Raw genomic sequence first — 57516 nt, forward strand, 5'->3', positions numbered from 1 at the left:
TACGCGAAAGTCAAACCTGTGACCCAAGCCACGCACATAACAGACCTGCGCGCGCGCATGGCGGACCTGAACGACCAGTTCCGCCACCACGGTGCTACGGCGGTTTTGGCCGCTGCGCTCAATCGCCCGGAATTCGGGCAATTGGCCATGGTCTCCAGCTTTGGCGCGGAATCCGTGGCGCTGCTGCATCTGGTGGCGATGGTGCAGCGCGACACGCCGGTGCTGTTCATCGACACCCAGATGCTCTTTGCCGAGACTTTGGTCTATCAGGCCGAAGTGGCTGAGCGGCTGGGCCTGCGCAATGTGAAGATCATCCGCGCCAGCGAGGCAGAGATTGCCAAACGTGACCCTTACGGCGCAATGCATGCCAGCAATCCCGACGCCTGTTGCTCGCTGCGCAAGACCGAGGTGCTGGAGCAGGCGCTGGACGGGTTTGATGGCTGGATCACGGGACGCAAACGCTTCCAGTCCGGTACCCGCGCGGCGCTGGAATTCTTTGAATTCGAGGAAGAAACCGGCCGGATCAAGGTCAACCCGCTGGCCCGATGGTCGCGCGAGGATCTGCAAGACTACATGGAAGAGAACCGCCTGCCCAAACACCCGCTGGTGGCGCAGGGGTATCCCAGCATCGGTTGTGCGCCCTGCACGTCCAAGGTGGCCGCGGGCGAAGACCCCCGCGCCGGTCGCTGGCGCGGGCAGACCAAGGAAGAATGCGGCATCCATTTTGTGAATGGCAAGATGGTGCGAAAAGGAGAAGCAGCATGAGTGAAAACGTGATCGTGCGCGATACGGGCTTTGCCCGCGACGACTGGTCCGCAGGGTTCGAGGGCGGCGAGGCGCTTGACCTTGCCTCGGATGCACAGGTCGAGGAATTGGTGGGCAAACTGCCCACCCTACGGATGATCCGGGTGGATTTCCCCAGCTTTGCCGATGGGCGTGGCTTTACGCTGGCGCGGCTGTTGCGGCTCAAGGGCTATACCGGGCGACTGCGCGCCAAGGGACACGTATTGGCCGACCAATATGCCATGGCGCGGCGCGCGGGCTTTGACGAGGTGGAGATTTCCACCGAGCTGGCCGCCCGCCAGCCCGAGGAGCAATGGGTATTTCGCGCCGACTGGCGTGCGCATGATTACCAGTCGCGCCTGCGCGCCGCGGGCTGATCCAACCGCCGCCACCGCTTGCCCCCCGGAAAGGGAAAGAGAGGCCCGCGTCCTTGTGACCGGGCGTCTCTTTCCCTGACCTATGTCAAAGATTACTATGAGGTGCCGGTTTAGAAGGCCGGCAAAGATGCCATGACAGAGTTGACCAAAGTGACCGAAGCCAAAGCCATCAAGGTGCCCACCCTGCCCGACGCCCAGACCGTGACCGAGGTCAAGCACTGGACCGACCGGCTGTTTTCCTTCCGCGTGACGCGGCCGCAATCGCTGCGGTTCCGCTCGGGCGAGTTCGTGATGATCGGCCTGATGGGCGACCCGGACCCCAAGACCGGCAAGGTCAAGCCGCTCCTGCGCGCCTATTCCATCGCTTCGCCCAGCTGGGATGAGGAACTGGAGTTTTATTCGATCAAGGTACAGGACGGCCCGCTGACCTCGCGCCTGCAACATATCCAACCGGGTGACGAGATCATCCTGCGCCCCAAACCGGTGGGCACGCTGGTGCATGACGCGCTCCTGCCCGGCAAACGCATCTGGTTCTTTGCGACCGGCACCGGATTTGCGCCCTTTGCCTCGCTCCTGCGCGAGCCGCAGACTTACGAGGATTATGACGAGGTCATCATCACTCATACCTGCCGCGAGGCGGGGGAACTGACCTATGGCCGCGAGTTGATCGAGGGTCTAAAAGACGACGAACTGCTCAACGAAGTGATCGGCGACGGGTTCTGGAAAAAGATCAAGTATTACCCCACCACCACCCGCGAAGAGAGCGCCAAGATGGGCCGGATCACCGACCTGATGCGCTCGGGCGAGGCGTTTGAGGATCTGGGCGTACCGCCTCTGTCGCCGGATTGCGACCGGGCGATGATCTGTGGCAACCTGGCCTTCAACCTCGAACTCAAAGACATGCTTGAGGAATACGGTCTGGTCGAAGGGGCGAATTCCAACCCGCAGCATTACGTGGTGGAAAAGGCGTTTCTGGACTGAACCGCGCGCATTGCTTTTCAAAGGCCCGTTTTGATCCCGGTCAAAGCGGGTCTTTTTCTTTGACGGCAGACTTCCCATATCACGTTTCGTGAAAGGAGGACTACGTCATGGTTGAAAGCAACCAAACCGGCGGCCTCTGGCCGCAGCTTTACACCCCGTTTCGTCACTTGGGTTCGCGCATAGCCGAGTGGTTGTCTCCCGCGTCAGACGCATCTTCGGATGACGACGCCTATCGCATCTCGGTGGAATTGCCGGGCGTTAGCGAAAGCGACATCGCCCTGACCACCGAAGGGGGCGTTCTGACCGTCTCGGGCGAAAAGACCGCAACCCGCGAGGACAAGGGCGAGACATGGTATTTCACCGAACGCCAATACGGCGCGTTTCGACGCTCGTTCCGGTTGCCGGGCGATGCGGATGAAGACCGAATCGAGGCGCATATGAAAGACGGCGTGCTGGACATCACTGTGCCGCGCAAAGCGCCCGACGCGGGCGGCGGGCGCAAGATCGAGGTCAAGAAGGGCTGATCCGACCCGGTGGGCGCGCGGTTCAGGCCGCGCGCTCGACCGCGTCCACCACCCGGTCCACCACCGTTTCCAGCATCACCGGGTCTTCGCATTCCGCCATCACGCGGATCAGTGGCTCGGTCCCGGATTTGCGGATCAGGAGCCGCCCCTTGCCCAGCAGGTCGGCCTCGGCCGCTGCAATCGCCGCCTTGACCGTATCGGTCTCCAGCGGCAGCTGCCCGGCGGCATAGCGCACATTCCTGAGCATCTGCGGCACCGCTTCAAAATTTACCGCCAATTCCGAGGCGCGCCGCCCGGATCGCGCCATTTCCGCCAGGAATTGCAGCCCCGCCATCAACCCGTCGCCGGTCGTGGCATAATCGGTCATCACGATATGGCCCGACTGCTCACCGCCGAGGTTCCAGCCGCCGCGGCGCATCGCCTCGACCACATAGCGGTCGCCCACGCCAGTGCGTTCCAGCCGCAATCCGCGGCCCTCAAGGAACCGCTCCAGCCCGAGGTTGGACATCACCGTCGCCACAAGCGTGCCGCCGCGCAGGCGTTCTTCGTCGGCCCAGCGCGCGGCCATGAGCGCCATGATCTGATCGCCATCGGCGACCCGGCCGGTTTCATCAATGATCATCACCCGGTCGGCATCGCCATCCAGACAAATGCCCACATCCGCGCCATGGGCCACGACCGCCTCTGCCGCCGTCTGAGGTTTGGTCGATCCGCAGCCCTCGTTGATATTGGTACCGTTCGGGGACACGCCCACCGGGATCACCTCGGCCCCCAATTCCCAAAGCACCTCGGGGGCAGCGCGATAGGCGGCACCATTGGCGCAGTCGATCACCACCTTCATCCCGTCAAGGCTCATGCCCGCTGGAAAGGTGCTCTTGACCCGTTCCTGATAGCGGAACCGGCCATCGTCGATCCGCTGCGCACGGCCGATATTGCCCGCCTGCACCGGTTCCACCCCGGCCTCGATCAGATGCTCGATCTCGGTCTCGGCCTCGTCGTTGAGCTTGAATCCGTCGGGCCCAAAGAACTTGATTCCGTTGTCATGGGCCGGGTTGTGGCTGGCCGAGATCATGATGCCCAGATCGGCGCGCATCGACGGTGTGAGCAACCCCACCGCAGGCGTCGGCACCGGACCCAGAAGCAGCACGTTCATGCCGGTCGAGGTCAGCCCGGCGGTCAATGCGTTTTCGAACATGTAACCCGACAGGCGCGTGTCCTTGCCAATCACCACCCGGTGCACGCCCGCCTGTTCGCGGCGGAAGTAGCGGCCCACGGCAGCGCCGATGCGCAGCGCCATCTCGGCGGTCATCGGCGCGGTATTGGCGGTGCCGCGCACCCCGTCGGTTCCAAACAGCTTACGCCCCATCATGCTCTCCACTCTCGACGGCCTGCCAAAGGCGCAGTGCCTGTTTCGTCTCAGTCACGTCATGCACGCGCAGGATCTGCACCCCTTGTGCCACAGCCGCCAGCGCCACCGCAATCGATCCGGGCGCGCGATCTTCGGCATTGGGGGCCTGACCGATGGTCCGGATGAACCCCTTGCGCGACGCGCCCAGCAGGATCGGCACGCCCAGCCCGTGAAACAGGCTGAGATTGTGCAGCAATGTCAGGTTATGCGCCAGCGTCTTGCCAAAGCCGATGCCCGGATCGGCGATAATCCGGTGCCGTGGAATGCCAGCCTCGACCAGCATGCAAATCTGCGCCTGCAGAAAATCATAGATATCCAGCAGCACGTCGGCATATTGCGGATTATCCTGCATGGTCTCGGGATCGCCCAGCGCATGCATCACGCAGACCGGCAATTGGTGTTGCGCGCAATAGGGTGCCAGCGCCTTGTCATAGGTAAAGCCCGACACATCGTTGACCAGCGCGGCCCCGGCTGTCACGGCGGCCTTGGCCACCATGGCCTTGCGCGTATCGATTGAGATCGGCGCGTCGATGCTGCTGTAAAGCGCGCGGATCACCGGCTCCACCCGGGCAAGTTCGGCCTCTTCCGGAACCGTGATCGCGCCCGGCCGGGTGCTTTCGCCGCCAATGTCGATAATGTCGGCCCCTTGCGCGACCATGGCGCGCCCATGGCTCACCGCGCGGGCCGGACCGGCATGCGCCCCCCCGTCCGAGAAACTGTCCGGCGTAACATTGAGAATGCCCATGATGCGCGGGCGATCCATGCTCAGCCCGGCAATCGGCGGGCGCGGCGTGGTCAGTGTCTGGCGCGCGGTCTCGGGCATGTCGGCCACCGGAACGATGACCGGAGGTGCCGACCGCGACAGAATTTCAACATGGGTGAACCAACAGGCGCCGCCAGCAAGCGCAAGCGCGGTATCGGGGCGTGCCGGACCGGTCTGGACCAGCGGACGCACATACTCGGTAAGACCTTTCATGCGGGCTGAATGCGTCAAACTGCGCGCTCAATCAAGCGCGCTTTGATCCACTGCGACGCTGCGCATGGTCAGCCCCGCCGCCTTCGGCAATTCCTCGCCAATCACAACTAGTTCGCGGGCCTCAAGCGCCTCGGCAAACCATGCCGCCAGCGCTACGGAATCGCGCGGCTGGCTTTCGGGGCCTTCGACAGCGTCCAGCACGATCTTGGACGGGGCCCAAAGGCTGATCTGGCCATTCTTCATCCCCCAGTCCAGCTCGGTGCGCGTGCCAACCACCACGCAGCGGGCATCGCGCGCCGCCAGAACCCATCCGTTTTGTTCGATGGCGAGGAGATCGATGCGCCGTTGGGCAAGCGCATGGCTGGCGCGGGGCCGTGGCCCATCGGGCAGGCCAACGCAAAGCACGACCGGCGCGCCCTGTTGCGACAGCCAGTCAATCCAGCCGGACAGATGATCCGACGCAATCGCCGCATTCGACAGGTAGACCACCCGGGGATGCGGTTTTTCTTCGGTCAGATGCCCCACCACCCCGGGTGTCAGATCCCGGCGCGACCGCACGATCTCGACCCCAAGTGCGCCCGGTCCCCGGTCCAGCTTTTCGATGCGCACGAAAACCCGCATCGCCTGCGGTTCCAGCAGGATGCGTTCGGCCACACGTTCGGCCAATGTCTCCAAAAGGTTCAGCCGCTCCGCCGCAAGCTCATAGGCAATCGCCTCGGTCACCCGGTCATAGCTGAGGATGCGGTCAACATCGTCGTCAAGCTGATCGCTGTCATGCGCCACTTCGACGACCACGTTGAAGCAAACCCGCTGGGTTGTGCCCCGCTCGGCCTGAAAGGCGCCGATTTCCACCTCGACAATGTGATCGCGCAGGGAAATCCGGTCGCGGGGCGTATCGCCTTCGGTGGCTGCCGCACGCTCGGACGGGTGGGCAAAGGCGAGATGGATATCCTGGCTCATGTCGAATTCCGGCGGATGGCTTTGGTCTGGGGCTATTGGCCCGACCTAGCAGCCCATCACAGGGCGCGCCAGCGTCGTTTCTGCCGCCTCAGGGCCAGATTGCGACACTCAACGCGAGGCTTGCCGCACGTGACGATAGAATTTGTGCACGCCAATCGTCGTGGTGTGGTCAAAGACCCGCGCCCATTTCGGACGTACAGCGGTGGTGTGATAATGCGTCGCCCCATCGGTCAGCTTGCGCGGCAGGCCGGACAGCATGGCCCGCGCGATCTTGCCGACGCGGGCATAGGCCGCGGGTTCATTGATATGTTCGGCAATCCCATCGCAGGTATAGGTGAACTGGCACGCGTATTTGCGACCCGTGCCCTGATTGATCACACCGCAGACCGTGTCTGGGAACCGGCTGCTGTCCACCCGGTTCATGATCACTTCGGCCACCGCGACCTGACCCTTGATGCTTTCGCCGCGCGCCTCGAAATAAAGCGCTTGCGCCAGGCAGGCCCATTGCTTGCCGCCTTCGCCCTTGGGCAGGGAGTTTATCCAGGACTGGGAATAATCCACCTTGCCGGAGCCCAGCGGTTTCGCCGCGCCCATGGCCCATTTCAACGTGGCGTTGGGCACGTTTTTGAGACCCTTTCGCTCAACCTCGATCAGGCTTCCCACCTCATCCAGACGCAGTTCGGCCTGGGCCCCGGGGCCGGAAAAAACCGCAAGAATGACAGCAACGGCAGCAAAACGCAGACGCATGTTGAACTCCAGACAAGTACCTCTTGGCCCGATCAGCACAGGCTCAATCCAGCGTCATATAGCGTTTTGATGAATTTTTCGCCAGTGTCGCCCTGACGCAGGCATAGCGGGTATGTCGTCAGCGCAGCACTGCACTAACCTCCCCGCTAGATACTTCCCTCGGCCCTGCTTCGACCCCTATATCTTGTCCCGGATCGCAAGCTGCGCCGCAGCAAGCCGCGCAACGGGAACCCTGAACGGGGAACAGGAAACATATGTAAAGCCGATGTCCCGGCAGATGGCAATCGATTCGGGATTACCGCCATGCTCACCACAGATCGACAGCACCACATCGGGCTTGGCCAGCCGCCCGCGCTCGGCTCCGATCTTAAGCAACTCACCAACCCCGTCAGGGTCAAGCACATGGAACGGATCTTCGGCGAACACCTCTTGCTGGACATATTCCGACATGAACCGCCCCGCATCGTCGCGCGACAGGCCATAGGTCATCTGGGTCAGGTCATTGGTTCCGAAGCTCAGGAAATCGGTATGCTGCGCGATCTCTTCGGCGCGCAGTGCGGCGCGTGGCGTTTCCACCATTACGCCAAGACGGTAATCGAAATCGCGGCCCGTCTCGTTGCGCACCGCGGCGGCCACCGCATCGACGCGGGTCTTGACGATCTCGACCTCGCGCTTGGCCGAGACCAGCGGGATCATGATCTCGGGCACCACAGGGTCACCCTCTTCGCTGGCGGCAATCGTGGCCTCAAAGATGGCGCGCGCCTGCATGTCGTAGATCTCGGGCATTGTAATGCCCAGCCGCACTCCGCGCATGCCCAGCATGGGGTTGTATTCGCCCAGGCTCTCGACCCGGCGCTCCACATCCGACACGGGCCGGTCCAGCGCCTCGGCCAGCGCGCGCATCCCGGCCTTGTCGCTGGGCAGGAACTCATGCAGCGGCGGATCAAAAAGCCGGATACAGACCGGCAGCCCCTGCATGATGCGGAACAGCTCGATGAAATCCGCGCGCTGCATGGGCAAGAGCAGCTCCAGCGCCGCGCGCCGGTCCTCGGCCGTGTTGGCGAAGATCATCTCGCGCATGACGATCATGCGGTCGGTCTCGAAAAACATGTGTTCGGTGCGGCACAGCCCGATCCCGTCGGCCTTGAAGTTGCGCGCCGTATTGGCGTCCTGCGGCGTGTCGGCATTGGCGCGAATGTCGATGTCGCGCACCGCATCGGCCCATTGCATCAGCGTGGTGAATGCCTCGTCCAGTGCCGCCTCAAGCATCGGCGGGCTGCCTTCGAGCACCTGCCCCGCCGCGCCATCAATGGTGATCAGATCGCCTTCGGAGAATTCGCGCCCATCCTCGGCCACAAGCTTTTTCTTGCGGATGTGAAAGCCCATGCGCGCAGCCCCCACGACACAGGGAATGCCCATGCCCCGCCCGATCACCGCCGCATGGCTGGTCATGCCGCCGCGCTCGGTGAGCACGCCCACCGCGGCCTGCATGCCGCGAATATCCTCGGGCGAGGTTTCGCGCCGCACAAGAATACAAGGCTCATCGCGCGCCGCACTGGCCTGCGCCGCCGTGGCGGAAAACACGATCCGCCCGGTCGCAGCGCCCGGGCTGGCGGCAATGCCACGGCCCAGCGCATCGCGGATCGCGTCCGGGTCGATCTGGCGGTGCAGAAGCTCGGACAGCGCGCGCGGCTCTACCCGCATCAGCGCCTCTTCACGCGGGATGATGCCGTCATTGGCCAGCGCCACCGCAATGCGCACCGCCGCACGGTTCGACCGGGGCACGCGGACACCGTCCAGGATGTAGACCTGTCCACCCTGAATGGTGAACTCGATCTGCATCTCGGCGCGCAGTTTGCGCCGCATCTGGCGCGCGTAGTCGACGATCAGCGCAAAAGCCTCGGGCGCGACCTCTTCCAAGGACGGCCCACGCGGGTCCTTCTCGATGTAGAGCGCCTCTGCCCCGCCGGTCAGCGCATCGCGCCCCTGGCTCTGGCTCAGATACCGCCCGGTGATCTGCGGCAACCCGGTCTGGGTGTTGACCAGTTGCAGCACGCCAGACCCCGTCTCGCCATTGCCCGCATCCGGATTGCCGATGCCCAGCGCCATTTCCTGCACCACGAGACCCAGCCCCGCATCCGCCGGGGCGCCCTTGGCCTGCCGCAAGAGCCGGGCGGTCGTGCCTTCCCAGGCGCGCGCCATGGAGCGCAGCACCTGCGCCAGTTGCACGGATGGCTCCTGTGGGAACGGCTCTTCGGCCTCGTCTTCATAGGCGCGCAAGGCCTCGGACAGCGCCTGCGCGCCTTCCGAGCTGATCTCGTCGAAGATGTCCGGGTCAAGCCGCGCCACGTGAATGGCGTAAGCCTCTACAAACCTTGTGTAAATCGCCGCCGCCGCATCGCGGCCCAGCGTGTCGCACATCGCAACGTAACGCGCGTCGTTCATGCCGATATTCAGGATCGCCCCCGGCCCGCCCCAATCCGGGTCCTGACTGGAGGGGCGCACACAGAGCAGCGCGTCCTCCGGGAACTCCGCAAGGATCGCCGCCATATCGGGCATCTGGCCGCTGGCAATGTCATGCACCGCATCAAAGGACAGCGCCACGGTCTTGGGCACCGGCAACTCCATGCGCACCAGACGCTGCAGGCATTTCGCCCGCCCGCCATGGGTGTCGGGCGACATCGGCGCGGTGGGGGTGATGGGCGTGATATCTGGGTTATCGGTCAGCACAGGGCGTAGGTCCGGTTGGGATCTTTTGCAGCGCAGCATAAGCCCGCCCGGTGATCGCGCAAGCCCTTGCATCGCCGCAGGTCACCGCACCCGAAATCTTCCAAAGATTTCGGTCCGATTTATCTGGGATAAATCGGGGCTTACCCCTCGACGCGCCGAAGATCCGCCACCGCAAGACAGGCCTTGCGGATCTGGCTGAGCAGGTTCAACCGGTTGCGCCGCAGAACCTCGTTCTCGGCATTGACCTGCACCGCCTCGAAGAACCCGTCAACAGACGACCGCAGACCCGCCAAAGCGCTCATGGCACCGGCAAAATCCTGGGTTTCCATGGCCGCCTCGATCCGCGGCTCTGCCTCGGCCAGCGCCGCAAACAGCGCCTTTTCCGCATCATCCTCGGCAAATTTCAGATCCGCGCCAAAGCTGTATTCCACCCCGTCCTTTTCCTCGGCCTGGGTCAGAATGTTGTTGGCGCGTTTGAAACCCTGCAACAGGTTCTCGCCATCCTCGGTCCGCAAAAACGCCTCCAGCGCCTCGGCCCGTTTGACCAGCAGCGCGAGATCGTCATTGCCCGGCATCGCGATGCAGGCGTCGATCACGTCATGGCGGATGCCCTGATCGCGCAGGAAGACCTTGAGACGGTCGTGGAAAAAGGCCAGCAGATCGGTGCTGATATCGGGCACCGCATCACCAACGCTGCGCAGGAGCGAGCCATCGCCGGTATCGGGTTCGTCCTCACCATCCAGCTTGTCTATCACGGTGCGGAAAGCCGCGCCAAAGACGCCGTGATCAGCGATTTCATCCAGAATGTCGCGCAGCGCCTTTATCTCGGCATCCTTGGCATCCGGCGCATTCAGTTCGATCTTGTGCAACACCAGTTGCGCGTCAATGAACCGGTCCAGGTTCATGGCCAGATTGTTCGTCAGGATCAGCCGCGTCACGCCCAACGCGGCCCGGCGCAGCGCATAGGGGTCTTTCGACCCGGTCGGCTTTTCATCAATCGCCCAAAACCCGGCCAGCGTGTCCAGCTTGTCGGCCAGAGCAACCGTGACCGCGACCGGGTCACTGGGCACGTCATCGGACGGGCCAAGCGGCGAATAGTGATCGCGGCAGGCATCGGCGACGGCAGGCGACAAACCGGCCTCAAGCGCATAATAGCGCGCCATGATCCCCTGCAATTCAGGAAATTCATAGACCATTTCCGAGGACAGATCGGCCTTGACCACGCGGGCCGCCAGCGCGGCTTCGTCCGCGTCAGCCCCTGTCACAGGTGCCAACGCACGGGCCAGCGACTCGATCCGCGCGATGCGGTCGGCCTGAGACCCCAGCTTGTTATGGAAGGTGACATTGGCCAGCGGTGCGGCCATACCTTCGAGCCCCGCCTCATGAACGGCGCGCACGTCATTCTCCCAAAAGAATTTTGCGTCCGACAGCCGCGCCGCCAGAACCTTCTGGTTTCCGGCCAGAATAGTCGCGCCCTGATCCGCCGTCTCGCGGTTGGCCACGGTCACGAATTTCTCGATCCGCCCGGTCTTGGGGTTCCTGACCGAGAAAAACTTCTGATGCTCTTTCATCGAGGTTTGCAGCACTTCCGGCGGCAGGCGCAGGAAATCCTCGCCAATCTCACCCATCAGCACCACGGGCCACTCCACCAGCCCGGCCACTTCGGCCAGAAGGCCGCGATCTTCAACCACCTCAAGCCCCTGCGCGAACGCCATATTGGTGGCGTCCTGCCAGATATGATCGGCCCGCTCGGACGCATCCAGCACCACATGCGCGCGTTTCAGCTTTGCGGTGTAATCCTCGAAAGAGGTGACGGAAAACGTGTCCGGCCCCATGAAGCGATGGCCCCGCGTCTGATCGCCCGCCGTGATCCCGTCGATCTCGAACGGCACAACCTCTGCCCCGCCCTCATCGCTCAGGATACAGAGCACCGAATGCAAGGGACGTACCCAGCGCAAGGACCCCGCGCCCCAGCGCATGGATTTGGGCCAGGGGAAATTGCGGATCACATCCTCCAGCACCTCGGCGATGATCTCAGCCGCCGGGCGGCCCGGCTTGGTGATGGTGGCGAAATACACCGCGCCCTTATGCGTCTCACGTTCCTCAAGATTCTCGCGCGCCACGCCCGCACCGCGCAAAAAGCCCTCGATCGCCTTGTCCGGCGCACCTACCTTGGGGCCTTTACGCTCTTCTTTCACGGTCGGGCTTTCACCCAAGAGCCCCTCCACCGTCAGCGCCAGCCGCCGGGGCGTAGAAAAACCCGCAGCCGACGCATAGGTCAGCCCCGCCTCGACCAGACCGTCGGTCATGCGTTTCTTGAGATCATCCGCCGCCCGCGCCTGCATGCGCGCCGGGATTTCCTCGGAAAACAGTTCGATCAGAAGATCCGGCATCAGTTGAAATCCTCTCTGGCTGGGCATTCCTCGCCCACCACGGTTCCGTCATAGGCCTTGTCGCCACACTCATTCAGATCGTGCCAGACATAGCCCCGCCCGTCGGCGGTGATCGCAACCACGCGATCAACCCCATAGGCGATGTTCTTTTGGCTCAGAAAGACCAGCGCGGTGCCTGCGTCGATCTCGGCCCCGATGGCCTCGGCATCGAAACAGTCGAACCAGCCCGGCGCGACGCGCGGGGTGCTGTCATACATTTCATAGGTTTCGGTGAGCATGGCATGGCTCATCGTCGTGGTGAAACAGGCGCGGTAGCGGATCGGCGAGGACTCTGCGTCAATCGCCTGAAACGCCGCGTAAAGGATCGGCTCCGGCTCGCCCGAGGCCAGCGAGACAAGCTGCACGTCATCTGTCCCGCTGCCGGCAACCTCATCATAGAAGGCATAGATCTGCAGGTAATACATCACCGCGCCTGCCAGCAACGCCACCATGATAAGCACTCCTGCGAGGATACGTCCGCTCACGCCACGGCCTCCGGCGTCCAGCCTCCCGCCTCGGTCTGCACAAAGGCATCGGCACAAAGCTTGGCCAGCGCGCGCACCCGCCCGATATAAGCCTGCCGCTCGGTGACCGAGATCACGCCGCGCGCGTCGAGCAGGTTGAAGATGTGGCTGGCCTTGATGCATTGATCATAGGCCGGATGCGCCATGATGATCCGCTGGTCCATCTTGGGGTCCTGCGCCGTCTGTTCCAGAATACGGGCGCATTCGGCCTCTGCCTCCTCGAAATGGCGCAACAGCACGTCGGTGTCGGCCACGTCGAAATTCCAGCGCGAATATTCCTGCTCGGTCTGGCGGAACACGTCGCCATATCTCAGCGCAATCGGCGCGTCGGGATCGTTGAAGGGCATGTCCATCACGTGATCGATGCCCAGCACATACATCGCCAGCCGCTCCAACCCATAAGTCAGCTCACCTGAGACCGGATGGCAATCATGCCCGCCAACCTGTTGGAAATAGGTGAACTGGCTCACCTCCATACCGTCGCACCAGACCTCCCAGCCCAGCCCCCAGGCACCCAGCGTCGGGCTTTCCCAGTCATCCTCGACAAAGCGGATATCGTGCAGGTCCATGTCGATGCCGATGGCTTCGAGCGAGCCGAGATACAGCGCCTGCAGATCCGGCGGGCTGGGTTTGATCAGCACCTGGTACTGGTAATAATGCTGCAACCGGTTCGGGTTCTCGCCATAGCGCCCATCGGTCGGGCGGCGCGACGGCTGCACATAGGCCGCGGCCCAGGGCTTTGAGCCCAGCGAGCGCAGCGTTGTGGCCGGGTGGAACGTCCCCGCCCCCACTTCCATGTCATAGGGCTGCATGATGGCACAGCCCTTGTCGGCCCAGTAATTCTGGAGCCGCAGGATGATTTCCTGAAAAGAACGCGGTTTGCGGAATGTGTCGCCGGTCATCATCTGCCCTTGCATTCGGTCTGGAACGGGTCTCGCGCCTGATTAGGGGCTTGGGCGGTGAGGGTCAATTGCATCCCCCCTTCCACGTCAAGAAAACCCCTCTGTATCCCTGCGCCCGCCCTGACGATCCCGTGACATTTGCCGTTTGGCGCGATTTTGGACGTGCACCGCCTCGCGCTTTGGGTAAACTGTGTCAAAACATCACAAATCGCAGGGTAAAAGGTTCCAATTCCCACATGACACGACTTATTTTTTCAGCCCTCCTCGCGCTGGTATTTTCTCTGCGCGCCGCCATTGCCCAGGAAGATGCCGCCTGGATCCAGGTCGAAGCCCAGCCCAGCCTGCTTCAGGCCGAAGAACGGGTGCGCGACTATGCCGAGTTTTTGCCCAATGTGAACGGCTTCTCGATCCGCTCGGGATGGTATGCCGTGGCGCTTGGCCCCTATTCCGAACAACAGGCCACGGCCATCCTGCGCGAATTGCGCGCCAATGGCAGCGTCCCGCGCGACAGTTTCGTGGCGCGCTCAGACGCCTATCGCCAGCAATTCTGGCCGGTGGGTGCCAACCTTCTGGGCACCACCTTTGAAAGCGACCCGCCTGCCGGGGACGCCGCCGAAGACGTGCAAACAGCCGAGGCAGAGACCACCGAAGAGCAAGCCCCACAGGCAGTGGTTGTCACAGAACCCGAACCGGAACCCGAGGAAACGGTCCGCGAAGCGCGGCAGAGCGAACGCGATCTCACGCCGCAGGAAAAGAAAGACCTGCAGATCGCCCTGCAATGGGCCGAGTTCTACACCGCCGCGATCGACGGCGCCTATGGCCCCGGGACACGGCGCGCCATGGCAGGTTGGCAAGAGGCCAACGGCTATGAGGCCACCGGCGTTCTGACCACGCGCCAGCGCGCCGCGCTGCTTGGACAATACAACTCGGTCCTGGAAGGGATGGACCTCAAGCTGGTGCGCGACGCCACATCGGGCATCGAGATGAAAGTGCCCATGGGCGTGGTGTCCTTCGATGCCTATGAAGCGCCCTTCGCCCGCTTTGCCCCGTCCGGCGACATCCCGGCCCGCGTGCTCTTCATCTCGCAGGAGGGCGATCGCTCGAGGCTTTACGGCCTCTACGACATTCTCCAGACTTTGGAAGTTGTGCCGCTGGACGGGCCTCGTGAACGCGGGCGCGACGACTTCACCATCGTCGGTGAAAATGACGAGATCATCTCGCATACAGAGGTCAGCCTGCGCGGGGGCGAAATCAAGGGCTTCATGCTGATCTGGCCCTCTGGTGACGAAGAGCGCCGCAGCCGGGTTCTGGCGGAGATGCAGGACAGTTTTACCCGGATCGACGGGGTTATGCCCGCCGCCTTAGGCGCAAGCGACACGCAATCGGTCGATCTTCTGTCCGGCCTGGTGATCCGCAAGCCGCGCCTGTCGCGCACCGGCTTCTACGTGACCCCCACTGGCACCGTCCTGACCACGCTCGAGGCGGTCGAGGGCTGCTCCCGCGTGACGCTGGACGGCGATATGGAGGCGCGGATCCTGCAAACCGATGACGCGGCTGGGCTTGCGCTTCTGGAACCGTCCTCGCGGCTGGCCCCGATGGAGGTTGCCGAACTGGCCTCCACTGCGCCTCAGCTGCAATCCGAAGTGGCTGTTGCAGGCTTTTCCTATGAAGGCGTGCTCGGTGCCCCCTCCATGACCTTCGGCAAGATCGTCGACCTGCGTGGTCTCAACGGCGAAGAGCGGCTTGACCGCTTTGCGCTGACCGCCCTGCCCGGCGATGCCGGTGGCCCGGTGATGGACACGTCCGGCGCGGTGATTGGCATGCTGCTCCCGCGCGATGCGGGCGGTCGGCAATTGCCCGAAGAGGTCAGCTTTTCGTCGGATTCCGGAGCGCTTCAGGACATGCTGAGCCGGGCCGGTATCCGCCCGCGCACCGCCAATGGCTTTGCGGCCACGCTTGCGCCCGAAGACATGACCCGCAAGGCACGCGGCATGACGGTGCTGGTCAGCTGCTGGGACTGATCCCGCTCTTCCCAAAGGACCAAGGGCGGCCCGCAAGGCCGCCCTTTTCGTTTTGAAGTGCGAGCGGCCTCTTACCGCTCCCCCCTGTTCTTCTTCTGTTCGAAAACACCTCGGGGGAGTCCTCGCTTGCGAGGACGGGGGCAGAGCCCCCGAAATGAGATTACTGTAACGTCTCGCACCGCATCGCCCGGGCAAAGCTGTCCCGCCCGCGATGCGCCCCCAGAGACTGTTGCGAAATCTTCGCCCCGTCAAAACGCAGCGCCAGAACCTCACGCCAGCCCGCATCTGCCACGATCATCTCGGGGCCCTGCCCACAGTCGCGTATACCACCGGCAATATCCACCTCGCCAATCCGGTGATTGGTCACGCCTTTGAGGCTCGCCACCTCACGCAGCCTCACCGTTCGGCCTTGTGTCTCATACCGCCAGACGCGCAAGGTCTTGGCGAGATGCGGACGATCCACATAGGCCAGTTCCATCACCCCGTCGCCATCGAGATCCGCCGCGCCCACAGGGGCCAGCCAACGAAACCGCGTGCCAATAAACGGCGTGGCGGTGATCTGGGCCAGATTGCCCGACACCATCCCCCAGATGGCCAGCCGCGCGCCCTGTGTCTCGTGGCTTTCCACCACGATCACCTCCGGCGCGCCATCGCCATCGAGATCGGCAAGACGCGGCTCGGTGTCCTCGAACACCACGTCACGCTCCCAGCTGGCACGCAGTACCCGGCCATCGGACAAGGTCACGGCAAGCCCGGTATGTTCGATCTCATCGCCCAGCACGCCGTGCGGATAGCGCGTCGTTGGCCCCTCATAACGCGCCGCAGTGATCTCCTGAGCCGCGGCAGCCCCGGCCAGCCACAGGCCCGACATCAGCAACGCGCCGCGAGCCAGACCGCGCAACAGGCTCAACCGCCGACGCGGCGCTTGACCTGATGACGCAATGCCGGACGGAAACCCGGTGCCCACTTTTCCTAGCATTGCCTCCTGACCCGCAATGCCGGACGGAAAACCGGTTCCCACTTTTCCTGGCATTGCTTGGCTGGACATTAAATCTGTTTCTCAGGCATCTGCACGACAAGCCCGTCCAGCGCATCACTCACCTTGAGCTGACAGGTCAGGCGCGAACGCTCGGGATCGGGCTCATAGGCGAAATCGAGCATGTCCTCTTCCATGTCGTCCTTGGCGGGCAGCTTCTCGACCCAGGCCGCATCGACATAGACATGGCATGTCGAACAGGCACAGGCCCCGCCACAATCGGCTTCGATGCCCGGAATATTGTTGTCCCGCGCGCCTTCCATCACGGTCAGCCCGTTGGCCACTTCGACCTCATGCTTGGTGCCGTTATGCTCGATATAGGTAATCTTCGCCATTACAGTTCCCCTCTGAACCTTTTGTCAGACCTCTGTTAGCAAAGCCATTTAGGGCAGACCATGGCCTTTTGCGACCCCGCACTCACAAGCTTGCGACAAATCCGGCCGTAGGGGGTGTTCACGTGTCTCCCATGGCTCCGCGCGCGATGGCAACCTCAGCCGCCTGAATGCCCGGACATAAAGAGACCGGTTCAGGCAAAAATCAAGCTGCACGCATCGGTTCAGGGTCGCACCTGCGCCTGAACTCCGGCATTGATACTGTCATGACAGGCGCATCCCATTCCCAGGTCATTGCCATTGACGGCGGCGGTACGCGCTGCCGCGTGGCGGCGCATGACGGCCACGAGACGATCATGATCGAGACCGGCTCTGCAAATGTCAGTTCGGATTTCGACGGTGCCGTGACCCAGATCACCGAAGGTCTCGGGAAACTGGCCGCGCGCCTGGAATGTCCTGTTGAAGATCTGCTGGCCGTCCCGGCCTTTGCCGGGCTGGCCGGTGTGGTTGACGGAGCGATTGCAGACCGTCTGCGCGACGCGTTGCCATTTCACAATCTGCGCGTCACCGACGACCGCATCCCGGCCCTGCGCGGCGCGTTGGGGCCGCGCGACGGGGCCATCGCCCATTGTGGAACCGGGTCATTCTTTGCCGCGCGTATTGGTGGCACTCACCATCTGGCCGGTGGATGGGGGCCGGTCCTTGGGGACGAGGCCTCGGCGGTCTGGGTGGGCCGCAAGGCGCTGGCACTGGCGCTTGAAACGGTGGATGGCCGGCATGCGCCCTCGCCCCTGTGCGCGCAACTGCTCACGCAATTCGGCGGCGCACCCGGCATCGTGGATTTCGCAGGCAGCGCCCGCCCCTCGGAATTTGGCGCGATTGCCCCCCTCGTGACGCAACACGCAGGCGACGGTGATCCCATCGCCATGTCGATCCTGCAAACCGGCGCAGAGGACATCGCCCGGGGACTGCGCCATGTTGGCTGGACACCCGGGCTGGCGATCTGCCTGACCGGGGGCATTGGCCCGCATTTCGCGCCCTATCTGCCCGAACCTCTGCGCAGTTCCGTGACCGAACCTGCGGGCGCGCCTCTGGATGGCGCCATTGCCCTGGCGCAAGAATTTGCACAGGAGCTGGCAGGTGCCTTCGACTGATCTGTGCCGGATGGCGAAAGCGCATCGCGGGCTTCATCCGGACTCTCTTCTGAGCGCGGAAAAATCACGGCTGCAGGATCGACAAAACCCGTCGCATGTTCTATATATGTTCTCGTGCGCGTCCTCACCTCCCGCCCCTATGACACATGGCCCCGCCCGCCCTCCTGCCTTGTCGCGTCGCGGCTGCACGAGCCGCCCGAAGGCGCGCGCATCACCGTGGCCGGGCTGGTCATCCTGCGCCAGCGTCCCGGCACGGCCAAGGGGGTGATCTTTCTCACGCTTGAGGACGAAACCGGGGTGGTCAATATCGTGGTCTGGCGCAAGCTATACGAACGCTACCGCCGCGCGGTGATTGCGGGCCGTATGCTGCGCGTGACGGGCCGGATCCAGCGGCAATCAGGCGTGGTGCATGTGATTGCCGAGGGGATCGAGGATATCTCGCCCATGCTGGACAGTCTGTTGGCGGAGACCGGGTGAGTGTGTACACGCCACGAAATCCGGATGGGAGCGCGCGTGCGGATTGTCCGGATTGAGGCCTGCTTGGACGTCGCCCGCGCGGAATCAAGGCCGAAGGCCGCCGCGCATCGCGTCGCCATTGTCGCTCGGACCAATGGCGCTCCAATGGCGACCGCCCCCCCCGGCACGGCGATTTGTCTGCTGCTGGCACAACAATCTGATCTTTTTCGGGTTTTCAGGCATAAAGCGCTGCCCACAGACGTCTGATCGCCGCACCGCGGCCCGTCGAAGCGCGGCTCAGGCAAGGTCCGCTTCGCCCCGCAACGCTGCCGTCCGGCCAACCAATCCAAAGCGACACATCCCGGCCACACACCACCCCCACCGCCCGATCACACTGCGCGCCCCCTTCCCCGGCCTGAGAAAACACGCTAAACTGGTGCCAAGCAGGATCAACACCGGCCAAAGCCGGGTCACGAGGCAGGCAGATGGGACAAACCCCAGTGTCATGGCACGCGCAAGCGATGCTTTGGGTCACGGCCTTTGGGCTGCTGGCTGCTTGCACCCATGCGCCGCCGCAGGACGTTGCGGCACGCGCGCATTTTCCGGCCCTCGAAGCCGCCCGCGTGCCCCCGCCTTCCGACGCCGAAAAGGGCACCTGCTGGGCGCGCGACACCACGCCCGCCGTGATCGAAACGGTCACTGCGCAAATCATCGAACAACCGGCGATCCTGAACCCGGACGGATCTGTCCGGTCCCCAGCGATCTATGCCACCGAAACCCGGCAGGAAATCGTGGAACCGCGCCGCGAGCATGTGTTCGAGACGCTCTGCGCCGGGCGCATCACCCCCGGTTTCATCGCCTCGCTGCAACGCGCGCTTCAGGCGCGCGGCCTTTATGACGGGCCGATTACAGGCTTGATCACACCCGAGACCGAAGCGGCGCTGCGCACCTATCAGCGGGGGCACGGCGTAGAAACCGGACTGTTGACCATCCGCACCGCGCGCGAATTGGGGCTGGTGGCTGTGCCACGCCTCTGATCATTCCTGCGCCAGCGCGAAATCGCGAAACGCAGCAATGGCAATGGGGTCTGCGGGACGCCCGGAAAACCCCAGAATATACGGCTCCAGCCGTGACATGCGCAGGTCCATCGGCTCGCGCACTTCCAATGCGTGGTAGCCCAGCTGCATGAAATAGAGGATACGCGCGCGGGCATCGGCCTCGACCGGGTCATAGCGGTGGTGGATGAACATCCGTGTCACCGCGTCCAGGCGCGCGGAATCGGCGGCATCGATGCCGGCGCGCACCTTGGCGTCGCGGCGCGACCATTCCCGCACGGCGAAATCCAGCCCCCGGTCAAACAGCCGGGGATCGACGAAACAGCGAAAGAAATTGCACAGGCCCTCGGTAATATTGCCGGCGGGCATCTCGCAATGGGTCACCAGAGTGCGGGTGTTGCGCCGCTCCCAATCTTCAAGCAGCGCGGCGAGCAGGTGTTTGCGGCTTTTGAAATAGCCGTAGAAGCTCGATCGCGACACATCAAGCCGTGCGGCAAGCGACAGCACCTTGACCTCGCCCACGCCACCGGTAACCAGCGCGTCGCGCGCGACGTTGAGCCAATCTTCGCGGGTGACCTTGATATGGCCCACCAGTGGTGCCTTGTCTGGATCATCGCGGTGCAGGAGCGGTGTGTCTCTCTTTGCCATTGCGCCCTTCAGCTTTCCGGCGGTGCGCCGCCCTCGGACGTGCGCTTTGCAATGAACGCCTCCAGCGCCGCGCGCCGGTCGTCGTCGGTCTCCGGCGGGGTGAATTCGTTCAGGATGCGTTTCCAGACCGCCGTGGCGCGGGTAGAGGCGTCCTCGGCCCCGCGCTCGGTCCAGGTTCCGAAATTGGCGTAGTCATGCATGACCGGTTCGTAGAATTCCGTGCTGTAGCGCGCCATGGTCTGCGGCGCGTCAAAGAAATGCCCGCCGGGATTGACCTGTGTGAGCGCGCTGTCATAGCCGATCTCATCCACCCCCGCGCTGGCCCCTGCGCACAACTCGGCCACCATGTTGAGCACCTCGGCATCACAGACCAGCTTTTCGTAAGAGACGCTGAGCCCCCCTTCGAGCCAGCCCGCCGCATGGATGATCACCGTAGCCCCGGCCATGAGACAGCCCCAAAGCCCCATCTGGTTTTCATTGGCCGCCTGCACATCGTTGATATTCGAGGCCGACCCGGCGGCAGAACGCCAGGGCAGCCCGGTATGGCGCGCCAGTTGACCCGCCGCCAGCGAGGCCTGAAAATGCGCGGGCGTGCCAAAGGCAGGCGCACCGGATTTCATGTCCACGTTGGAGGTAAAGGTGCCGTAACACACGGGCGCAGCGGGACGGACCAGCTGGGTCAGCGTGATGGCCGCCAGCGCCTCGGCATGTGACAGCGTGATTGCCCCCGCCACGGTGATCGGCGCCATGGCCCCCATCAGCGTGAACGGCGTGACGATGGACATCTGCCCGGCCCGCGCAAAGTCGATCAAGCCCTGCGCCATGGGAATATCGAGGCAACGCGGGGAATTGGTGTTGATGATCGTGTAGCAATGGGGATAGGCGGCGAAGTCATCGTCCGACAGGCCCCGGAAATCACGGATCATCTCGAAGCAATCCATCGCCTGCGGCGTGCCGCGCGAGAAGATAAAGGGGAACTTGTCCGACAGGGTCATCTGCGCGCGGGTGGTGAAATAATGGCGCAGATGAATGGGCACGTCCTGCGGCTCAACCTGTGGCGAGATCATGTGGAAGACGTCGAAATGATGGGTGAGTTTGAGGTATTCCTCGTAATCGCGCGCTGATCCGGGGCGGCGGCCGCGTTCCAGATCCGTGGCATTGGGTGCGCCAGCCCCGGCCTGAAAAGCGAGGCTGCCCAGTTCCAGCGTGATGTCGCGCTCCCGCGCGCCCGCCCGACAGTTTATGGACCGGGGCGCGCTGGCCAGAGCCGCCTCGACCATATCGCGTCCGATAAAGACCATGTCCCCCGCAACCCGCGCGCCGCCCTCTGCGTAAAGGCGGCAGGCCTCGGGCAGGAGCACCTTGATGCCTTTTTCCTGCAACAGGCGCAGGGCGGTCTCATGCATGTTGGCGATCTGGTCGTCGGAAAAGACGCCCATCACCGGGAACGGGTTGCGCAACTGGCGGTAATTCACCTCCCGTTTCGGGGTGGTAGCGGATTTGCGGGCGCGACGGGCCAAAGGTGCCTCTCATTTTTTGGTTTCGAACAGGCTGACGCCTGTCCGACCGGTTGGGAGGGGCTTTGCCCCTCCCAAACCCTCCCCAGGATATTTGTGAGCCAAAGAAGGACCGGGGTGGGAGAAGTGGCGGGGGCTGCGCCTAGCCGCGCATGGCGGTGCCTTTCGGGTCATAGGGGGACGGGGCGATGACGCGCGCGGCGCGTTGCTGACCCACCACATGGACCATGAGCTCCGTGCCGATCCCGGACTGGTCGGTGTCGACCATGGCCATGGCCAGCGATTTGCCAATCGTATGACCGTAGCCGCCCGAGGTCACGAAGCCCACGCGCTGCTCCCCCTGCCAGATCGGCTCATAACCGCTGGCATCGGCATCCGTGGCGTCGATCTCAAGCGTGACCAGCTTTTGCGCCGGACCGTTGCCGTCGCGCTCGGTCAGTGCCGCATCGCGGCCGATGAAGTCGCACTTGTCCCAATCGATCCAGCGGTCCATGCCGGTTTGCGCAGCCGTGTAGGCTTGGGTGAATTCCGCCGACCAGATGCCGAAGCTTTTTTCCAGCCGCAGGCTCAGAAGCGCGTTGAAGCCAATTTCTCGCATGCCAAGATCGGCCCCCGCCGCCAGCAGGGTTTCGCGGAGCGTGATATGTTCGGCGGCCGAGCAATGGATCTCGTAGCCCAGTTCACCGGCCACCGACAGGCGGCCCACCTTGCAGCGCAGCATACCCACGTCAAAGCTGCCGCAACCCATGAAGGGCAGATCACTGATGGGACCGTCGGTGAGCTTTTCCATCACCTTGAGTGAGTTGGGCCCGGAGAGGCTGAACCCCACCGTGGCATCCGAGATGTCGCGCACCGTGACGCCTGGGTCCAGATGGTCATGGAACCAGCGCATATGCCATTCGCGGAGATAATAGCTGCCCATGATCCACCATGTGCCGTCGCCCCAGTTGAAGACCGTCAGATCGCCCTTCATCCGCCCGTCGGGCGCGAGCATCGGGGCCAGCCGCGCGCGGCCCGGACCGGGCAGTTTGGACGCCATTACCCGGTTGAGGCAGGCCTCGGCCCCTGCCCCGGTCACCTCGTAGCGGGAGAAGGCGGTGATATCGAGAAGGCCCACCGCCTCGCGCGTGGCCTTGCATTCCTCACCCACGATCTGATGCGCGTTGGTGCGTTTGAGCGTGGGCGTTTCGACGAAATCGGCGCTGGGCGCGAAATAGAGCGGTTGCTCCAGACCGTAAGAGACGCCCCAGCGGCAGCCCGCGGCACTCATCGCGTCATAGGCCGGGGCCTTTTTCAGCGGGCGCCCGGCGGGCAGCTGTTCATTGGGATAGGTCATCACGAAACGGCGGGTGTAGAACTGGCCCGTGGTTTCCTTGATGAAGCGCTTGTTCTGAGCGTAATCGCCATAGCGCGCCACATCCATGCCGAACACATCGGCCTCGGGCTCACCATGGATCATCCATTCGGCCAGGGATTTGCCGACGCCGCCGCCCTGCAGGAACCCCGCCATCACCGCGCAGGCGCACCAATATCCGGGCTTGCCGCGCACCGGACCCACCAGCGGGTTGCCATCGGGCGAGAAGGTGAAAGCGCCGTTGACCCATGTCTTGACGCCCACCTCTTGCAGCGCGGGATAGCGCTCAAAGCCCAGGATCAGTTCCTTTTCGATGCGGTCCGGGTCTTCCTGCTGCAGCTCGAACCCGTATTCCCATGGCGCGCCGTCAACCATCCAGTGCTGGTGATCGACCTCGTAGATGCCCAGAAGAATGCCCTTCTGGTCCTGCCGCATATAGGTGAAGCCTTCGAGATCCACGGTCATCGGGACCTCGAAATCAAGCTGTTCCAGCTCGGGGATGGTGTCAGAGATCAGGTAATGGTGGTTGAGCGGGCTGACGGGCAGTTCGATCCCCGCCATGCGCCCCACCTGTTTGGCCCAGAGACCGGCGGCGTTGACAACATGTTCGGTGTGGATCGTGCCCTTTTCGGTCACCACTTCCCAGCCATCCGCCGTCTGGTTCAGTTCCAGCACGCGGTTATGCTCAATGATCTCCGCGCCGTGTTTCCTGGCCGCGCCCGCATAGGCATGTACGGTGCCGGTCGTGTCGACATAGCCCTCCCGGTCCGCCCACATGCCACCCAAAACGCCATCGGTGGACATGATCGGGCACAGTGCCTTGGCCTCTTCGGGCGTTATCAGGCGGCAATCCTCGATACCGATGGACTGGAACGTGCGGTAAGCGGCCTGAAGCCATTCCCAGCGGTCGGGCGTCCCGGCCAATGTGATGCCGCCGGTCATGTGCAATCCGATGGACTGGCCGCTTTCCTTTTCGATCTCGGACAGAAGGTCGATGGTATAGGCCTGCAGCGCAGCGATATTCGGGTCCGCATTGAGCGCATGAATGCCGCCCGCAGCGTGCCAGCTAGACCCGGCGGTCAGAACCGAGCGTTCGATCAGGCAGACATCTTTCCAGCCGAACTTGGCAAGGTGATAGAGCACCGATGTGCCCACGACGCCACCGCCGATCACCACGGCCCGAAAATGCGATTTCATGGACGACCTCCCGTTTGTCGCGCGCTGCTCCAATGCGCTGGACGATTCGAACCCAGCATTGGACAGCCCTGTCCATTTATCCGACACCAAATGGACAGCCTTGTCCAATACTGTTTTCCGAATGTGGTGACAGGGCGGACCTGTCCCCAATTGAGACCTGTGTCACGGGCCGGAACGTTTCGCCCTTCCTCGGCCCGGACGCCATTGCTAGGCTCGTGTCATGCGTTCATTTATTCTTTGCCTCGCCCTGATCCTGACACCGCTGAGCGCCAGTGCCGAAAAACGGCTGGGGCTGGTCATCGGCAATGACAATTACGCGGATGTCGTGGACCTGCAAAAAGCGCGCGCCGATGCCGAAGCGGTGTCGCAAAGCCTGACAGCGCAGGGATATGCGGTCACCACGGTGCTTGATGCGCATCGGCGCGAGATGAACATGGCCGTTTCCGAGTTCATCGGGCAGCTTGACCCCGGAGATACGGCGCTGATCTTCTATGCAGGCCATGGGGTTGAGATCGATGGCGAGAATTACCTCCTCCCCACGGACATCGTCGCGCCGGATGCCGGCGAGAAATATTTTGTCAAATCGGAGTCCATCGCGCTCTCCGCCTTGTTGGACCGGGTGCGCGCCACGGGCGCGCGCACCACTTTGGCCATCATCGACGCCTGCCGGGACAACCCGTTCAAGGCCTCCAATGGCCGCTCCATCGGGGGATCGCGGGGTCTGGGGCGCATCACGGCCCCCGAAGGCACCTTTGTGATCTTTTCCGCAGGCGCGGGGCAGACGGCGCTGGACAGGCTGTCCGACAATGACCCGGTGGATAACTCTGTCTTTACGCGCATGTTGCTGCCCCGGCTGAACACGCCCGGGGTCGAGCTGCGCGATCTGGTGTCGGAGCTGCGCAGGGATGTGCGGGATCTGGCGCGCAGCGTGGGGCATGAGCAGTTCCCGGCCTATTACGATGAGCTTCTGGGGCAGTTCTACTTCACCCCGGCCCCTGCGGAGGTCGCACAATCAACCCCGGCTCCTGTGCAGAAACCGGGAGGCGCAGACCCGATGCGCGCGGATTTCGAACTGGCCAGATCGCTCAACACGCGCGCGGCCTATGCCACCTTTATCGAACGCTATGCGGCACGACAGGACGAGTTCCCGGTTCAGATGGCGATGAAACTGCGTGACGCCTTGACCGACACAGACGCGCAAGAGCCTGTCCCCCCCACCGAACCCGCCCCGCAGCCCGTGGCAGAACCGCAGGTTGAACCAGCCGATCGCCGTGACATCCTGCGCCAGACGCAGGCGCAGTTGAACGCGCTGGGCTGCAACGCGGGGATCGCGGACGGCATCTCGGGGCCTCGCACGCGGGCCGCGTTTCGCCGCTTTCTCGATGCAACCGGCACGGGGATTGCGGCGGATGAGCTTGGCACGGCCCGGGCGCTGGAGGCGGTCCAGGCGCTGTCTGGCACCGTCTGCAAACAGGCGGCGGCGACCACGCGCTCGGACAGCGCGAATACCGCGACCAGCAGCCGGTCATCTGCATCTGCACCGGCCCCCGCGCCCGCAGCACCGTCCTTTTCACTGACTGGATCGTGGCGCTGGACGGCATCCTGCCCGCTGGGCAAAGCGACCGGGACGACCACATTCCGCTCGGCCGGAGGCAATTCCTATTCCGGAACTGTGAATGGCTCAGCCGGGTCCGGCACGGTGCGCGCGGTTCTGAACGGGCGCAGCTATTCCGCGACCGAGAACTTCGGCTGGGTCACAAATCAGGCCAATGGCTCTTTGTCCTCAGATGGCCGGACGCTGAGCATGCGGGTCTCAAATGGCTGCCGGGTAACGGCACGCAAGGGGTGATGGGTGACAGGGACGTGCCGCTGATCCCGGTCGAAATGAAAAAGGGCGCCCCGACCGGAGCGCCCTTGGAATAACGGCCCAGCCAAATGCCAACCGACAGGGGAGACTGCGCCGTTCTACCTAGTTGAGATCCGCTGGATAGACCTGGCTGGGTTCGATTGCATAGCCCCAAGCCAGCCCGGCGTTTTTCCAACCGTTCACCACACGCTGGCCAGCCATGTCTCCGGCTTTTGCCTTATCGCCTTCGAACCCGTCAACGAGCGAGTAGGCATTGGTATAGCCGAGATCATACAGCAGATTGACAGCTTTGGCGCTGCGTGACCCAGAGCGACACATGACGACAATAGGTGTCTCGTCTTCAATCCCATGCGCCTCGGCATAGTCCAGAAAATCAAATTCGAAGGCCAGATTGGGTTCGAGTTGATATCCTTTTTTGCCGGGATCGTAGCGGACGTTTTTCGGCATGACCATGAGCGGAATATGCACGTCGACCCGAGTCGCGAGACCAACAAATGTCACTTCCGGACGGCTGCGCACATCAAGCAAGATAACGTTGTCATCGCGCAGCAACTCCGCAGCCTCGGACGATGTTACATAGAGGCCCGCCTTTGTCTTTTTCTTGTCCGGCACCGAGGACAGATCGTCGGCAAAGGCAGGTAGAGTGAAGAAACAGAGACACAAATACGCATAAACATTCGATACGAGTTTCATATCGTACACCTCCAACAATAGTTGCTTTAAAAAATAGTAAATACGTTACAAATTACGTGACGTTAACACAGCAGCCACCCCCAGCAAAGATTTTTCCGATGACGGGCCAAGCGTCAAAGCAGCTTCGCATCCGCCCCTCTGCAAAGCGCCGCAGCAAAGCTGACGCGGAAAAAAAGGGGCGCCCCAACCGGAGCGCGCCCTTTCAGATCGGCGGTGTTGCGGTTTACTCGCCCAGGCTCAGCGCCACAAACCGCGGATCACCGGCACGGCGCACCAGGAGCAGGAGCGATTTGCGCCCGGCCTCTTCCGCCGCTGTGATCTGATCCTCCAGATCGGCAATGGTGGTGACCTTTTGCTGGCCCGCTTCGGTGATCACATCGCCTGCGCGCAGGCCCTTTTCATAGGCTTCCGACATCTCGTCCACATCGCTGACCACCAGACCTTCGGCGTTGGAGCCAAGCTCAAGCTGTTCGCGCAGCTCATCGGTCATTTCCGAGATCGACAGGCCAAGGATGTCCTTTTCGGTGGCTTCCGGCTCGTCCATGGGCTGCGACGCCGGGACCGAGGCACTCTCGGCGGTTTCGCGGCGGCCCAGAGTGACCATGATGGTCTGGGTCTTGCCCTCCCGGTTGACCACCACGCGCACGGCCTTGCCAACCTCGGTATTGCCGACCTGACGGACCAGACCACGGGTGTCGATCACATCGCGTCCGTCGAACTTGATGATCACGTCACCGGCTTCCATGCCCGCATCTGCGGCCGGACCCGGCGGCACGTCGGTGACCAGCGCGCCATTGGTGCTTTCCAATCCCATAGCTTCGGCCACATCCTCGGTCACATCCTGAATACGCACACCCAGCCAGCCGCGGCGGGTTTCGCCGAATTCCTTGAGCTGATCGACCACGCGGATCACCACATTGGACGCCATCGAGAAGCCGATGCCGATAGAGCCGCCATTGGGCGACAGGATCGCGGTGTTCACGCCGACAACCTCGCCATCCATGTTGAACAGCGGCCCGCCCGAGTTGCCCCGGTTGATGGCGGCGTCGGTCTGGATGTAGTCGTCATAGCTGCCCGAAAGCGCACGGTTGCGGGCCGACACGATGCCCGCGCTGACAGAGAAGCCCTGCCCCAGCGGGTTGCCCATGGCCATGACCCAGTCACCCACGCGGGCGGTGTCGCTGTCGCCAAAGCTCACAAAAGCCAGCGGCTCTTCGGCCTCGACCTTCAACAGCGCGATATCGGTGTTGGGGTCGGTGCCGATCACCTTGGCGGGCAGTTCGCCCCCCTCGAAAAACTCGATCAGGATTTCGTCGGCACCTTCGATCACGTGGTTGTTTGTAACGACAAAGCCGTCTTCCGAGATCACAAAGCCCGAACCCAGCGCCGAGGATCGGCGCGGTCGGTCACCGCGATTGCCGCGATCCTGAAATTCTCGGAAGAAATCCTCGAAAGGCGAGCCTTCGGGGACGATGCCCTGCGGCCCGGTCCGGCCCGCGACGGTGGTGGAGGTGGTGATATTCACAACTGCCGGGCTGATACGTTCGGCCAGATCGGCGAAGCTTTCCGGTGCGCCGCGGGCGGCGGCGGAAAGCGCCTGTGCCATAAGAAACATCACCGAGATGCCGAGCATCCAGATGACGCGCAAACGGGCCGGGTTGTTCACCGGTTCAGCGTTTGCGACTGCAATCGATTGGGGTTTCACTTGAACGAACTCCTCTCACGTCGTTGGTGCTTTCGCACATGGGGCGAAAATGCCGCCCCGAAATGACCACACCCTTTCGGTGCCTCAGTCCCAATGTAGGTACTCAAATATCACAGGCCAAGAAACTCTCGCGCGATCAAGCGCATGTGACCGGAACGTGAAAACTGTAACACGGGATGCGCGAATGGAAAGGGTCACGCGCACCCGCCGCTGCATGCCCGCATCATGCGCCCAGCGTCTTGGCAATCCAGACAAGCACCACGCCCAGCGCAAGCGCGATCATGCCGATGTAGCGCCGCTGTTCTTCGGGCAATGTGCGAAGCATTTCAAGCAGTTGCTCCACAAGCGAAGGGGCCAGCACATAGGCCAGCCCCTCCACGATCAGCACCAGCCCAAGGGCCAGGAATGCCGTTTCGATCATTCCGCAGCGGCTCCCGCGTCATCCGCGTCCTTGCCGGTGTCGGACTTCAGATAGTTGAAGAAGTCACTATCCGGCGAAAGCACCATGGTCGAGTTATTGGCCTGCAATGCGCGCTGATAAGCCGTCAGCGAGCGGTAGAATTCAAAGAATTCCGGGTCCGCGCCAAAGGCTTGGGCAAAGATACCGTTCCGGCGGGCGTCAGCCTCACCTCGGATAATCTCGGCCTGACGTTGCGCATCCGAGGTCAGTTCGACCACGGTCCGGTCGGCCTGCGCACGCACACGCTGCGCGGCTTCGTTACCGCGGGCGCGTTCGTCGGTGGCTTCCCGTTCACGCTCGGCGCGCATCCGCTCGAATGTCGCATCAAGGTTTTCCGCAGGCAGGTCGGTGCGCTTCAGACGTACGTCGATCAGCTCAAGCCCCAGTTCGGTGGCATCACCCACCGCGCCGTTACGAATACGCTGCATGAGCGCCGCACGATCGGAGGATAGGATGTCATTCGAGGACACCGAACCCAGTATCTCACGCGTTTGCGAACGCAGGATCGAATCCAGCCTGCGGCCCGCCACGTCGATCGCCTGATCCCCGCCGGCACCTGTGGCCTCGCGGAAGCGGTTCACATCCGAAATCCGGTAGCGCGCGAAGGCGTCAACGACCAGACGACGGTCATCGAGCGGCGTGACCTCAAGCGGGTCCACATCGCGGCTCAGGATACGGTCATCATATTTGACCACGTCCTGAATGAGCGGGATCTTGAAGCTCAGCCCCGGCTCATCCTTGACCGAGACAACCCGGCCGAATTGCAGCACAAGCGCCTTTTCACGTTCGTCCACGATAAAGATCGAAGACAGCACACCCGCCACGGCAATCACCAGGATGGGCAGTAGGAAAGTGGTTTTCCGCATCAGTTCGACCCTCCGCTGGTGGTGTTTCGGCGCAGCTCGTTAAGCGGCAGATAGGGCACGACACCCTGCCCCCCTGCGCCAGAGGTGGATTCATCAAGGATGATCTTGTCCACCCGGCCCAGCACCTGCTCCATGGTTTCAAGGTAGAGACGCTTGCGGGTCACTTCCGGGGCTTTGAGGTATTCTTCAAGCACCGCAGAAAAACGGCTGGCTTCACCCTCGGCCTCGTTCACGACTTGGGCGCGATAGCCTTCGGCTTCTTCAAGTAGCTGTGCCGCTTCACCGCGTGCCTCGGCGAGGACCCGGTTGGCATAGGCATCCGCTTCGTTCTGGAAACGGTCCCGTTCCTGTTCGGCGGCCTGCACGTCGCGGAAGGCCGCGATTACCGACGCGGGCGGATCCGCTTTGTCAAAGTTCACACGTACGATGTTCACGCCAGAATCGTAGCTGTCCAGTGTCGACTGGATCAGATCCTGAAGCCGCGAGGCGATGATGCCCCGATCACGGTTGAGGATCGGTGCCAGCTCCGATTGCGCGATGATCTCACGCATGGCCGATTCCGACACCGCGCGGATGGTCGGGCGCGGTTCACGCAGGTTGAACAGGAACATGGCCGGATCCGAGATGTTCCACACCACCTGAAAGTCGATATCGACGATGTTTTCGTCCCCGGTCAGCATCAGACCCGCATCCGAGCCACGACCGCCCACACCGATATCTTCGGTCTGTTCGCGGGTGACCGGGATGACCTCGGCTGTAACAACGGGCCATGGCGCAAAGTTCAGACCGGGCTGGCCGGTGCTGGAATAGCTGCCCAGGAACAGTTCAACCGACTGCTCTTCGGGCTTGACGGTGTAAAAGCTCGCCATGCCCCAAAGCACCAGCGCACCCACGATGCCAAGACCCACGGTGCCACGCGTCAGCTTGGGGCCACCGCCCCCGCCGCCCGCGCCGCCCGAACGTCCGCCGCCATCACCGCCGCGCCCGCCCATGAGCACGCGCAACTGCTCCTGGCCTTTCTTCATCAGCTCGTCGATCTCGGGGATCTGTGGGTTGTCATTGCCAGATCCACGCCCGCCGCCATTCGGCCCGCGCGATCCGCGATCATCTCCATTGTTTCCGCCAGAGCCGCCGCCCCCCCAGGGGCCGCCAGAATTCCCTGCCATTCGCTCTTTTCCTCTCAGATCAAATCACTTCGTTTGCCTGCCCCTTAACCTGTGGGGCAAACGCGTTTTTTCAAGCGCTCCGTACAGGAGAACGCATCGTCACAAGTTCTTCGGACATGGTGGGATGCACCGCCACCGTCCGGTCGAAGTCTTCCTTGGTTGCGCCCATCTTGACCGCAATGCCCGCCAATTGGATCATTTCGCCCGCCTGCGGTGCCACGATATGACAGCCCAAGACCTTGCGGCTTTCCTTGGACACCACCAGTTTCATCAGCACCCGGTCGGTCCGCCCCGCAAAGCTTTGCTGCATCGGTTTGAACGAGGTGCAGTAAACCTCGATCTCTTCGCGCTCCCGCGCGGCCTCTTCGCTCAGCCCGATAGTGCCCATCTCGGGTTGGGTAAAGATCGCCGACGGGATCAGGTCATGATCCACCGGCGTCGGGTTGCCCTTGAACACGGTCTCGACAAAGGCCATGCCCTCGCGGATTGCCACCGGCGTCAGGTTCACACGGTTGGTCACATCCCCGATGGCATAGATCGAGGGCACCGCGGTCTGGGAATACTCGTCGACCTCGACCGCGCCGCCACGGCCCAGCTTTACGCCAACCTCTTCCAGACCCATATCGGACGTATTGGGCGCGCGACCGGTGGCGAACATCACCTGATCGAACACATGCTCCGTGCCATTGGTCGCCTTGACCCAGATGCCGTCATCGACCTTTTTCATCTCAAGCACATTGGTGCCCAGATGCAGGTCGATCCCATTCTGGATCATCTCTTCGCTGACCAGCCCGCGCGCCTCGTCGTCGAAGCCGCGCAGGATTTGCGCACCGCGATAGAACTGCGTCGTCTCAACGCCCAGCCCATTGAGGATACAGGCGAATTCACAGGCGATATAGCCGCCGCCGACAATCAGAATCCGTTTCGGCAGCTCTTCGAGATGAAAAATTTCATTCGATGTGATGGCAAGTTCAGCCCCCGGGAAATCGGGCCGAACAGGCCAGCCGCCCATCGCCAGAAGGATGTGTTTGGCGGTCTTGCGTTCGCCGGTGCTCAGCTCAACCGTATGCGCATCAACCACCCGCGCGCGGGCGTCAAACGTCTCGACCCCGTTGTTTTTCAGGATGTTGCGATAGACCCCTTCCAGACGGTCCAGCTCGGCCTCCAGCTTGCCACGGAACGCGGGCCAGTCGAACCCGCCCGCCATCATGGTCCAGCCATAGGCCTGCGCATCCCTGGCCATCTCGCTGTAGCCCGACGCAAACACCATCAGCTTTTTCGGCACGCAGCCGCGCTGCACGCAGGTGCCGCCGTAACGATCCTCTTCGGCCAGCGCCACCTTGGCCCCCGCCTCGCCCGCGGCCACCCGCGCCGCGCGGACGCCACCGGAGCCGCCCCCGATGACAAACAGATCGTAGTCAAATGCCATGAATGGCCCCCTCAGTCGTTTTTCCAGTCCCCGATATCGGCAAACAGGTTGTCCGTTTCCACGAAATCTAGCTTTTCTGTTTCCACCGCGCCGGTGTTGATGTCACGCAATTCGATCCGGCCGTCCCCAAAGCCCATGATCACCGTGTCGCAGATATCCACGAACAATCCGTTTTCAACGACCCCCGGCACCTGGTTGAGCACCATGGCCAGTTGCCTTGCGTCGCCAATCCGTTCCAGATGCAAGTCGATGATGTGGTTACCTTCATCCGTGATATAGGGCGCCGCGCCGGACATGCGCAGCGTCGAGCGCCGCCCCATGACATCCACCGAGACCAGCAATTCCTCGACCAGCGCCTGCGTGGTCTGCCATCCAAACGGGATCACCTCGATGGGCAGCGGGAAGGCCCCCAGATGTTCCACCCGCTTGGACGCGTCCGAGATCACGATCATCTGATCGCTGGCGGTGGCGACGATCTTTTCCTGCAACAGCGCCCCGCCGCCGCCCTTGATCAGGTTGAATTCCGCGTCGAACTCATCCGCCCCGTCGATGGTGATATCCAGCCAGCGCGCCTCATCAAGGCTGACCACGTTGATCCCCACCTCGCGGGCCAGCTCGGCGGTGCGGGTCGAGGTTGGCACGCCCTTGAAGCGCAGCCCCTCTTCGCGCACCCGCTCGCCCAGACAGCGCACGAGCCAGGCCGCTGTAGACCCGGTGCCAAGCCCCACGCGCATGCCGTCCTCGACGTAATCCGCCGCACGCTTGGAAGCGACGAATTTTGCCTTGTCGATGGGCGACAATTCTCCGGACATGGGGGTGACTCCTTTACACTTCGCAAAGTTATAGGAAATCGCCGCCCGGGTTGCGAGGGCGTTTTGCGGGTGAAGTTGGGGCGTATTTACCTCTAAAACACACAAGTTTCGGTAATCTCACATCGGCTCTCGATTTCATCGAAACAAATCGGACCGAAATCATTTGAAGAATTCGGTGTCCAAACCGTTGGACGTCCGGGACATCGAAAAACCTTCAGACCATGTTTTGTGCTATGATGCCCACTGTGGAACCAGACAAGGGGGATGATCATGTCAGACACACATAAAGGTCAGTGCTTTTGCGGCGCCGTTGAAATCGAGGTCACGGGGGAACCCGCGGGCATGGGATACTGCCATTGCGAGAGCTGCCGCGCCTGGTCCGCCGGGCCGGTCAACGCCTTTACCCTTTGGGACCCGGAAAAGGTCCGGATCGTGAAGGGCGAAGAGCACGTCCTGCAATACAACAAGACCGAAAACAGCGACCGTAAATGGTGCGCCAAATGCGGTGGCCATCTGATGGCGGGACATCCCGGTCTTGGCCTGACGGATGTCTATGCGGCGGTCATTCCCAGCGTCGAGTTCAAACCGGGGCTGCACGTCAACTATGCCGAAACCGTGTTGCGGATGCCCGATGGCCTGCCCAAGATGAAGGACTTCCCCTCCGAATTCGGCGGGTCCGGAGAAACTGTTCCGGAATAGGCTGTTAGCCCCCGCAATACTACAATAGGTGGCGTGTGAAACGCGGCAGACAGGACTTGTGCGCCAAGTGACAGGTTCCTGTTGTATCTGGTCGTTTTTCTGCCATCGCCCGGATCAATGCCGGGTTACGTGTCGGCCATGAGTTTTCGTCTGCATTACGCACCTGACAACGCCTCGCTGATCATCCGGCTCGCGCTGGAGACCGGCGGGATGGCCTATGAGACCGTGCTGGTCGACCGCGCGGCGCGGGGGCAGCAGTCACCCGCATATCTGCGGCTGAACCCCAACGGGCTGATCCCGGTGCTGGAAACACCCGAAGGCGCGATATTCGAGACCGGGGCAATTCTGCTCTGGCTGGCGGACCGGCACCCGGGACTGGCCCCGGGACCGGCGGACCCGGCCCGCGGCGACATGCTCAAGTGGTTGTTTTACCTCTCCAATACGCTGCATCCGGCGCTGCGTATGCTGTTTTACCCCGAGAAGTATATTGACGGGGACATCGCCGCCCTGCGCACCCGGACCAAGAGCAATCTTGCCGATATGCTCGACAAGCTCGACGCGCTGCTGGCTGGCAAACCGGACTGGATCGGAGCGACCACCCCGACCATTCTTGACCCCTACCTCGCTTGTTGCCTGCGTTGGATGGCGCTCTATCCGCCAGGGGAAACCGGCTGGTTCGAGCTGTCGCGCTGGCCCGCGCTTGAACGATTTGCCCGGCTGCGCGACGATGACCCCGCCACACTCCGCGCCGCACAGGCCGAGGGGCTTGGCCCCACGCCGTTCAGCACACCGCACCACGCCAACCCACCCGAAGGGAGTGCAACCTGATGTTCCTGTCCGTTTTCGAGATGTTCAAGGTGGGCATCGGCCCGTCCTCGTCCCACACGATGGGGCCGATGGTGGCTGCCGCGCGGTTTCTTGACCTGATGCGCGCCTCGCCTTTTGAATTCGCGGGGCTGCGCGCCTCGCTGCACGGCTCGCTGGCCTTTACCGGGGTGGGTCACGCAACGGACCGGGCTACCATTCTGGGTCTCGCAGGTTTCCTGCCCGACACCTACGACGCCGAACGCGCCGAGGCGGCACTTGCGTCCATCAACGCCGCGAAACAGGTTCAACCCGAAGGGCTGCCGCCGCTGAATTTCGACCCGAAACAGGATCTGAAGTTTGATTTCGGCCCCAACCTGCCCGGCCATGCCAATGGCATGATCCTGATGGCCACGGATGCGCAAGGCGACGTGATCCTGCAGGAGACCTATTACTCAATCGGCGGCGGCTTCGTCATGACCGAGGGCGAACTGGCCGCGGGCAAGGACACGGACGAGGGCGAACCTGTCCCCTACCCGTTCAAATCCGCTGCCGAGATGCTGGAGATGGCCTCGATCTCGGGCAAGAGCATCGCCCAGATGAAACGCGCCAACGAGGTGTCGCGCGGCTGCAACCGCTCGCTCAACGACGGCGTGGCGCGGATCTGGCAGGTAATGAACGATTGCATCAATCGCGGGCTGGAAAATGACGGTATCCTGCCCGGCGGGCTGCACGTGCGCCGCCGCGCCAAGGCGATCCATGATCAGCTCATGGCCGAGCGCGGCATGAACCTCTCGGCCCCGCATACGATCAATGACTGGATGAGCTGTTATGCCATGGCGGTAAACGAGGAAAACGCCGCTGGCGGTCAGGTTGTCACCGCCCCCACCAATGGCGCGGCGGGGGTGATGCCCGCGGTGATCCGCTACTGGCTGGATCATGTGCCTGGGGCCACGGCCAGCCGCGTCGAGGAGTTCCTGCTCACCGCTGCCGCGATTGGCGGGCTGGTGAAGTACAACGCCTCGATTTCTGGCGCCGAGGCCGGGTGTCAGGCCGAGGTGGGCAGCGCCTCGGCCATGGCCGCTGCAGGGCTTTGTGCCGTCATGGGCGGCACGCCGGAACAGATTGAAAACGCAGCGGAGATTGCGCTTGAGCATCATCTCGGCATGACCTGCGACCCGGTCAAGGGGCTGGTGCAGGTACCCTGCATCGAGCGTAACGGGCTGGGCGCGATCAAGGCGGTCTCTGCGGCCTCTCTGGCGCTGCGCGGCGACGGGCAACATTTCGTGCCGCTCGACGCGGTGATCGAAACCATGCGCCAGACCGGGGCCGATATGCACGAGAAATACAAGGAAACGTCGCTGGGTGGATTGGCGGTCAACGTGCCCAACTGCTGACGCCGGACAAGAAAAAGGCAGGGCCGCAACCCTGCCTTTCAATATCATGTCGCGTAAATCTCAGCCCGCGGCGCGCGCGTCCGGACGAAACCCGATGCTCTCGGACGCGGTGAAGCGACCGCCCTCGACCTTTTCGATCTTACCTTCGCGCAGAAGCTGACCGAAGCTGCGCAGGCGATCTTCGCGGGACGAATCCAGCTCTTCGATCTGGCGCACCTTGTTCATCAGCTGCGGGCGCGAGAACTTTTCGCGGCCTTCGACAAAGGACATATAGGCGGCCGCGGCCTCAAGAAGGTCGGGCAGACGCGAGGCGCCGCGCTCTTCGGCGAAGGCCGCAAAACCGCCTGCGTCACCCTCGACACCGTCATCCGCATCCTGAAGTGACACGCGGCGCGGGCGCACGGCCTGGGCTGCCGCGCGTTGTGCGGCGGCCTGATCTTCGGCCGTGTCGACATCCACGCGCTGTTCCGCCACCAGCTTGAGCGGGGCCACGCGCGGGGTCTCGACCTCGTCCTGCGCACTTACAGTCCGGCGGGGGCGCACGGCCTCGGCCAGATCAGCGCGATAGGCATTCAGCGGATCGGCGGGATCGCTGGCAGGTTTTTCACCGCTGCGGTCCGCGCGGGTGGCGGCAACGGCAGCGCGCAGATGGGCGATCGCGTTGCGCCGGTTGCGCCCCTCGGGTTCCTGCATCTCTTCATTCGTCTGCGCCATGAGCCGGGACATGTCGCTATCATCCTCGGCCAGCGATTCAAGCTGGTCGCGGTTGGCAAGCGCGCGCACGGCCCGCAACGACCCTTCGGGGGCCGTCAGTTCCTCTTCTGCGGTCTCGACATCATCCTGTGCGTCCGCCGCCATGGGTTGCGTGTCGCCCTCCAACTCCGCTTCCAATTCCTGCAACTCGCGCTGCAGATCGGCTTCGTCCTCGGCAGACAGGCTGCTGTCACCCGACTCGGCGGCTTGCGGCTGGACCGGGTCGGCTTGGGGCGCGTCTTCGGCTTGATGCAGCGAGCGGCGCTTGACCTTGACCACGCGCACGGGGCGGCGCGGTGCAATACGCGGCTGGGCGCTTTCGGGGATCGGGGAAGCGGTCGTTTCCTCGGCCACGACCTGTTCTGCTTCGGACTGCTCCTCACGCTCCGGTTCGGGCGCGGTTTCCGCTGCCTCGGCCTCAGACGTGTCGGACTGAGCCTCCGCCGCCTCGGACAGATCCTCATCAAACTCCGCGACATCAGCCATCTCCATGGCAGACGGCGCAGCAGGCGTGTCTTCGACCACGTCCTCGGCATCCCCGGACCCCAGGGTTGCCATGACGTTGTCCATCACATCGCCGCCGTCGCTTTCGGCATGTTCGTCCTCAGAGAATTCACTGTCCTCGAAGGCGGCCGTCTCGGCGATACCTTGCGCAGCCGGGTTGGACACCACGTTGCGGATGCGGCGCAGCTTGGCCGCGATGGAGGTTTCGTCTTCGTCCTCAGAGGCCTCAGCGCGTTCTTGCTCCGCGCCGGCCTCAACCCCGGGCTCAGCGGCATCGCTGGAAAGCGCCTCTTCAGTCAGGAAAGCGGCCGCATCATCCAGCGCATCGGCCTCGGACGACACCGCCGCGTCGGGTTCTTCAATCACCTCTTCATTGTGCGACATGTCAGAGGAGGCCGCCTCGGGCGCACCGTCGTCCTGCGCTATGGCACTCAGGGCGGCAACACGGTCTGCAATGCTGTCGGTCGCTTCGACCTCTTCCGCTGTGGTTGTTTCCGGCATGTCCGGCTCAGGCTCTGCAACCGGCTCTTCAACGGGTGGCGTCTCCTGCGCGGCTGCGGTGCTGACCGCGCTTGCATCAGCCAGCGAAGGACGCAGCACGATACCGTCATCGCCTGTATGCGCTTCGACCCGGCGGGCAATCTCGCGCTCGGCGATCCGTGCCAGCATTTCTGCGTCTGGTGTCGGCGGTTCGGCCCCGAAATACCGGTCATCTGCCGCGAGATCGCGGAAATACTCGGCAATTGCTTTCATTGTCTCGAATGACTCGTCAAACCCTTCAAGGGTGCACGAGAACGTGCCATACGAGACCGTGAGTATCTTGTTTGTCTGTACCATTCGGTTGCTCGCCTTCCAAATACCTGCGAACACGTGTTTAACATGGCTGACCCGGCCAAAGCGGTCCGAATCTGTGCCTCAGAGCGTATCATTTCGTGACTTGATTGTGACACCTTTAACGAAATACGGCGAATTGGCCCCATTCCAACCCATTGTTTCCAGCCCCGATCCAATCGTTCTTGTCGGCGGTGGCGAGGTCCTGTCGCAGGATTTTGAGGCCGTGCGCCCGCATGCAAACCGCTTTGTCGCGGCCGATAGCGGCGCGGCGGCGGTGCTGGCTTATGGTCACAGCCCCGAGGCCGTGATCGGCGATTTCGACTCTCTGAATGTAGCAACCCGCGCAGCGCTGCCCGCGGAAACGCTACATCACATCGCCGAACAGGACAGCACGGATTTCGACAAATGCCTGCGCAATGTCGCGGCCCCCCTGATCCTCGGGCTGGGGTTCCTGGGGGCCCGTGTCGATCACCAGCTTTCGGTCTTCAATCGCCTTGCTGCCCGTCCCGACAAGCGCTGTGTGCTGCTGGGGCGGGATGATGTGGTGTGCCTTGCTCCGCCGAACCTCACCCTTGATCTGGCGGCCGGCACGCGCGTGTCGCTCTTTCCGATGGCCCCGGTCGCCGGGCGGTCCACCGGGCTGAGATGGCCCATTGACGGGCTGGAATTTACCCCGGACGGGCGCGTGGGCACCTCGAATGAGGCCACGGGGCCGGTCCATCTTGAAACCGATACACCGGGGCTTTTGCTGATCCTGCCGCGCGACGCGCTGATCCCGCTGCTCAGGGCTGTTCAATCGGCGGGATGCGGGACATGGAGCGCTCGCGCATGACGATATAAAGCCCCGCGCCCATCGTCACGCAGATCCCCGCCGCCGCCAGCCCGTTGGGCAGATCGGCAAAGATCATCCAGCCGTAAAGCGTTGCAACCGAAATTTCGAGATATTGCATCGGGGCCAAAGTGGCCGAGGGTGCGTATCTCAGGCTCCAGCTCATCAGAAGATGTGCCACCGTTCCAGTCAGGCCCATGGCAATCAACAAGCTCCAGTCCCCCGGCGCGATGGCAGCCATTTGCAGCGCGCGGATTTCACCGGCTCCGAAAATCAGGGCGACAGGGAGCAAAAGGCACAGCGCCTGCACGCCATTCACCGCCTGCAGGGCGATGGGGTCGACCTCGCGCGCGATCTGGCGGGTGACCAACATGAACAGCGCAAAGACCACCGCCACCAGAAGGGGCAGAAGCGCGGGCCATCCGACCTCGGCAAAGGTGGGCTGCACCACCATGAGCGTGCCTGTGAAACCGACGAAACAGGCCCACATGCGGCGCGCGCCGATTTCCTCGTCCAGAACGTATTTGCCCAGGAGCAGCATGAGAAAGGGCATGACAAAGGCAATCGCGATGGCCTCGGCGATGGGCAGGTAACGCAATGCTATGAAAATGGCGGCGATCCCTGCGATATGCAGCCCGGCGCGCAGCCAGGACAGGCGCAAGACCCGCCCGCCCATCCGCCAGTTTCGCCCGGTCAGACCGACGACCATGGCCAGTATCCCCGCCTGCATCGCAAAGCGCAGGATGAGCAGTTGCAGTAAAGGCACCCGGTCCCCCACCAGTTTGACAAGGGCATCCCCCAACGGGGCCAGCACGCAAAATCCCAGCATCAGCAGGATGCCGAGAAACGGTTGATCAGCGGATGGCGTGGCTTGCTTTTGTCCCATCGCCGGACGCTAGACCGGACGACCGCAAAGAACAACGGACGACCGCGCGGGTCATTCCTTGGGCATCTGCGTTTCAGCCATATCCCTGAGAATCTCCATCGCCCAATCCGGCAGTTTCGTGGGCAGGCTGAGCTTTTGCATATCGGTATGCGAGACCAGCGCGCGCAGGTCGTGCTCGGTCATCTCGCGGTAGCGCTTTTTCCAATGCCGCAGGTAGAGCACGTCATAAGACGTGCGCTTGGGCATCTTTCCCCAGTCCGCGCGCAGTTCGGGCTGTTCTTCCAGCAGTAGGTCAAACAGCATGGCACATGTAAAATACGGGGTGACAATCCCCGCCCCGCCGCGTTTCACATCCACCGCCCAGTTCGGGTCCTTGGGCTGATAGATGCGTTTTGGACCACGGATCGAAAGCGGGCCCTGAATACGGTCCTGGACCCTCCCGATTAACCGTAGGATCTCGCCCTTGGTGCCGCGGTCCAGTTCGCGTTTGAAACGCATGGGACGGCGCGGGATGCGCCAGTATTCCAGCATCTTGTCGCGCCAGCCCTTGACCAGCGGGTTGCCTGCAACAGCCCCCAGAAACCACGTCTCGGCCATGCGCTTGCGATAGGGATCGTGATAGGCAAAGAACCCGGTTTCCATCAGTGGCGGCAGGTACGCTTCCAACGGGCGCAATGGAACCGTGTAGGCATCGACCCAGATGCCGCCATGCTCGGTCAATCCGGCAAGTCGGACAATATTGGAAATCCCGGTATAGGACATGAGGGTGCCGTCCACGCCGTGCTCTTCCAGCAGCGGGCGGATATCCTCCCATTCCAGAATGCGCAGATCCCAGTCCGGGTTCATCCGCGCCCAGAGGTCCCAGCACATCTTGATGTCATCCGGCGCGTGATCCCGCCCCTGATGCCAGTAGCCAAAGATGTTCTTGTTCATCGCGTCATACATGGGAGCGCCTTATCGCAGAAACAGACCGGTGCCAAAGAAAAACCCCCGCGCGATCGCTCGCACGGGGGGCATTCGGATCAAAGCCGGATCAGAGCTTGAGGTTCGGAATGATCTGCTTTTTGCGGCTGACCACGCCGGGCAGCACAACGGTGTCGCCCTCTGCATTGGCATCAAAGCTCTTGGCCGCGACGGTTTTCACCAGATCGTTGGGCACCAGCAGGGTGGCTTCTTCGTTCAGGATGTCCACGACAAAGAGCAGCACCTGATCCACGCCGTCTTCTTTGGCCACATCGGTCATCGAGCTCATCAGGCTGTCCTTGCGGTCTAGCACGATTTTCGGCGCGGTGGTTTCCAGCACGGAGACGCGGAACTTGGTACCCTCGACTTCGTATTCCTTGGAGTCCATGCGCAGAAGCTCGGCATCGGAGAAGGCCGAGACGTCGGATTTCGCAGCAAACATCTGCTCGGCCAGTTCGGCGATATCCACGCCCAGATCATCGGCCAGCGCGTGGGCAATCGCCTTGTCTTCCTGCGTGGTGGTGGGCGAGCGGAATTCCAGCGTGTCGGAGATGATGCAGGACAGCATCGCGCCTTTCACACCCTTGGGTGCCTGGGCGATATCCTTGCCCATCATCTTGTACATGATGGTCGCGGTGCAGGCGAGCGGCTCGATACGGATGTCGATCGGGCCTTTGGTTTCCAGACCGCCGACCAGCTTGTGATGGTCGATGATGCCCTGAATATCGGCATCGTTGATCGCGGCGGGCAGTTCGGCGGGGTTGTTGGTATCGACGATGACAACCGGTGCATCGGCGTCCACGCCCGAAATGATCTCGGGCTTGTCGAGACCCCAGTGGGACAGCACAAACGCCGCTTCGGTATTGGGTTCACCCAGCAGCTTGGGCGCGGCAGGCGTGCCTTTGATCTCGGAAAGATACCAAGCCCATGCGATGGGGGAGCCGGTGCTGTCTGTATCGGGGGATTTGTGGCCGAAAACCTGAATGGTCATGTCGCTCGTCCTTGGGGTCATTTGGGTTATGAATTTTCCCGCGCCTTATAAGAGCGGTCCCCGGCATTGTCACGGGGGCGCAGCAGGGTGCGACGATGCGGCAACGAAGGTTTGCAGCACCGCAGCTTGGAGGTGGCTGGAGAGGTCCGGGACGCCCGGTTGAAGATCGTGATCTGCGTTGCCGAATGTGTCGGCTCTGAGCCTGGTGCGGACATACGAACAGGATGCCCTCGCGCGGAATCAAGTACCCGTCCCGGTCAAGCCGGTTTTGGCTGCCAGAGTCTGTTCTGCTTCAGAAGCGTGGTTGCCAGGATGAGCAGTTTTCGCATGAGCACTGTGACGGCCACCTTGTGAGGTTTCCCGGCGGCACGGAGGGCATCGTATTTGGCGCACAGGTCAGGATTGCGTTTCATGGCGACGAGGGCCGGCATGAACAGAGCGTGTCGCAGGTGTCGCCGACCTCTCTGGATGCGGGCCTTGCCGTGCCACTGGCCGGATTCCCATGTCATCTTTGCCAGGCCTGCGAGCGCGGCGGTCTGGCAATCGGCGCGGTAGCAGATCAGATGCAGCCCGGATTTGGGGGTGTCGATCTGCCATTCGGTGGTGCCACAGGGGCAAGCGAAGGGGGTCTGGGTCATGGGGAGACGTTAGGGGGAAGTTTGAGTTGCTTCAACACGCTTGAGTGAAGCCCCCGCGCGGAATAAAGGGCGCATGCCCGCCGCGCATCGCCGGGCCGCCCCCACGGCACGGCGATTTTGTTGACGTTGGCGCATCGCTGAGATTGTTTGCGGACATGTCAGGCATAAAGTGCCTATTTCAGCGGTCAGATCGCCGCGCCGCGGCCCGTCGATGCGCGGCTTTGACGACACATGTCAGCGAAAGCCACCGAACTTGATGTGACTTGCATTTGCCTGGTCGAACCGTGTGCATTGGATGGGATACGCGGGTGTCGCAGAATTCGTTCACTCACTATGGAGGTTAGAATGCCCGACTATTCAATATGCCATCTCTGCGACAACTGTATCGTGTCTGAATCACCTTGGGGTGGTCGCAATGAGATTGGACTAGCTATCTGCCATCGATGCATGAACAGCGGTACCACAGAAGGGTTGGCCCAAGACCAAGAACAGAGGTATTTGCAATTTCATAAAGAGAGGGGTTTGCGCTGCGATTTGGTCAGAAATGATCGAGGCTTTGCGATGCTACCCGTTAGGATAGTGGAAATCGTGGATTCAGACTGACTGCAAAACTTAGAGAATGTGCGAGCGGCTCAAACCAACCTACTGACGTCCTTCGCCGCCCTTACAAAATCCCGGAACAACGGATGCGGATCAAAGGGTTTCGACTTCAACTCCGGGTGGAACTGAACGCCGATGAACCACGGGTGATCGGCCCATTCCACGATCTCGGGCAGACGCCCGTCCGGCGACATCCCCGAAAACACCAGCCCGTGTTCCTCGAGCTTTTCGCGATAGGCAATGTCCACCTCGTAGCGGTGGCGGTGGCGTTCGTCGATGGCGGTGGAGCCATAGACCTGCGCCACGCGGGAGCCCTCTTTCAGCGTCGCGTCATAGGCGCCCAGACGCATGGTGCCGCCCTTGTCGTCATCGGCCTTGCGCGACACTTTCTCGTTGCCCTGCACCCATTCCTTGAGGTGATAGACCACCGGCTCAAAGCGTTTCTTGCCCGCCTCGTGGTCGAACTCTTCCGAGCCCGCGCCCGAGACACCGGCCACGTTGCGCGCTGCTTCGATCACCGCCATCTGCATGCCCAGACAGATGCCCAGATAGGGCACCTTGTGTTCACGCGCGAATTGCGCGGCCTTGATCTTGCCCTCGGTGCCACGCTCGCCAAAGCCGCCGGGGACAAGGATCGCGTGGAAACCCTGCAGATGCGGGGCGGGGTCTTCGCTGTCGAAAATCTCGGCATCGACCCACTCCACCTTGACCCGCACGCGGTTGGCCATGCCGCCATGGGTCAGCGCCTCGGCAATGGATTTATAGGCATCCTCAAGCTGGGTGTATTTGCCCACGATGGCGACCCGCACCTCGCCCTCGGCATTGTGGATGCGGTCGCTCACGTCTTCCCATTTGGTCAGGTCGGGCTTGGGCGCGGGGCTGATCTGGAAGGCGTCCAGAACCGCCTGATCCAGACCCTCGCGGTGATAGGCCAGCGGCGCGTCATAGATGGTCGACAGGTCCTGCGCGGCGATCACGCTGTCAGGGCGCACGTTACAGAACAGCGCCAGTTTCTCGCGCTCCTTGGCCGGGATCGGCCCCTCGGAGCGGCAGACGAGGATATCGGGCGCGATACCGATCGAGCGCAGTTCTTTCACGCTGTGCTGGGTCGGTTTGGTTTTCAGCTCGCCCGAGGCCTTGATCCAGGGCAGCAGCGTGAGATGCATGAAGATGCATTGCCCGCGCGGCTTGTCCTGAGAGAATTGGCGGATCGCCTCGAAAAAGGGCAGGCCCTCGATATCGCCAACCGTGCCGCCGATTTCGCAGAGCATGAAATCCACCTCATCCTCGCCGATCGAGATGAAATCCTTGATCTCGTTGGTCACATGCGGGATCACCTGGATCGTTTTGCCAAGGTAATCGCCACGACGTTCCTTTTCGAGCACGGTGGAATAGATCCGGCCCGACGAGACCGAATCCGTCTTGCGGGCCGCCACGCCGGTGAAGCGTTCGTAATGGCCCAGATCAAGGTCGGTCTCGGCCCCGTCATCGGTCACAAAGACCTCGCCATGTTCAAAGGGCGACATGGTGCCGGGATCGACGTTGAGATAGGGATCAAGTTTGCGCAGGCGGACCGAAAAGCCCCGCGCCTGCAACAGCGCGCCAAGCGCGGCAGATGCCAGCCCTTTGCCAAGGCTCGAAACAACACCGCCGGTGATAAAGATAAAGCGCGCCATATTCGAAGCGTCCCCCGTGAATTTCAGTGGTCTGAAATGCCCGACAGTTCGTGAGAAAAAACTGCTGCATCACGGGATTTCACAAATAGAGGATTCGCAATGATTTGTCCAGCGAACCGCAAGATGCTGTTGCGGTCGCTTATGCTGCCTCAATGGATGGTGGATAACCTGCGCGGGATACGCGCAGGGCGTGTTCAGGATATTGCCGGATTAATCCGCGCGCGGGACCAGCGGACCATCGTCACCCTCGCCCGGCGGCAAGAGGTCGTCACCTGCAGGCAGGGACGGGGTCGAGGGGCTTTCGCTATCCTCGGAGACCGGCCCGAGCCGGTCGATGACCGACGATCCGGCCGCGTTTTGTGCCGCGATGATCGTGAGAGTGATCGAGGTGATGATAAAGGCAATCGCCAGAATCCACGTCACCTTGCCCAGCGCGGTTGCCGCCGAACGGCCCGAGATGGCGCCGCCGCCACCGCCGCTTCCCATGCCAAGGCCACCGCCTTCCGAGCGTTGCATGAGCACGACGCCGATCAGGGACAGCGCCAGAAGCAGGTGGATGATGAGGACGACGTTTTCCATAAAGCCTCGCACGGGTCTGGTGTTGCCGGGCTATGTAGGCGGAAAGGACGGGGGGCGCAACCCGCTACCGGCGTTACAGCCGCAACCGTCGTGCACCGTAGATCAAAAGCCCTGCTGCTATGACAAACGCGACGGCAAAGGGCACCCTGAGCGCGAGATCCCGCCCAAGGGACGGCTCTGCCAAGGACACGAGAATTCCGGCCAGCAAAGCTCCGATGGACAGGCTGCCCCACCCAAAGAAACGGTAGAGCGCATTGACCCGGCCCAGAAGCGCATCGGGGATGTGGCGCTGGCGGTAAGAGACGGTGACGATGTTCCACAGCATGCCGCTAAAAACGATCGAGAATTCCGCCAGCCCGGCCAGCACCGGATGTGCAGTCAGGGTATAGATCGCGTAGCCCAGGGGCATAACGGCAAGCGGGATCATGACGCTGGCCTGCCGTCCGATGCGGGCCACGATGGCCGGGCCGATCACGCCGCCCATAACTCCGCCCGCGGCCCCGGCGCTGAGCAACAGGCCATAGCCCACCGGTCCCAGCCCGAGGATTTCCTGTGAATAGAGCACCAGCATCGACATCACCAGCATGCCCGCCCCGTTCATCAGGCCCAGCATCAAGGCGAGCCGAAAGATCACTGCATGTTCGCGCATCCATGCCCAGCCTTCGGCCAGTTCCACGCGCAGGGGGTGGCGGGCCGGAGGAGCGCGTTTGGGAATCCCCATGGTCCAGACCAGCGCGGCCGCGATGGCAAAACTTGCCGCATCCAGAAGGAAAGGCGCGGGCACGGACAGCGCAATCAGCACGCCCGCCAGCGGCGGGCCGACAAAGCTGCCCATGATCTTTTCAACGCTCCAGATCCGGCCATTGGCGGTTTCCAGATCCGGTTCCGCCACCACCGAGGGCAGCACGGTCTGCGCCGCGTTGTCGCGCATCACCTCTGCCATTCCGAGAAGAAAAGCCAACGCCGAAAGTGTGCCGATATAGAGCGCCTCGTTCTGCGGCGGGGGCAGGTCGGGCAAGCTGATGATCAGCGCCACGACGCCAAAGGTCAGCACCAGCCGCACCAGATCGGCGCGCAGCATGATCTGGCGCCGGTCAAACCGGTCGATGAAGGCACCCGCCGGGATGGCAAACAAGAGCCATGGCAGCCGTGTGGCAAAGCCGACCATGGCAATCAGCATCGGGTCGCGGGTGATCAGCGTGGCCAGCCACGGAAAGGCCAGCGCCGAGACTCCGTCTCCAAGGTTGGAAATGCCCGCCGAGCTGAGCAGCAGGCGGAAATTGCGGTTCTGTCTGAGCGCCGAAGGTTGCATGGCATCATCAGAGCGTGGACGAGGCAGGAGGGCAAGGCGGGCCCTTGGGTGCGGGCAGCGATGTCTTGTGTGCGAGACAAAGCGTGCATGGTTCGCGCCGCGTGATGGCCAGACCGCGGGATGGCGATCTGACCGCTGCGCGGGGCACTTTATCCCAGCCAAACCCGAATGACTTTCGATCTGCGCGCTTACATCAGGCAAATCGCCAGCCCGGGGGGCGGGTCATGCTGAAAGCATGCCTCTGGCATGACCGATCGCGCGGCGGCTTCGCCTTGATTCCGCGCCGGGCAAGCCGTAGCAACCGTATTGCTCCCTGCCCGCCTTCAACCTACCTTCCCCCCATGACCCACACCCCCTTCTCCTGCCCCTGTGGCGAAACCGAATGGCACATCGAGGCCCCGAAATCGGGCCTGCACCTGATCTGCTACTGCGCCGATTGCCAGACTGCCGCGCGGCATCTGGGGGCGGATACTGTGCTGGACGCGGCGGGGGGCACGGAAATCCTGCAAGTTGCGCCGGAACAGATCACATTTACCAAGGGCGCGGAGAACCTCGGCGTGCTGCGTCTGTCGCCCAAAGGGCTGATGCGCTGGCACACGACCTGTTGCAACACGCCGGTGGCCAACACGGTCCAATCGCCCAAGATCGCCTTTGCCGGTGTCATCGCCTCGAACCATCGCGGTGACCCCAAGGCACTGGGCAAGGTGCGGGCCTGGGTCAATACGGTCTATGCGCGGGGCGCGCGCAAACCCGCGAAAGATCAGGGCATGGGCCGCATGGCGTGGACCTTCCTGTCGCGGGCCTTTGTCCAGTTCACCTCGGGCCGCTGGCGCAACACGCCGTTTTTCGCCGGGCCGGACATGGCCCCGGTGGCGACCCCGCGCGTGCTGAGCAAGGAAGAGCGCAACCGTGCGCGGCCGTGACGTCGCGGTCTGCCTGACGCTTCTGACCGCCCCGGCCCATGCTGATGGCATCACGCTTGTCCCCTACCCGCCGCTGGAGACGCAACTGGACGGGCATCTGGATTTCGAAACCCTTCCGCAGGCTGCTGAGCCGGGACATAATCTCGATGCGGGCTATGTCGGTGCCGGTGTCCGGCTGGGCAGCCATTTCGCGGGACAAGAGATCGGCACGCGCACAAGCCCCGGCGGGCAGCGCCATGATGCGTTGCTGAGCGCGCAAGCCCACAAACCGCTGACGCTTCTGAACGGTCCAGCTGGCCAGTCGCTGTCGGTTGCCTTGCACCGGGGCTTCGGCTCCATGGCGCTGTTTCCGCTTGGCCCGGACGGCTTTCCCGAGCTTGCCGCACGGGGCGAAGGCAGCGCGGCGTTTCTTTTCACGCAGGACCAGTCGCTGATCGGGCTGCGCATCCATTCCGGCTATCCCGACCCGCTGGGCAAAGCCGCCCGCCCCGGCGCAGCACATGTCACCTGTCTAAGCCGCGATGGACAGCCCATGGCCCGGATCGACATCCCGCTGGCCACCGGCATCACCGGCATCGGGCTGGCGTTTGATACGCCCATCGTGGGTTGCACGCTCACCAATACCGACCCGGGCGGGATTGCCATTGACGATCTGCGCTACCGGTTGCAGGCTTTGACCGGGTAACCGGAGGCATGGATCATGAGTGGCATTATCGAGCGTCTGAAGACACTGTTCACCGGCGGAGAGCTCCCCGACAAACCGCTGCCCGAACTGGACGCGGCCCATGCGATTGGCGCGCTTCTGGTCCGCGTGGCCAAGGCGGATCACGTTTACCTTTTTGAAGAGCTGGAACAGATCGACCGGATCCTCGCCCAGCGCAACGGGCTGAACCCGGTCGAGGCCGCCAAGATGCGGGCCGATTGTGAACGGCTGGAACATGCCGGACCCGAGACGCCGCGCTTTGCCGAAATCCTCCGCGCCTCGGTCGATTACGAGGAGCGGCTGGCGGTGGTACAGGCGCTCTGGTCCGTCGTGCTGGCCGATGGCATCCGCGAGGAACACGAGGTCGCGCTGGTGGACCTGATCGAGGACATGCTGGGCGTGAGCGAGGAACACAGCCGCGAAGCCCGCGACAGCGCCGAGGTGATCCCCTGACCCCCGTCTGAACGTCTCCTCAACTTTGGCGACAGGCCCCTGAAACCGTGCTATTCTTGGCCATGGTCCGGATAGTTGGTCTTGCGCTTGGATTTTCCCTCGCGGCCTCGGTTGCCGCCGCCTGCGCACGAGCGATTTGCGTCGTGCCGCCCGAAACCCTCCCATTGGCCCATGTCATCACCTTTGACGATCAGCCCAGCGGCATGGGTCCGGGGATCGAACATCGCGACGTGCTGGTGCTCGACGGCGCGCAGTTCGGCGAACATTTTCACGGCCAGATACGCGGTGCCGTGGGGGATTTCGACGTGATCGCCGGGCAGGCCCTGGCCCCGCTGGCCCTGCGTCCCGGCCCGGCGGGCGAACTGTTCAGCATTCACAGACTGGGTCCCAGCAATGTCATCAACGGTTTCGGCCCCGCCCGCTTCCCCAAACGCGAGGCACAGGGCGAAGGCGCATTGGCGGTGCTGTTTGACGATGACCAGCCCGCATTGTCCTTTGACATTCTGGGCGGTGAGGACGGCACGGCGTTGATCACCTTTCTGCGCCGCGACGGTACGGTGATTGACGCGGTGGAACTGACGCCCTTGTCGGATCGTGAGTTCGGCTTCATGCGTCAAGGGCTGCGTCCGGATATCGCAGGCTTCGTGATCACCAATACCGACCCCGAGGGTATCGCCGTCGACAACCTCCGCTTTGGCGCGGTGCCGCAATTGGGATAAACGTTTGATCGCACCCCATTGGCGCGGGCCGCGCAGGTGGCTATATCTTCCCCCATGTTTGCAGATTTTCTCAAGCGGCTGACCCAGCCCGAACCCGATACATTGCCCGACGCGGATGCGCGGCTTGCACTCACCGCGCTTCTGGTCCGCATCGCCCGGTCCGACGGCACCTTTGACGAGGGCGAGATGGCCACCATCGACCGGATCACCGCCGAACGCTATGGCCTGTCGCCCTTTGAGGCCACGGCGCTTCGCAAGGAGGCGGAGCAACTGGAAGCCGAGGCCCCCGACACGGTGCGCTTTACCCGCGCAATCAAGGACGCGGTCCCGCATGACAACCGCATGGCCGTGATCGAGGACCTGTGGAAGGTCGTGCTGGCCGATGGTGAACGCGATCACGCCGAAAACGCCCTGCTGCGCATGGTGGCCCCTATGCTTGGGATAAATGACCGCGACAGCGCGCTCGCCCGGCAACGTGTCGAACGCGGATGATTGCCGCCCTGCCGATGTATGACCGCCCCGAAACGGCGGCGGCCAATGATGCGTTCTGGGCGGCGATCCGGGCGGAGCTGGGCGACGGTCCCGAGGAACTGACGCGCGAGGGAGATCTGTGGGAAATCTGGCAATCACCCGAGCTGCTTTTGGCGCAGACCTGTTCGCTGCCGTTTCGCGCGCGGCTGCACCCGGCGGTCACACTGGTGGCGACGCCGGATTATGGCCTGCCGGGTTGTGCGCCGGGGTTCTACAATTCGGTTCTGGTTGTGCATCCGAACAGCGACGCCGATCACATCAGCGGGTTCGAGGGCAAGCGGCTGGCCTACAACGAACCCCTGTCGCAATCGGGCTGGGCCGCACCGATGGGCTATGCGGCGGGGTTTGACGTGATGTTTGGCGCATTTGTCCAGACCGGCGCGCATCTTGCCTCGGCCCGCGCCGTGGCCGAGGGCCGCGCCGACATTGCGGCCATTGACGCGCTCACGTGGGAGATGATCCGGCGCTACGATCCCTTTGCCGCCGAACTGCGGGAACTCGACCGCACAACGCCGACCCCCGCTCTGCCCTATATCGCGGCACGGGGACATGACCCGGCGCGCATCGCCGAAGCGTTGGAGAAGGCGATCACAGCTCTGGGCGCATCCCACCGCGACACGCTTGGCTTGCGCGGGATCGTCCGGCTTCCGGCCGAGGCTTATCTGGCGCTTCCCATTCCGGCCCCGCCGCCTGAAAATGGCTGAGACCTGCCGCCGAAACGGGCTTCCCTAACGGCATTTGGGACAAAAACCGGCGTAATCCGACGTTTTGAAAGTTGCATGGCCCGAATTTTTCGGCCCTACTGACGCGCAGATTCAGCACATGGGACCACGCCTTGACCGATCAGACCCCCGTTATCGAGATCCGCGACCTGCACAAGAGCTATGGCGCGCTAGAGGTGCTCAAGGGTGTGTCGATCACCGCGCATAAGGGCGAGGTGATCTCGCTGATCGGGTCTTCCGGGTCGGGCAAATCCACGCTGCTGCGCTGCGCCAACCTTCTGGAAGACAGCCAGCAGGGCGAGATCCTGTTCAAGGGCGAGCCGGTCTCCTGGAAAGGCAGCGGGCATGGTCGTCGCCCGGCCGATCCGAAACAGGTGCTGCGCATCCGCACGAACCTGTCGATGGTGTTTCAGCAGTTCAACCTGTGGTCCCACCTCACGATCCTGCAAAACGTCATGGAAGCCCCGGTGACCGTGCTGGGCCGGGACAGGGCCGAGGTCGAGGAAAAGGCCCGGCATTACCTGGACAAGGTGGGGATCGGCGACAAATGCGATGTCTATCCCGCGCAATTGTCCGGCGGCCAGCAACAGCGCGCCGCGATTGCGCGCGGACTGGCAATGGAGCCCGAAGCGCTGCTCTTTGACGAGCCAACCAGCGCGCTGGATCCGGAACTTGAGCAAGAGGTGGTACGCGTGATCAAGGATCTGGCCAGCGAGGGCCGGACCATGCTGATCGTGACCCATGACATGAAAATGGCCCATGATGTGAGCGACCATGTCGTGTTCCTGCATCAGGGGCTGATCGAGGAAGAAGGCGCGCCCGAAACACTCTTTGGCGCACCCAAATCTGAACGGCTTCGGGGGTTCCTCTCCTCGACCATGGCCGTTTGAACAAGAACCAAAACAAGGGAGCAAATCATGAAAAACATTCTTCTGGGCACTGCCGCGATCGCGCTGAGCGCCTCCATGGCCTTTGCCGGCAGCCATGGCGACGTGGTGCGCATGGGCACCGAGGGCGCTTACCCTCCGTTCAACTTCATCAATGACGCGGGCGAAGTGGACGGATTCGAACGTGAGCTGGGCGACGAGCTTTGCGCGCGGGCCGAGCTGACCTGTGAATGGGTCACAAACGAATGGGATTCGATCATTCCGAACCTTGTGTCGGGCAATTACGACACCATCATCGCGGGCATGTCGATCACCGATGAGCGCGACGAAGTGATTGATTTCACGCAAAACTATACGCAGCCTGATCCGTCGGCCTATCTTGCCAAGAACGGCATGGCGGTCGATCTGGAAGGTGGTGTGATCGCCGCGCAGGCAGGTACAATCCAGGCGTCTCACGTGGCGGCCTCTGGCGCGACCCTGCTGGAATTTGCCTCGCCCGAAGAAACCATCGCCGCCGTGCGTGACGGCGAGGCCGACGCAGTACTGGCCGACCGCGCCTTTCTGACGCCGATTGCCGAAGAGGATCCGGAACTGGAATTCTACGGTGATCTGGTCTTGATCGGTGGTGGCGTCGGCATGGGCCTGCGTGAAAGCGATGGCGAGTTGCGTGCCAAGTTCGACGCGGCCATCCAGTCCATGAAAGACGATGGCAGCCTGAACGCGCTGATTGAAAAATGGGAGATTGGCGAAACCTTCTGATCGCCCTTTCCACCTGGCGGGCAAATTTCTTCGAAGAAATTTGACAAAAGTTTTCGAAAACTTTTGCCCGCCCCTTCCGCCGGATACCGCCTGAATGTTTTCCTATTGCGCCGATCCTGACACGCTTTCCGGGCTCACGTGGCTGTCATGCTACCTGACCACCGGCAAACATATGGCGTTCTACGTCTCGTTCGGCACGGTGCTTCTGCTTCTGGCCATCACGGCGCCGACCGCTTTGCTGTTCGGCTTTGGCGGCGCGGCAGCAGCGCGGGCGCGGTTTTTTCCCCTGCGCTGGGTCGGCAAGGCCTATATCTCGGTGGTGCGCGGCGTGCCGGACATCGCGTTTTTCCTGTTCTTCGTGATCGCGCTGGACCAGGGGTTTGAGTGGCTGCGCCACAAGGTGAAATGCCCCGACTGGGATCAACCGATCCGGCAGGGCAGCGATTTCGTGGTCTGCGACGCGGCCAAGCTGCCCTTGGGCAATGCCGCGCAATGGGTGCATGAAACCTACGGGTTCTTCCTTGCCGTGCTGACCTTTGCCATCGTGTTCGGGGCCTTTGCGGCCAATGTGCTGTTCGGGGCCATGCGCGCCGTGCCACATGCGCAGCTCGAGACGGCGGAGGCCTACGGCATGACCCAGCGCCAGACCTTCTGGCGTATCCTTGTGCCGCAGATGTGGGTCTATGCCCTGCCCGGTCTGTCCAACCTGTGGATGGTGCTGATCAAGGCAACGCCCTTGCTGTTCCTGCTTGGGGTAGAGGATATCGTCTATTGGGCGCGCGAGTTGGGCGGCACCAAGACGCCGCGCTTTACCGATTACCCCCATGGCGACTGGCGCATGTGGTACTTCCTCGTTCTGTTGATCTTCTACCTTGCCTTTACCCGTGTGTCCGAAGTGGTCCTGGACCGGGTGATGAAAAAGCTGACCCATGGGCAGGCCACCGCAGGCGGCGAAGCGCAGAGGAAGGCGGCATGAGGAAAACGGCATGATCATCACTGTCTTTTTGGGGGCTCTGCCCCCGTCCCTGCGGGACTCCCCCGAGGTATTTTCAAACAGAAGAAGACCCATGGGGCGCGAAGCATGAGCTGTTGGGAGACCCTTGCGGATTACGCCCTGCGCTCGGTGGGGATTGGCGAGCGGCTGTTGCCGCGCTCGGATTTCACGATCTGCCAGCAAGTGGTGCTGATCGGGTCGGGGATGATCTGGAACGTCTATTTCGGTGTGCTGGCGCTCTGTTCGGGCTTTTTCCTGGCCACGGCGGTGGCTTTGGGCAAGGCCTCGCACAGCGTCTGGCTACGCAAACCGTCGGAATGGTTCATCTTCATTTTCCGGGGATCGCCGCTCTTTATCCAGTTTTTCTTTGCCTATTTCCTGTTCCTCTCGCTCAAACAGGTCGCACCCATCTTCACGCCCTTCACCTCGGCCTGGGCGGGCGCTCTGGTGGTGCTGTTTCTCAACACCGCCGCCTATTCCGGCGAAATCTTCTACGGCGCGCTGCTGTCGATCCCCAAGGGCGACACCGAAGCGGCCGATGCCTATGGCTTTTCCGGCTGGGCGCGTTTCCGGCGGATCATCTGGCCCACCATGCTGCGGCTGGCCTGGCCCGCCTATACGAATGAGGCGATCTTCCTGTTTCACGCCACGACGCTGGTGTTTTTCTCGGGCTTCCCGGCGCAGCAACAGCGAGGGGATGCGCTCTATTATGCGAACTACTTTGCCGACAAGACATTCAACCCGTTCATCCCCTATCCCATCCTGGCCGGGTATTTCATCCTGCTGACTCTGCTCCTGATCGGGCTGTTCGGATTGGTGAACCGGCGTCTGAACCGGCATCTCCCGCGCGAGCGGCGCGCCAAGGTTCGGTTCCGCCCCAACGTCATCCGCTGATTTCAGCCTTGCCAAAGGGGGCGGCGGAGCGTTACCCATAATTTGATCAAATTATTCATCCGGTGTCCCAATGTCCGCCAATGCAATGAAATCCTGGCTGCGCAAGAACCCGCAGGTGCGCACCATCCGCGTCGCCGCCGCCGATCTCAATGGCCAGCCGCGCGGCAAACGTGTCCCCACCCGCTTTGCCGACAAGGTGGTCGAGGACGGCACGCGGTTCCCGGTCTCGGTGCTGAACCTCGATATCTGGGGCGAGGATATTGACGACAGCCCGCTGGTCTTCGAGACCGGCGACCGTGACGGGGTGCTCAAACCCACCGAACGCGGCTTTCTGCCCATGCCCTGGCTGGAAGCGCCGACCGCGCTGTTGCCGATCTGGATGTTCCGCGAGGATGGCCGCCCCTATGACGGCGACCCGCGCCACGCGTTGCGCGCCGTACTGGACCGCTACACAGCGAAGGGATGGACGCCGGTGGTGGCTGTGGAACTGGAATTCTACCTGATCGACGATAGTGGCCGCTCGCTGCAGGTGCCGGTCTCGGAACGCTCGGGCAAGCGCCGCAAGGGGGCCGAAACCATGTCGATCCGGGCGCTCGACAGTTTCGACAACTTCTTCACCGATCTCTATGACGCCTGCGAGGAAATGGATATTCCCGCCGATACCGCGATTTCAGAGGCCGGGCTGGGCCAGTTCGAGATCAACCTGATGCATGGTGATGACGCGCTGCGTGCCGCCGATGATGCCTGGCTCTTCAAGATGCTGGTCAAGGGGCTGGCGCGGCGCTACGGCTTTGCCGCGTCGTTCATGGCGAAACCCTATGATGATTATGCGGGCTCGGGTCTGCACACGCATTTCTCGGTGCTGGATGCGGACGGCAACAACATTTTCGACGATGGCGGCCCGAAAGGTAGCGACATCATGCGCCATGCTGTGGCCGGCTGCCTGCGCGCCATGCCGGACAGCGGGCTTATCTTTGCCCCGCATGCCAATTCCTATGACCGTCTGGTGCCCGAGGCACATGCCCCAACCGGTGTCTGCTGGGCCTATGAAAACCGCACGGCGGCCGTGCGCATCCCGTCCGGCGACCACAAGGCACGCCGGATCGAGCACCGTGTCGCAGGCGGCGATGTGAACCCCTACCTGATGCTCGCCGCCATACTAGGCGCGGCGATGAACGGGATGGAGGACGGGATCGAGCCGCCCGAACCGATCTCCGGCAATGCCTATGCGCTGGACCTGCCGCAGATGCCCACGCAATGGGACGCCGCAATGGACGCGTTTGAGCAGAGCGACGAAATCAAGCGCATCTTTGCGCCCGAGCTTATCCGCAATTTCCTCCTCACCAAACGGCAGGAGGCGCATTATATGGAAGAGCTGAGCGAAGCGGAGCGGGTCGAGATCTATCTCGACACGGTCTGAGACAACCAATTGGTGATTCATGAAGATCGGTATTCTGACAACCGGCCACACGCCCGAAGAACTGGCGGATCTGGGCAATTACGAAGCGCTGTTCCGCAAACTCCTCGACGGGCAAGACTTTGAGTTCGAGAACTACAACGTGGTCGACGGGGTGTTTCCCGAGACGGTCAACGCCGCCGATGGCTGGCTGATCACCGGATCGAAACACGGGGCCTATGAGCCGCATGACTGGATCCCGCCGTTGGAGCAGTTCATCCGCGACGCCTATGTGGCACAGGTGCCTGTCGTGGGCATCTGCTTTGGCCATCAGATCATCGCGCAGGCGCTGGGGGGCCGCGTCGAGAAATTCGGGCGCGGCTGGGCTGTTGGCCGCAAGACTTATGATTTTGGCGGTGAGCCGGTGGCGTTGAACGCCTGGCATCAGGATCAGGTCACGGTGCGCCCGGTGGACGCGCAGGTCGTGGCGTCGAACGAATTCTGCGAAAACGCGGCGCTGGTCTATGGCGACCGGGTGTTCACCGTGCAGGCCCATCCCGAGTTCGAAGCCAGCTTTATCGACGGGCTGATCCGCACGCGCGGACGCGGTGTGGTGCCCGATGACCAGCTTGAGGCGGCCAAAGCCACGCTTGACCAGCCCACCGACAATGCTCGGCTTGCAAACCAGATTGCCCGGTTCTTCCGGGAAAGGAGCCTCTCATGAGCGACTGGACCGATCAGATTCCCGAGGCCGCGCGCGCCTATCTCGAGGACCGGCGGCTGGACGAGGTGGAATGCATCATTTCCGACCTGCCCGGTATCGCGCGGGGCAAGGCCGTGCCTGCCAGCAAATTCGCCCGGCAATCGCATTTCTTCCTGCCGGACTCGATTTTCTACCAGACCATCACCGGTGACTGGGGCGAGGCCGCGGGCGATGGTGGCTTTATCGAACGCGACATGATCCTGAAGCCGGACATGTCCACCGCCACCGCCGCGCCATGGACCGGCGACTGGACGTTGCAGGTGATCCATGACGCCTTTGCCCGCGATGGCACACCGATCCCGTTCAGCCCGCGCAACGTCCTCAAGCACGTGGTCGGGATGTATAACAAGCAGGGCTGGAAACCGGTGGTGGCACCGGAGATGGAATTCTATCTCGTGGCGCGCAATATCGACCCGGCCAAGAAGATCGAACCGATGATGGGCCGCTCGGGTCGCCCCGCCGCCGCGCGGCAGGCCTATTCCATGACCGCGGTGGATGAGTTCGGCCCGGTGATTGACGACATCTATGATTTCGCCGAAGCGCAGGGATTCGAGATCGACGGCATCACCCAGGAGGGCGGCGCGGGGCAGTTGGAGATCAACCTGCGCCATGGCAACCCGGTCAAGCTCGCCGACGAGGTATTCTATTTCAAACGGCTGATCCGCGAGGCGGCTTTGCGCCATGATTGCTTTGCCACCTTCATGGCCAAACCGATCGAGGATGAGCCGGGATCGGCCATGCATATCCATCATTCGATCCTCGATATCGAGACCGGGCGGAACCTGTTCTCCGGGCCGCAGGGCGGCGAAACGGATGCGTTTTTCCATTTCATCGGCGGCTTGCAAAAGCATATGCCCGCCGCTGTTGCGGTGATCGCGCCCTATGTGAATTCCTATCGCCGTTTCGTGCGCGATCACGCCGCGCCGATCAATCTGGAATGGGGCCGCGACAACCGCACCACCGGCATCCGCATCCCGATCTCGGACCCGGAAGCGCGACGGGTGGAAAACCGCATGGCCGGGATGGACTGCAACCCTTACTTAGGCATCGCGGCCTCGCTGGCCTGTGGCTATCTGGGACTGGTGAACGAGGAACGCCCGGACAAGCAATTCCGTGGCGATGCCTATGACGGCGAGCCGGATATTCCGCAGGTGTTGGGACAGGCGCTGGATCTGTTTGACGAGGCCGCAGACCT

54 protein-coding genes (1 of these 54 cut by a window edge) are annotated in these 57516 nt (G+C 62.7%); 26 read left to right on the forward strand and 28 right to left on the reverse strand.

Annotated elements, in window-relative coordinates; all coding sequences use genetic code 11:
- Positions 1-18 precede the first annotated feature (18 nt).
- From PGB28_RS01170 to PGB28_RS01185, 4 genes are all read left to right on the forward strand, one after another.
- Positions 19-765 (forward strand): phosphoadenylyl-sulfate reductase, encoded by a 747-nt coding sequence (locus PGB28_RS01170; protein ID WP_271419637.1) that lies wholly within the window; start codon positions 19-21, stop codon positions 763-765.
- Positions 762-1160 carry a DUF934 domain-containing protein gene (locus PGB28_RS01175; RefSeq protein ID WP_271419638.1) on the forward strand — a complete coding sequence of 133 codons (399 nt, stop codon included), beginning with the start codon at positions 762-764 and terminating at the stop codon, positions 1158-1160. The genes PGB28_RS01170 and PGB28_RS01175 overlap by 4 nt, the downstream gene beginning before the upstream one ends.
- 132 nt (positions 1161-1292) lie before the next feature.
- Complete coding sequence (locus PGB28_RS01180) at positions 1293-2141, forward strand: ferredoxin--NADP reductase (protein WP_271419639.1); 849 nt, start codon at positions 1293-1295, stop codon at positions 2139-2141.
- 107 nt (positions 2142-2248) lie between these two features.
- Positions 2249-2665, forward strand: a complete 417-nt coding sequence (locus PGB28_RS01185) for an Hsp20/alpha crystallin family protein (RefSeq protein WP_271419640.1) — start codon at positions 2249-2251, stop codon at positions 2663-2665.
- Between the two features lie 22 nt (positions 2666-2687).
- Here the strand turns inward: PGB28_RS01185 and glmM are convergent, their stop codons facing one another.
- From glmM to PGB28_RS01225, 8 genes are all read right to left on the reverse strand, one after another.
- Positions 2688-4031, reverse strand: coding sequence for a phosphoglucosamine mutase (gene glmM / locus PGB28_RS01190; RefSeq protein WP_271419641.1), 1344 nt, complete (start codon positions 4029-4031; stop codon positions 2688-2690).
- Positions 4021-5049 carry a dihydropteroate synthase gene (folP, locus tag PGB28_RS01195; protein ID WP_271419642.1) on the reverse strand — a complete coding sequence of 343 codons (1029 nt, stop codon included), beginning with the start codon at positions 5047-5049 and terminating at the stop codon, positions 4021-4023. The genes glmM and folP overlap by 11 nt, the downstream gene beginning before the upstream one ends.
- 27 nt (positions 5050-5076) lie before the next feature.
- Positions 5077-6009, reverse strand: a complete 933-nt coding sequence (locus tag PGB28_RS01200; protein ID WP_271419643.1) for a dihydroneopterin aldolase — start codon at positions 6007-6009, stop codon at positions 5077-5079.
- Positions 6010-6117: 108 nt separating this feature from the next.
- Complete coding sequence (locus PGB28_RS01205; RefSeq protein WP_271419644.1) at positions 6118-6756, reverse strand: cell wall hydrolase; 639 nt, start codon at positions 6754-6756, stop codon at positions 6118-6120.
- A 177-nt stretch (positions 6757-6933) separates the two neighbouring features.
- On the reverse strand, positions 6934-9525 hold the full coding sequence (locus PGB28_RS01210; protein WP_408636191.1) for a putative PEP-binding protein: 2592 nt from the start codon (positions 9523-9525) through the stop codon (positions 6934-6936).
- A 101-nt stretch (positions 9526-9626) separates the two neighbouring features.
- The gene (glyS, locus tag PGB28_RS01215) at positions 9627-11879 is read right to left on the reverse strand and encodes a glycine--tRNA ligase subunit beta (protein WP_271419645.1); all 2253 of its coding nucleotides are present in this window, start codon (positions 11877-11879) and stop codon (positions 9627-9629) included.
- On the reverse strand, positions 11879-12403 hold the full coding sequence (locus tag PGB28_RS01220) for a DUF6446 family protein (protein WP_271419646.1): 525 nt from the start codon (positions 12401-12403) through the stop codon (positions 11879-11881). The genes glyS and PGB28_RS01220 overlap by 1 nt, the downstream gene beginning before the upstream one ends.
- Positions 12400-13344, reverse strand: coding sequence for a glycine--tRNA ligase subunit alpha (locus PGB28_RS01225; protein WP_271419647.1), 945 nt, complete (start codon positions 13342-13344; stop codon positions 12400-12402). Before PGB28_RS01225 ends, PGB28_RS01220 begins: the two co-directional genes overlap by 4 nt.
- Positions 13345-13580: 236 nt before the next feature.
- On the opposite strand from PGB28_RS01225, the gene PGB28_RS01230 reads away from it, so the two are divergent.
- Entirely contained in the window at positions 13581-15365 is a 1785-nt protein-coding gene (locus tag PGB28_RS01230) for a serine protease (protein WP_271419648.1), read from the forward strand.
- A 160-nt stretch (positions 15366-15525) separates the two neighbouring features.
- Here PGB28_RS01230 and PGB28_RS01235 read toward each other — a convergent pair whose 3' ends face one another.
- Together PGB28_RS01235 and PGB28_RS01240 are read right to left on the reverse strand one after the other, a co-directional pair.
- Positions 15526-16344 (reverse strand): FG-GAP repeat domain-containing protein, encoded by an 819-nt coding sequence (locus PGB28_RS01235; RefSeq protein WP_408636192.1) that lies wholly within the window; start codon positions 16342-16344, stop codon positions 15526-15528.
- Positions 16345-16412: 68 nt separating this feature from the next.
- Positions 16413-16736: a 2Fe-2S iron-sulfur cluster-binding protein gene (locus PGB28_RS01240; RefSeq protein WP_271419649.1), complete on the reverse strand. Its 324-nt coding sequence runs from the start codon at positions 16734-16736 to the stop codon at positions 16413-16415.
- 263 nt (positions 16737-16999) lie between these two features.
- Here PGB28_RS01240 and PGB28_RS01245 point away from each other — a divergent pair, with 263 nt between their 5' ends.
- The 3 genes from PGB28_RS01245 to PGB28_RS01255 all read left to right on the forward strand — a co-directional run bounded on the left by PGB28_RS01245 (position 17000) and on the right by PGB28_RS01255 (position 19380).
- Positions 17000-17887, forward strand: a complete 888-nt coding sequence (locus tag PGB28_RS01245; protein WP_271419650.1) for a BadF/BadG/BcrA/BcrD ATPase family protein — start codon at positions 17000-17002, stop codon at positions 17885-17887.
- 114 nt (positions 17888-18001) lie between these two features.
- Positions 18002-18364: an OB-fold nucleic acid binding domain-containing protein gene (locus PGB28_RS01250; RefSeq protein ID WP_271419651.1), complete on the forward strand. Its 363-nt coding sequence runs from the start codon at positions 18002-18004 to the stop codon at positions 18362-18364.
- Positions 18365-18828: 464 nt separating this feature from the next.
- Positions 18829-19380 (forward strand): peptidoglycan-binding domain-containing protein, encoded by a 552-nt coding sequence (locus PGB28_RS01255; RefSeq protein ID WP_271419652.1) that lies wholly within the window; start codon positions 18829-18831, stop codon positions 19378-19380.
- Here the strand turns inward: PGB28_RS01255 and PGB28_RS01260 are convergent, their stop codons facing one another.
- The 3 genes from PGB28_RS01260 to PGB28_RS01270 all read right to left on the reverse strand — a co-directional run bounded on the left by PGB28_RS01260 (position 19381) and on the right by PGB28_RS01270 (position 24114).
- On the reverse strand, positions 19381-20046 hold the full coding sequence (locus PGB28_RS01260) for a TetR/AcrR family transcriptional regulator (protein ID WP_271419653.1): 666 nt from the start codon (positions 20044-20046) through the stop codon (positions 19381-19383).
- Positions 20047-20054: 8 nt separating this feature from the next.
- Positions 20055-21566, reverse strand: a complete 1512-nt coding sequence (locus tag PGB28_RS01265) for a trimethylamine methyltransferase family protein (RefSeq protein ID WP_271419654.1) — start codon at positions 21564-21566, stop codon at positions 20055-20057.
- A 139-nt stretch (positions 21567-21705) separates the two neighbouring features.
- On the reverse strand, positions 21706-24114 hold the full coding sequence (locus PGB28_RS01270; protein WP_271419655.1) for a GcvT family protein: 2409 nt from the start codon (positions 24112-24114) through the stop codon (positions 21706-21708).
- Between the two features lie 220 nt (positions 24115-24334).
- Between PGB28_RS01270 and PGB28_RS01275 the strand changes: the two genes are divergently transcribed.
- Complete coding sequence (locus PGB28_RS01275) at positions 24335-25963, forward strand: caspase family protein (protein WP_271419656.1); 1629 nt, start codon at positions 24335-24337, stop codon at positions 25961-25963.
- A gap of 120 nt (positions 25964-26083) precedes the next feature.
- On the opposite strand, the gene PGB28_RS01280 is transcribed toward PGB28_RS01275, so the two are convergent.
- The 7 genes from PGB28_RS01280 to rpiA all read right to left on the reverse strand — a co-directional run bounded on the left by PGB28_RS01280 (position 26084) and on the right by rpiA (position 33112).
- Complete coding sequence (locus PGB28_RS01280; protein ID WP_271419657.1) at positions 26084-26674, reverse strand: rhodanese-like domain-containing protein; 591 nt, start codon at positions 26672-26674, stop codon at positions 26084-26086.
- Between the two features lie 223 nt (positions 26675-26897).
- A complete protein-coding gene (locus PGB28_RS01285) occupies positions 26898-28379 on the reverse strand; it encodes a DegQ family serine endoprotease (protein WP_408636193.1) in 1482 nt (493 codons plus the stop codon).
- A 223-nt stretch (positions 28380-28602) separates the two neighbouring features.
- On the reverse strand, positions 28603-28800 hold the full coding sequence (locus tag PGB28_RS01290) for a DUF2065 domain-containing protein (RefSeq protein WP_271419658.1): 198 nt from the start codon (positions 28798-28800) through the stop codon (positions 28603-28605).
- On the reverse strand, positions 28797-29705 hold the full coding sequence (gene hflC / locus PGB28_RS01295) for a protease modulator HflC (RefSeq protein WP_271419659.1): 909 nt from the start codon (positions 29703-29705) through the stop codon (positions 28797-28799). Before hflC ends, PGB28_RS01290 begins: the two co-directional genes overlap by 4 nt.
- A complete protein-coding gene (gene hflK / locus PGB28_RS01300; RefSeq protein ID WP_271419660.1) occupies positions 29705-30871 on the reverse strand; it encodes an FtsH protease activity modulator HflK in 1167 nt (388 codons plus the stop codon). Before hflK ends, hflC begins: the two co-directional genes overlap by 1 nt.
- A gap of 70 nt (positions 30872-30941) precedes the next feature.
- Entirely contained in the window at positions 30942-32300 is a 1359-nt protein-coding gene (gene gor, locus PGB28_RS01305; RefSeq protein ID WP_271419661.1) for a glutathione-disulfide reductase, read from the reverse strand.
- Positions 32301-32311: 11 nt separating this feature from the next.
- Complete coding sequence (gene rpiA, locus PGB28_RS01310) at positions 32312-33112, reverse strand: ribose-5-phosphate isomerase RpiA (RefSeq protein ID WP_271419662.1); 801 nt, start codon at positions 33110-33112, stop codon at positions 32312-32314.
- 270 nt (positions 33113-33382) lie between these two features.
- On the opposite strand from rpiA, the gene PGB28_RS01315 reads away from it, so the two are divergent.
- From PGB28_RS01315 to PGB28_RS01325, 3 genes are all read left to right on the forward strand, one after another.
- A complete protein-coding gene (locus tag PGB28_RS01315) occupies positions 33383-33811 on the forward strand; it encodes a GFA family protein (RefSeq protein ID WP_271419663.1) in 429 nt (142 codons plus the stop codon).
- A 138-nt stretch (positions 33812-33949) separates the two neighbouring features.
- Positions 33950-34639: a glutathione S-transferase family protein gene (locus PGB28_RS01320; RefSeq protein WP_271419664.1), complete on the forward strand. Its 690-nt coding sequence runs from the start codon at positions 33950-33952 to the stop codon at positions 34637-34639.
- Positions 34639-36012: an L-serine ammonia-lyase gene (locus PGB28_RS01325; RefSeq protein WP_271419665.1), complete on the forward strand. Its 1374-nt coding sequence runs from the start codon at positions 34639-34641 to the stop codon at positions 36010-36012. Before PGB28_RS01320 ends, PGB28_RS01325 begins: the two co-directional genes overlap by 1 nt.
- Positions 36013-36072: 60 nt before the next feature.
- Here PGB28_RS01325 and PGB28_RS01330 read toward each other — a convergent pair whose 3' ends face one another.
- The gene (locus PGB28_RS01330) at positions 36073-38106 is read right to left on the reverse strand and encodes a hypothetical protein (protein ID WP_408636194.1); all 2034 of its coding nucleotides are present in this window, start codon (positions 38104-38106) and stop codon (positions 36073-36075) included.
- Between the two features lie 133 nt (positions 38107-38239).
- On the opposite strand from PGB28_RS01330, the gene PGB28_RS01335 reads away from it, so the two are divergent.
- Entirely contained in the window at positions 38240-38935 is a 696-nt protein-coding gene (locus PGB28_RS01335) for a thiamine diphosphokinase (protein WP_271419667.1), read from the forward strand.
- On the opposite strand, the gene PGB28_RS01340 is transcribed toward PGB28_RS01335, so the two are convergent.
- From PGB28_RS01340 to PGB28_RS01370, 7 genes are all read right to left on the reverse strand, one after another.
- A complete protein-coding gene (locus PGB28_RS01340; protein WP_271419668.1) occupies positions 38886-39818 on the reverse strand; it encodes a DMT family transporter in 933 nt (310 codons plus the stop codon). The genes PGB28_RS01335 and PGB28_RS01340 overlap by 50 nt on opposite strands.
- A 51-nt stretch (positions 39819-39869) precedes the next feature.
- The gene (locus PGB28_RS01345; protein WP_271419669.1) at positions 39870-40763 is read right to left on the reverse strand and encodes a capsular polysaccharide synthesis protein; all 894 of its coding nucleotides are present in this window, start codon (positions 40761-40763) and stop codon (positions 39870-39872) included.
- Positions 40764-40851: 88 nt separating this feature from the next.
- Positions 40852-41772, reverse strand: a complete 921-nt coding sequence (locus PGB28_RS01350; protein ID WP_271419670.1) for a manganese-dependent inorganic pyrophosphatase — start codon at positions 41770-41772, stop codon at positions 40852-40854.
- A gap of 257 nt (positions 41773-42029) precedes the next feature.
- Positions 42030-42410 carry a transposase gene (locus PGB28_RS01355; RefSeq protein WP_271419671.1) on the reverse strand — a complete coding sequence of 127 codons (381 nt, stop codon included), beginning with the start codon at positions 42408-42410 and terminating at the stop codon, positions 42030-42032.
- 632 nt (positions 42411-43042) lie between these two features.
- Entirely contained in the window at positions 43043-44686 is a 1644-nt protein-coding gene (locus PGB28_RS01360) for a CTP synthase (RefSeq protein WP_271419672.1), read from the reverse strand.
- Between the two features lie 210 nt (positions 44687-44896).
- The gene (secG, locus tag PGB28_RS01365; RefSeq protein ID WP_271419673.1) at positions 44897-45265 is read right to left on the reverse strand and encodes a preprotein translocase subunit SecG; all 369 of its coding nucleotides are present in this window, start codon (positions 45263-45265) and stop codon (positions 44897-44899) included.
- Between the two features lie 73 nt (positions 45266-45338).
- Positions 45339-46577 (reverse strand): MFS transporter, encoded by a 1239-nt coding sequence (locus PGB28_RS01370; RefSeq protein WP_271419674.1) that lies wholly within the window; start codon positions 46575-46577, stop codon positions 45339-45341.
- 341 nt (positions 46578-46918) lie between these two features.
- Between PGB28_RS01370 and PGB28_RS01375 the strand changes: the two genes are divergently transcribed.
- From PGB28_RS01375 to PGB28_RS01435, 13 genes are all read left to right on the forward strand, one after another.
- Entirely contained in the window at positions 46919-47500 is a 582-nt protein-coding gene (locus PGB28_RS01375) for a DUF6151 family protein (protein ID WP_271419675.1), read from the forward strand.
- Positions 47487-48185 carry a hypothetical protein gene (locus tag PGB28_RS01380; protein ID WP_271419676.1) on the forward strand — a complete coding sequence of 233 codons (699 nt, stop codon included), beginning with the start codon at positions 47487-47489 and terminating at the stop codon, positions 48183-48185. The genes PGB28_RS01375 and PGB28_RS01380 overlap by 14 nt, the downstream gene beginning before the upstream one ends.
- Positions 48186-48200: 15 nt before the next feature.
- The gene (locus tag PGB28_RS01385; protein WP_271419677.1) at positions 48201-48656 is read left to right on the forward strand and encodes a tellurite resistance TerB family protein; all 456 of its coding nucleotides are present in this window, start codon (positions 48201-48203) and stop codon (positions 48654-48656) included.
- Positions 48657-48718: 62 nt separating this feature from the next.
- Positions 48719-49375 carry a hypothetical protein gene (locus PGB28_RS01390; RefSeq protein ID WP_271419678.1) on the forward strand — a complete coding sequence of 219 codons (657 nt, stop codon included), beginning with the start codon at positions 48719-48721 and terminating at the stop codon, positions 49373-49375.
- Between the two features lie 54 nt (positions 49376-49429).
- On the forward strand, positions 49430-49867 hold the full coding sequence (locus PGB28_RS01395; RefSeq protein ID WP_271419679.1) for a tellurite resistance TerB family protein: 438 nt from the start codon (positions 49430-49432) through the stop codon (positions 49865-49867).
- Complete coding sequence (locus PGB28_RS01400) at positions 49864-50610, forward strand: phosphate/phosphite/phosphonate ABC transporter substrate-binding protein (protein WP_271419680.1); 747 nt, start codon at positions 49864-49866, stop codon at positions 50608-50610. Before PGB28_RS01395 ends, PGB28_RS01400 begins: the two co-directional genes overlap by 4 nt.
- Positions 50611-50741: 131 nt before the next feature.
- Positions 50742-51518, forward strand: a complete 777-nt coding sequence (locus PGB28_RS01405; protein ID WP_271419681.1) for an ABC transporter ATP-binding protein — start codon at positions 50742-50744, stop codon at positions 51516-51518.
- 27 nt (positions 51519-51545) lie between these two features.
- Complete coding sequence (locus PGB28_RS01410; protein ID WP_271419682.1) at positions 51546-52274, forward strand: transporter substrate-binding domain-containing protein; 729 nt, start codon at positions 51546-51548, stop codon at positions 52272-52274.
- A gap of 94 nt (positions 52275-52368) precedes the next feature.
- The gene (locus PGB28_RS01415) at positions 52369-53250 is read left to right on the forward strand and encodes an ABC transporter permease (RefSeq protein ID WP_271419683.1); all 882 of its coding nucleotides are present in this window, start codon (positions 52369-52371) and stop codon (positions 53248-53250) included.
- 105 nt (positions 53251-53355) lie between these two features.
- Positions 53356-54162: an ABC transporter permease gene (locus PGB28_RS01420; protein WP_271419684.1), complete on the forward strand. Its 807-nt coding sequence runs from the start codon at positions 53356-53358 to the stop codon at positions 54160-54162.
- 85 nt (positions 54163-54247) lie between these two features.
- Complete coding sequence (locus PGB28_RS01425) at positions 54248-55582, forward strand: glutamine synthetase family protein (RefSeq protein WP_271419742.1); 1335 nt, start codon at positions 54248-54250, stop codon at positions 55580-55582.
- Between the two features lie 19 nt (positions 55583-55601).
- Positions 55602-56282 (forward strand): type 1 glutamine amidotransferase, encoded by a 681-nt coding sequence (locus tag PGB28_RS01430; protein ID WP_271419685.1) that lies wholly within the window; start codon positions 55602-55604, stop codon positions 56280-56282.
- A protein-coding gene (locus tag PGB28_RS01435; protein ID WP_271419686.1) for a glutamine synthetase family protein crosses the window boundary here: on the forward strand, positions 56279-57516 show its 5' portion. 121 nt of this gene lie beyond the right edge of the window; only the first 1238 of its 1359 coding nucleotides appear in the window; its start codon is at positions 56279-56281; the stop codon falls past the right edge of the window. Before PGB28_RS01430 ends, PGB28_RS01435 begins: the two co-directional genes overlap by 4 nt.

This window comes from Primorskyibacter aestuariivivens (assembly GCF_028023675.1).
In the GTDB taxonomy this organism is placed as follows: Bacteria; Pseudomonadota; Alphaproteobacteria; order Rhodobacterales; family Rhodobacteraceae; genus Marinovum; species Marinovum aestuariivivens.

Bases quoted from the DNA above. Each gene is read 5' to 3' on its own strand.
- PGB28_RS01175 (WP_271419638.1), top strand. From the start codon at position 762: ATGAGTGAAAACGTGATCGTGCGCGATACGGGCTTTGCCCGCGACGAC.
- PGB28_RS01180 (WP_271419639.1), top strand. From the start codon at position 1,293: ATGACAGAGTTGACCAAAGTGACCGAAGCCAAAGCCATCAAGGTGCCC.
- PGB28_RS01185 (WP_271419640.1), top strand. From the start codon at position 2,249: ATGGTTGAAAGCAACCAAACCGGCGGCCTCTGGCCGCAGCTTTACACC.
- glmM (WP_271419641.1), bottom strand. From the start codon at position 4,031: ATGGGGCGTAAGCTGTTTGGAACCGACGGGGTGCGCGGCACCGCCAAT.
- folP (WP_271419642.1), bottom strand. From the start codon at position 5,049: ATGAAAGGTCTTACCGAGTATGTGCGTCCGCTGGTCCAGACCGGTCCG.
- PGB28_RS01200 (WP_271419643.1), bottom strand. From the start codon at position 6,009: ATGAGCCAGGATATCCATCTCGCCTTTGCCCACCCGTCCGAGCGTGCG.
- PGB28_RS01205 (WP_271419644.1), bottom strand. From the start codon at position 6,756: ATGCGTCTGCGTTTTGCTGCCGTTGCTGTCATTCTTGCGGTTTTTTCC.
- PGB28_RS01210 (WP_408636191.1), bottom strand. From the start codon at position 9,525: ATGCTGCGCTGCAAAAGATCCCAACCGGACCTACGCCCTGTGCTGACC.
- glyS (WP_271419645.1), bottom strand. From the start codon at position 11,879: ATGCCGGATCTTCTGATCGAACTGTTTTCCGAGGAAATCCCGGCGCGC.
- PGB28_RS01225 (WP_271419647.1), bottom strand. From the start codon at position 13,344: ATGACCGGCGACACATTCCGCAAACCGCGTTCTTTTCAGGAAATCATC.
- PGB28_RS01230 (WP_271419648.1), top strand. From the start codon at position 13,581: ATGACACGACTTATTTTTTCAGCCCTCCTCGCGCTGGTATTTTCTCTG.
- PGB28_RS01235 (WP_408636192.1), bottom strand. From the start codon at position 16,344: ATGCTAGGAAAAGTGGGCACCGGGTTTCCGTCCGGCATTGCGTCATCA.
- PGB28_RS01240 (WP_271419649.1), bottom strand. From the start codon at position 16,736: ATGGCGAAGATTACCTATATCGAGCATAACGGCACCAAGCATGAGGTC.
- PGB28_RS01245 (WP_271419650.1), top strand. From the start codon at position 17,000: ATGACAGGCGCATCCCATTCCCAGGTCATTGCCATTGACGGCGGCGGT.
- PGB28_RS01255 (WP_271419652.1), top strand. From the start codon at position 18,829: ATGGGACAAACCCCAGTGTCATGGCACGCGCAAGCGATGCTTTGGGTC.
- PGB28_RS01260 (WP_271419653.1), bottom strand. From the start codon at position 20,046: ATGGCAAAGAGAGACACACCGCTCCTGCACCGCGATGATCCAGACAAG.
- PGB28_RS01270 (WP_271419655.1), bottom strand. From the start codon at position 24,114: ATGAAATCGCATTTTCGGGCCGTGGTGATCGGCGGTGGCGTCGTGGGC.
- PGB28_RS01275 (WP_271419656.1), top strand. From the start codon at position 24,335: ATGCGTTCATTTATTCTTTGCCTCGCCCTGATCCTGACACCGCTGAGC.
- PGB28_RS01280 (WP_271419657.1), bottom strand. From the start codon at position 26,674: ATGAAACTCGTATCGAATGTTTATGCGTATTTGTGTCTCTGTTTCTTC.
- PGB28_RS01290 (WP_271419658.1), bottom strand. From the start codon at position 28,800: ATGATCGAAACGGCATTCCTGGCCCTTGGGCTGGTGCTGATCGTGGAG.
- hflC (WP_271419659.1), bottom strand. From the start codon at position 29,705: ATGCGGAAAACCACTTTCCTACTGCCCATCCTGGTGATTGCCGTGGCG.
- hflK (WP_271419660.1), bottom strand. From the start codon at position 30,871: ATGGCAGGGAATTCTGGCGGCCCCTGGGGGGGCGGCGGCTCTGGCGGA.
- gor (WP_271419661.1), bottom strand. From the start codon at position 32,300: ATGGCATTTGACTACGATCTGTTTGTCATCGGGGGCGGCTCCGGTGGC.
- rpiA (WP_271419662.1), bottom strand. From the start codon at position 33,112: ATGTCCGGAGAATTGTCGCCCATCGACAAGGCAAAATTCGTCGCTTCC.
- PGB28_RS01315 (WP_271419663.1), top strand. From the start codon at position 33,383: ATGTCAGACACACATAAAGGTCAGTGCTTTTGCGGCGCCGTTGAAATC.
- PGB28_RS01320 (WP_271419664.1), top strand. From the start codon at position 33,950: ATGAGTTTTCGTCTGCATTACGCACCTGACAACGCCTCGCTGATCATC.
- PGB28_RS01325 (WP_271419665.1), top strand. From the start codon at position 34,639: ATGTTCCTGTCCGTTTTCGAGATGTTCAAGGTGGGCATCGGCCCGTCC.
- PGB28_RS01330 (WP_408636194.1), bottom strand. From the start codon at position 38,106: ATGGTACAGACAAACAAGATACTCACGGTCTCGTATGGCACGTTCTCG.
- PGB28_RS01340 (WP_271419668.1), bottom strand. From the start codon at position 39,818: ATGGGACAAAAGCAAGCCACGCCATCCGCTGATCAACCGTTTCTCGGC.
- PGB28_RS01345 (WP_271419669.1), bottom strand. From the start codon at position 40,763: ATGTATGACGCGATGAACAAGAACATCTTTGGCTACTGGCATCAGGGG.
- PGB28_RS01350 (WP_271419670.1), bottom strand. From the start codon at position 41,772: ATGACCATTCAGGTTTTCGGCCACAAATCCCCCGATACAGACAGCACC.
- PGB28_RS01355 (WP_271419671.1), bottom strand. From the start codon at position 42,410: ATGACCCAGACCCCCTTCGCTTGCCCCTGTGGCACCACCGAATGGCAG.
- PGB28_RS01360 (WP_271419672.1), bottom strand. From the start codon at position 44,686: ATGGCGCGCTTTATCTTTATCACCGGCGGTGTTGTTTCGAGCCTTGGC.
- secG (WP_271419673.1), bottom strand. From the start codon at position 45,265: ATGGAAAACGTCGTCCTCATCATCCACCTGCTTCTGGCGCTGTCCCTG.
- PGB28_RS01370 (WP_271419674.1), bottom strand. From the start codon at position 46,577: ATGCAACCTTCGGCGCTCAGACAGAACCGCAATTTCCGCCTGCTGCTC.
- PGB28_RS01375 (WP_271419675.1), top strand. From the start codon at position 46,919: ATGACCCACACCCCCTTCTCCTGCCCCTGTGGCGAAACCGAATGGCAC.
- PGB28_RS01385 (WP_271419677.1), top strand. From the start codon at position 48,201: ATGAGTGGCATTATCGAGCGTCTGAAGACACTGTTCACCGGCGGAGAG.
- PGB28_RS01390 (WP_271419678.1), top strand. From the start codon at position 48,719: ATGGTCCGGATAGTTGGTCTTGCGCTTGGATTTTCCCTCGCGGCCTCG.
- PGB28_RS01395 (WP_271419679.1), top strand. From the start codon at position 49,430: ATGTTTGCAGATTTTCTCAAGCGGCTGACCCAGCCCGAACCCGATACA.
- PGB28_RS01400 (WP_271419680.1), top strand. From the start codon at position 49,864: ATGATTGCCGCCCTGCCGATGTATGACCGCCCCGAAACGGCGGCGGCC.
- PGB28_RS01410 (WP_271419682.1), top strand. From the start codon at position 51,546: ATGAAAAACATTCTTCTGGGCACTGCCGCGATCGCGCTGAGCGCCTCC.
- PGB28_RS01415 (WP_271419683.1), top strand. From the start codon at position 52,369: ATGTTTTCCTATTGCGCCGATCCTGACACGCTTTCCGGGCTCACGTGG.
- PGB28_RS01420 (WP_271419684.1), top strand. From the start codon at position 53,356: ATGAGCTGTTGGGAGACCCTTGCGGATTACGCCCTGCGCTCGGTGGGG.
- PGB28_RS01425 (WP_271419742.1), top strand. From the start codon at position 54,248: ATGAAATCCTGGCTGCGCAAGAACCCGCAGGTGCGCACCATCCGCGTC.
- PGB28_RS01430 (WP_271419685.1), top strand. From the start codon at position 55,602: ATGAAGATCGGTATTCTGACAACCGGCCACACGCCCGAAGAACTGGCG.